This is a genomic window from Ensifer sp. 2TAB8 (assembly GCF_052115125.1).
Lineage (GTDB): Bacteria > Pseudomonadota > Alphaproteobacteria > Rhizobiales > Rhizobiaceae > Ensifer.
The window spans coordinates 1-57,472 of sequence record NZ_JBFRGB010000027.1 but is presented as its reverse complement, the minus strand read 5'-3'; the positions used below and the strand labels follow the sequence as shown (position 1 = coordinate 57,472).

The following is a 57,472-nucleotide window of genomic DNA, read 5'->3' as shown; positions in this document are numbered from 1 at the left end:
CGTCGATCATCGCCACGCGGCCGCCGTCGTCGGAATCCATGTAGATACCGAAGCGGCCCGCCTGCCGCTCGCGCACGTAGCGGCGCAGCATGGATCGCAGTTCGTGCGTCGCGATCGCTTCGTCAGGAAGATCGTCGAGCGGAAAGAAGCGCAGATCGGATGGCAGGCTCGTGCCGCCGCCCTCGCCCGCCAGCCGGGCACGATAGACAAGGTAGCCCGGGTCACTGTCGGCAACATCGAAAACCGAGTAGAGGAAGGTCTCATCCGGGACGAGGCTGAGCGCGTCGCCACCATCGATGACGAGCTGGCTGTCCGCCTTGCGGCGCCGTGCTGAAGGCAGAACCCAGCCGCCCTTGCCATCCGAGCGCAGGAGCAGGCCGTCACCGGCCTCGATCAGATAGCCGATGATCATTCCATGCGATGCGAGCCAGCCGCTCGGCAGCGGGTCTTTCACACTGGCATAGCGGCCGCGGCAGAAGCCGAGCGGTGCGGTGGGGCTGGTCCCGAATGCCCTAACCTGGCCGATCAGGATCGCATGATCGCCGGCGTCCACGGTGTTGAAAGTCGTGCAGTCGAACCAGGTCAGGCTGTCGGTCAGGACCGGCGCGCCCGTGTGGATATGATCATGCGTCACCGACTGGAACTTGTCGGGGGATTTCGAGGCAAAGTTTCCGGAGACGTCAACCTGTCCTTCATGGAGGATATTGACCGCAAAACATCCCGCATTGGTGAAGGCAGGATAGCTCGACGCGGATTTCGCGACGCAGACCAGTAGCAGCGGCGGATCGAGCGAAACCGACGTGAAGGAATTCGCCGTCATTCCACGCGGCGTGCCGTCTTCGTCGCGGGTGGTGATGACGGTGACACCGGTCACGAACGTGCCGAAAGCGCGACGAAGCGCAATCGGATCAATCGGCACGTCCGTCGATGCTGCTGTCTCAACCATGCGCTTCTCGCCTCCTCGCCATCAAGTTGGTTGGAGGCTAACGCCGTCATGGCGACCATGCTTCCATGGCTTCAAAGGAGAGGAAAAAGAACTTCTCCATCGATCCCGAGGAGACGATCGAAGGCCGAGAAAGCGGGTGGCGACGAAGTCGCAAGGCGGCTCTCGCCCGATGACGATATGCTAGTTGCTGGCGGTGGAGCGGTTGTCGATGACGCCGTGCAGGCGGATCGCAAGCTCGACGGCAAAGCGCTTTTCTGGCGTCTCGACATCGACCCCGAACAGCTCCTGGATGCGCGCCAACCGATAGCGCAGCGTCGTCACATGCAGGCCCATCGCATCGGCACAGGCCTGATTGCGGCAACCTTCCTGCAGATACACCGACAAGGTTTCAAGGTAGGGAGTACCGTTGTCCCGGTCGTGGTCGGCAATTGCGCCCACGCTCTCCTGCACGAAGCCGCGCACGTCACCCGCCTCGCAGGCGGCGACCAGCATCGGCAGCGGACCGAAATCCTGGGCGGAGACCGCCCCGGTCAGGCCGAAGGAACGTCCGATGCGGATCATCCGGGCACAGCGCTCCCAGGCTGGCGGATAGTCCGACAGGGTCGCACACCGGTTGCTGGCGACGACGATGGGCGCCTCATCGAAGTAGCGGCCGAGTTCCTCGGCGATGCGCCGGGCGAGCTTTGTCGTGCGCTCCTGCCGCTTACCCGTATCATGGGGGACGAGGCAGACGACGCCGCCCTCGACCGCGATCAGGTTCGCCTGAACGGACGCCTGCTGCATGACACGCGATAGCGTGTGCTCCACATCGACGGAAGCGCCGCCAAATGCCTTCGTCTTGTCCGGAAAATCGACGACGATCATCTGTTGAGGCGTTGAGAAGCTGAGCCCGAGCCGTTGAGCCCGCTGGGCGACATCGCCGGCATTGCGCCATCGCGCCTCCACGACCTCGAAGAGGAGTTCGGTCTGCGTTCGGGTCTCGAAGCGAAACCGGATGAAGCTTCGCATCATTTGCACGCTCAATGCGAACTTGGCGCTGTCGAGCATCAGGAGATCGAGATCGCTGAATTCGCGCGTCGTCGGGAAGATGATCAACGCTCCAACCAGTTGATTGTCGACCATCAGCGCTTCGACGCGGGCGGTTATCTTGAACCGTTGCATGCCGTCGTCGAGGTAGAGGTTCACGGCATCGGCCGTCCCGCGCTCGACGGCGTCACGAGCTGCCTTCATCAGCGGTCGGCTAAGGACGCCAGAGGCCGCCTGCTGCCAACTGGCCTCGTCGTAAAGCGCGTTCGGCGAGCGGCCGGCGACGACCTGATTGGCTGTAAAATCAACGACTACGGCTGGATTCGGCAACATCATCCCGACCATCGTGGAAAGCGATGCGACCGACCCATCGCTCAACACATGTTCGAGCAGAGACGTATGTGCCTCCAGTGCGCGTTCCAGCCGCTGGGCAGATCGCTTCTCGGTTTCGAGACGGTGTTCCCGTTCGACGGCGATGGCGCCGAGGTGGATGATCGTGCCGAGAAAGGCGAGGTCGTCTTCCGACACCTCGGTCACCTCGCGGGCGATGACGCTCAGGACCATCGGGCGCCCTTCGGCATCCCTGCAGTTCATCGGCATGACGAGCACCGTTCGATAGTCGCGCTCGAAGGCTTCTTTTCGATAGCCAGGAAAGTCGCCCGACTCGCGCGCATCCCGGATGTAGACGGGCTCGTTGCGCTGCAAGGCGATCAGCGAGGGGCTGGTCGCCAGCTCCCATTTATCGGGCAGCTGCCGTTCTATCAGCGTTGGGTCATAGCGGACGATGACATAGGCATAGCCATGCGCAGCATCGATGCCCATGATCGACCCCAGCGCCCAGTTTGCATGGCGGCATGCGGCAACGATGAGCTGCTGCAGCGCCGTCTGAAGGTCGCTACCGCTGTTGATCTGGCTCGCGACGTCGCGCAGCGACAAAATCCGGGACTTCTGATCCAAATGCCTCGCCTCTTGATTTCTATCAATCAACATGCGCACCGACACCGGACAAGTCTACTTCGTTTCGATGGATATCTCCGGTCAAACTTTCTATGAAAGGTAGTACCTGCAAACGCCGAGTTCGTGGCCATCGAACTGCCGATGACCACGAAGCCCACGGCTCAATTCAGGCTTCAGTCAACACTTGCTTTTTCGAGCACCGAGATCGCCAGAACCTTCGCGCCCGTCTTGATGGAAATCTCCGGGGCCGGAGCGAAAAATGGCGAATGATTGGAGGGAACGGGCCTGTTCTCTTGGCTGGCTTTTTCGACCTGTTCAGGTGAGCTTCCGCCAACCCAATAGAAAATGGAAGGCACGCCGGCTTCTATGAACTCGGGATAGGTTTCGACGCCTAGCGTCGGCTGGACCGCGGCCGGAACGTACTCGACGCCATCAAAGGACGCATCCAGTGCCGGCTTGATATCGCCGATCAGCTGTGACGAATTCGTGCCGGCCACAGCGCCGCCGCCGATACGCAGCAGTTCGGGTTCCGGCGCCTTGGCCGATTGCGCGGTCGTTTCCGCAACGCGCTGCATCGCCTCCAGCAGCAGCTTGCGCGTCTCCGGCGTCGTCGAACGCATGGTCAACTTCAGCTTGGCCTGGTCCGGGATGATGTTGCCCGCGGTCCCCGCCTGAAAACTTCCGATCGTGATCACTCCCGGTTCACGAGGATCTTTCTCGCGGCTGACGACCGCCTGGATATCGGTGACGAAACGGGAACCCAGGACGATCGGATCGATCGAGAGATGCGGCGCGCTGCCGTGGGCTCCGCGACCCTTGAAGGTCAGGTCGAACGTATCGGAGTTCCCGCTGAAGGCACCGTCTTTCACAGTGATCTTGCCGGCAGGATCACCGTTGACGTGCATGGCGAAGCCGAAATCCGGCTTCGGAAACTTCTCGAACAGGCCTGCCTTCAGCATGGCCGTTGCGCCGCCGCCGATTTCTTCGGCCGGTTCACCGACGAGCAGCAGCGTTCCTTTCCAGTCATCCTTCATCTCGACCAGCAATTGGGCCGCCCCAAGCCATGACGTCATATGGATATCATGGCCGCAGCTATGGGCGACAAAGACCTTTGCCGTCTCATCTGTGTTTCCGGGCCATTGGGTTGCCGCCACCTGTACGCGGCTGGCGTAATCGAGCCCGGTCTTTTCCTCCATCGGCAGCGCATCGAGTTCGGTTCGGAGCATGATCGTCGGGCCGTCGCCATTCCTGAAGACACCGACGAGACCGGTATCCACACCGAAGCCGACGGTCACCTCGAAGCCGAGCTTTTCCAGTTCCCCAGCCAGTCGCTTTGCCGTCCGCGTCTCATGAAAGCCAAGTTCGGGATTGGCGTGGAGATCCTTGTAGACCTTCTCAAGCTCCGGATACTTCTGCTCGATGAGCGTATCGAGCCTTGCGCTCTCGGCGTAAGCAACGCCCGCGGAAAGCTGCAGAACAAGCATCAAAGCAGTCGTGTTCGCCAGTATCGTCTTCATTTGGTTCCCTTCCATCTGGTGGTCGCCTGTTGGCGGGGCCATGATGGGCGGGCGCGGAGACGGGGGCATTCTCACGGACGGAGGAATACCGATGCCATTTTTTCTCCCCTCTGAACTAATGGCCGAAATTCCTCGAAAAGAACGGCGATGATTTAGATTTTGCTCATTAAGCGACATGCGTTCCGCGCAGGGACCTGCTTGTTTTTGCAGGAACGATCGGCGCCCACTTCCTCGAAACAGCGGAAGAAATATGCAAGCGCCCCGGTAAGTTGCCGCAGGTTTCCACTATCAGCGGCGTTCCAAATGACCCTCGGCATCAGAAAAATTTGCACCTTCCTGGAAGAAACCCTCGTCGAAGGCGGCAAGGCGGCGCCGCGCCCGGTCAACATCGTGGTGGTGGCTGCGGTTATCCAGAACCCCTGGGCGGGGCGGGGCTTTGTCGAAGATCTGCGGCCGGAAATCACTCGCATCGCCGGTGAACTCAGCATGGAGATGACGGACCGGCTGCTCCGCCAGATGGCGGCGGACAGGATCGAGGCTTGCGGCAAGGCCGCGGCCGTCGGCATCGCCGGCGAAATTGAACATGCCTCGGCAATGATCCACACGCTGCGCTTCGGCAATCCCTTCCGCGAGGCAATCGGCGGCACCAACTACCTTGAATTCGCCAACACCCGCAATGCGCCAGGTGCGCTCTTGTCGCTGCCGATGATGCACAAGAGCGAGAACGGCAGGCGATCGCACTTCCTCACCGCCAACTTCCAGATCGCCGACGCCCCAGGGCCGGACGAGATCATCGTCGCCATCGGTGCCTCCGACAGCGGCCGCGCCCATGCCCGCATCGCCGACCGCTTCCAGGACATGGCCGAGATGGAAGCCGAAAAAGCGGCATCGCAGAGCAGCACTTGATAAGAGCGAGCGTTCGGCGGCGCAGGAGCTTGCCATGAAACTCGATGCGATCGACCTGCGTATTCTGGATGCGATCCAGCGCAATGGCCGTATTACCAAGCTTGCGCTCGCCGAAACGGTCGGGCTTTCTCCGACGCCCTGTTGGATACGGCTGCGCAAGCTGGAAAAGGCTGGCGTCGTCTGCGGCTATCACGCACGCATCTCCATGCGAAGCATCGCACCGGTTGCCAACGTCATGCTTGAGGTGACGCTCGCCAACCATCGCCAAGCCGATTTCGACAGGTTCGAACGGGCGATCCGGGATATGTCCGAGGTCGTCTGTTGCTGGTCGGTCGGGGGCGGCGTCGACTACATCCTAAAACTGGTCACCGCAGATATCGACGCCTACCAGCGCCTGATCGACGCGCTGCTCGATCGCGAGCTCGGCATCGCTCGCTACTTCACCTACATCGTCACCAAGACCGTGAAGGAAGAACCGACGCTTCCCGTGTCATTGTTGGTCACCGATGCGACCTAGCTGGTCTCTCACCGTAGCGTACTCGTGCTTCGGAGCAGAGCGCGCCAGATACTGGCTCGCTCTGCCAAGCCAAGCGGCACTCGCCGCCCACGCGCCCCGGGCGGCCAAGCTTATCCCGTGACAATGGTTGCCAGCACGCTGACGCAATCTCCGGATTTGACGAGACCGGGGAAATGGCGAGCGACAAGGATGCCGTCCATCTTCGCATGCACCTCCAACGGTTGAGCGCCCGTGCGGCCGACGGGGTAGATGCGGGCGACAACCTGCCCGCTCTTCACCGTATCGCCGAGATCGACGAACGGTTCGATGAGGCCGCCATCCTCGGCGAAGGAAAAGCAATTGCCGTCCGGCATGTCGAGCCACGTGGTTTGTGCAGCGTCGATCGGCCCTTTTACGATACCTGCCGCCTTCAGCACGTTCGAAACGCCCGTCTTGGCGATGGCAGCACTCCTGGCCGTCGCCGTCCCACCGCCGCCGAGCTCGGTGGTAATGAAGACCTTGCCCATCTCCTCCGCCGCCGTGTCGTACATTCCGACGGCATCGATCTCCAGCATCTTCATCGACCAGGGGGCACCGAAGGCGCTGACGAGGGCGAAGGCTTTTTCCTCCTGCGCCTTGTCTGGCAGGATGTGGGCCGCGCAGAAGGGCAGGAAATCGAGCGTCTTTCCGCCCGAATGGAAGTCGAGCACGATATCGGCGAGCGGCAACAGCACCCGCTGGAAATAGTCGGCGATCTTCTGGGTAACCGTGCCGTCCGGCGCACCCGGAAAGCTGCGGTTCATGTTGCCCTTGTCGATCGGCGAGGTGCGCGTGCCGGCGAGGAAGGCCGGATAGTTCATCGCCGGCATGATGATGACGCGGCCCGTCACGTCCTCGGCTTTGAGCTTACGGGCGAGATCGAAGAGCGCAATCGGCCCTTCATACTCGTCGCCGTGATTGCCGCCGGTGAGAAGGGCCGTCGGGCCCTCCCCGTTCTTGACGACCGTCACCGGGATCATCACCGAGCCCCAGGCGGAATCGTCGCGGCTGTAGGGCAGACGCAGGAACCCGTGCTGCACGCCTTCGGCCAAAAAATCGACTGTAGCGCTGATCGGCGAAGGACGAAGCGAAACCTCCCGCATGGCTTAGTCCTTCACGAGAAGCTTGCGCGGCACGTTGGCGAGGCACTCGACGCCGCTCTCGGTGATCAAGATGCTTTCCGTGGTCTCGAAGCCCATGTCCTCGAGCCACAGCCCCGTCATGAAGTGGAAGGTCATGCCCGGCTTCAGTTCGCTCCGGTCGCCGGGGCGCAGGCTCATCGTGCGCTCGCCCCAGTCCGGCGGATAGGACACGCCGATGCCGTAGCCCGTGCGGTTGTCTTTTACGATGCCGTACTTCTTCAGCACGGCAAAGAAGGCGTTGGCGATATCCTCGCAGGTATTGCCGGGTCGCGCTTTTTCGAGGCCGGCCTCCATGCCCTCCAGCGTCGCCTTTTCCGCGTCGAGGAACGCCTGCGTCGGTTTGCCGAGGAAGACGGTGCGCGAGAGTGGCACGTGGTAGCGATGGTAGCAGCCGGCAATCTCGAAGAAGGTGCCCTCGCCTGTCTTCATCGGCCGGTCGTCCCAGGTCAGGTGCGGTGCAGAGGCCTCCACGCCCGAGGGCAAGAGGGGCACGATCGCCGGATAATCGCCGCCGATGCCGTCGACGCCACGGGTTCCGGCATCATAGATTTCCGCGACCAGATCGCATTTGCGCATGCCGACCTCGATCTTGTCGAAAATGCGCTCATGCATCTTTTCGACGATCCTTGCGGCGTTGGTCATGTAGCCGATTTCCGCCTCGCTCTTGACCGCGCGCTGCCAGTTTACGAGGGCGGTCGCATCGACGAAGCGGGCATTCGGCAGGTGCTTCACAAGCGAAGCGAAGGCGGCGGCGGAGAACCAGTAATTGTCCATCTCCACGCCGATCGTCAGCTTGTCGAGACCGCGTTCGGCAAGCTTGCCCGAGAGGTAATCCATCGGGTGGCGCTCGGTAGACTGCACATAGTGGTCCGGATAGCCGATGATGTTCTCGTGCTTGAGGTAGGCGGTGAACTTGGCGCCGTTGGCATCCTGGCCGCGGCCATACCAGATCGGTTCGCCCGTCGGCGGCACGACGACGCATTGGTGCACGTAGAAGGACCAGCCGTCATAGCCGGTCAGCCAGTTCATGTTCGACGGATCGCTGACGATCAGCACATCGATGCCCTTGGCCTCCATAGCTTTCCGCGTTTTTTGAAGACGCGCTTCATACTCCGGAAGTGAGAACTTCAGGTTCGCTTGTTTCATCGGTTTTTCCTCTATACCCGGCGAAAAGCCGGTCTCAACTCTCGAAGATCGTGCCGGCGCCCGCCGCTGCCGCGCGGGCGGCAGCAAGCGTTGCGATGGCCGTGTCCTGAATGCCCGTGCCGGTCAGGTCCGCCACGGTGATCTGCTCGGGGCCGCTACGGCCCGGCTTGCGCCCGGCGATGATCTCGCCGAGTTCGGGGAAGATGGTGCCCTCCGCCACGAGGCCCGCTTCGATGGCATGGTGCAGTTCGCCAAGCCTGCGCGTCTGCTTGAGGCTGTCGGCGACATAGAGGCCGGCGCCGGTGACAATGGCGGGCTCGATCTCGTTCTTGTGTTCGGCGTCCGACCCCATGGCCGTGACATGCTGGCCGGGCCTGAGCCAATCGGTCTGAAGTACCGGTGTTTCGGAAGGCGTGGTGGTGACGATGATCTCGGCGCCATCGACCGCAGCGCGGCCGTCGGCCTCCGCTCGAACCGGAAAGCCGAGCTTCACCGTCAAGTCCGCTGCGGCGGCCTCGGCTTTCGCAACATCCCTCGCCCAGATGCGCGCTTCGCGGATCGGCCGCACGAGGCTTAATGCCTCAAGCTGCAACCTTGCCTGCATGCCTGCGCCGAAGATGGCGGCAACCGTGGCATCCGAGCGCGAAAGGTGCCGAGCCGCGACTGCGCCGGCCGCGGCGGTGCGCACATCCGTCAGGTAGCCGTTGTCGAGCAGCACGGCCTCTACCAGGCCGGTTTTCGCGGAAAGCAGGACCATCAGACCGTTGGTACTCGGCAAGCCGATCTGCGGATTGTCAAAGAAGCCAGGACTGATCTTGATGGCGAAACCGTCGAGACCGGGCACGTAGGCGGTCTTCACATCCACCTCACCGCGCACCTCGGGCATGTCGAGCCTAAGGATCGGCGGCATGGCGACCGCCTTTGTGGCGAGTGCGTGAAATGCCTCCTCAACACACGCGATGGCCGCAAGATCGAGCGGGACGATGCGCCGCAGTTCTGCCTCGGTGAGAATCTTCATCGTCGTCATGCCGCTGCCTCCGCAAGCGGATCGACCCCACCATTGATGACCCGCCGGTGCAGGTCCATGTCGACATTGCGGCCGGAGAGGATGACCGCCACTGGCCCGCTCAGCCGGCCAAGCCGCCCGGAAAGCAGGGCTGCAATGCCGACGGCCGCTGCCCCCTCGATCACCTCGCGCTCCGCGGCATAGGCGTGCCTTATGCCGGCCGCGATCTCTTCCTCCGTAAGCAGGACCACGTCATCGAGCAGCGCTCGGCACATTTCGAAGGTCACGGCGTTGTCGAGGCCGATGCCGCCACCGAGGGAGTCGGCAAGACTTGCCACCTCCTCGACCTGCATCGGCCGCCCCGAGTCAAGGCTCGCCTTCATTGCAGCACCCCGATCCATAGTGAGGCCGATGACGCGGGTCTTCGGTGACCGCGCTTTCACGGCCGCGGCGACACCGGCCGCGAGCCCGCCGCCCGAAAGCGGCACAAGAACCATCGCCACGTCCGGCATCGCGTCAACGATCTCCAGGCCGAGCGTACCCTGGCCGGCGACCACGGCGCGGCTGTCGAAGGGTGGCACCATGACGAGACCGTCTTCGGCCACCAGCCGATCCACCTCGACCTGCGCCTCATCCTGCGACTTGCCGACAATCAGGACATTGGCGCCGAGCCTGCGGATCTCCGACACCTTGTTGTCGGGCACGAGCCTGGACATGCAGATCGTCGCGACTGATCCTTCGGCCTTGGCGGCATGAGCGAGCGCCCGGCCGTGATTGCCCGTAGAGGCGGCGACGACACCCCTCGCCCGCTCTTCTGGCGTCAGCGAGAGCACGGCATTCGTGGCGCCGCGGAGCTTGAAGCTGCCCGTCGTCTGGTGATGCTCAAGCTTGAGGCCGACAGGCACACCGCAGCGCTCGGAAAGCGAAGCGGAAAGCACGAAAGGCGTATTCAGGACCCGACCGTCGATGCGCCGGGCCGCCTGTTCGATATCCGCCAATGTCACAGGGAGGTTCGACATCGCTATTGATCCGAATAGGCAAGCGTCATGAGCTGCCCGAGCTGCGGACGCGATGTCTCATTGCCGCAGAGCCGCAGGCAAGCCCAGGCTGTGGCTAGGTTGCTGGTGACGACCGGCTTTCCGATGACGGCCTCAATCTCTGCCGCGACGCCTGCCGCCCGAACAGCCGTGCAAGATATGAAGAGCGCGTCGCTATCGGGTGCAGTCGCTTGCCTCGCGAAGGCAACGACTTCGTCCGGGGAAATGCGTGCCATCTCCCGGTCGTCGGTGAGGCCGAGGTAGGTGAAGCGGGCGATGTCGAAGCCGAGTGACAGGAAGTAGTCCGCCATCGGCTTGCTGGTTTCGATCGTGTAGGGGGTCAGCACGGAAATGCGCTTCGCGCCGAACGCCTTGAGGCCGGAGGCAGCTGCCGCAGTGGGCGTGACGACGGCGGCACTCGGTTTGGCGGCGCGCACGGCAGCCTTCACTTCAGCGTCGCCGATGACGACGGAGGCGGAGGTGCAGGAATACATGACGACGTCGAGGGGCTCGTCCGGCAGGATCAGCGCGGCCGCGGACGTCAGCGAGGGCTGCATGGCGCGCAGGTTCTCCGGCGTCACGGGATTGGCATAGGGAATGCGGGTCGTGTAGACGCCGATCCGCTCGCTTGCCACCATGCGCTGGAAGTCCACTTCCGTCGTGTGGTCGGTTGCAAGGATGATCAGGCCAACGCGTTTGTGAAGCGGACGGTCGTCCAGCTTCGGCGCGCGCGAGGCGAGAGTAAGGTCGAACGACTGCATCAGCGTTCCTCCACTCGGGCGTAACGTTCTTCCAGCCAGCGCAGGAAGACGACGGAGATCAGGCTCATGATCAGGAAGAAGACCCCGACCAGCGTCATCGGCTCGATATAGCGATAGCTGCTGTTGGCGACGCTCTTCGCCTGGTTCATCAGCTCGAGCACGGTGATGGCGGAGAGCAGCGGCGTCTCCTTGAACATGGCGATGAGATAGTTGGCGAGCGCCGGGATCATCGGCGGGATCGCCTGCGGCAGAATGACGTGGATCCAGGTCTGGCGGCCGGTCAGGTTCGTCGCCTTCGCCGCCTCCCATTGGCCGCGCGGCACGTTCTCGATACCGGCCCGGTAGACCTCCGCCGCATAGGTTCCATAGTGGAGCCCAAGGCCGATGATGCCCGCAAGCATCGCCGGCAGGCGAATGCCGATATCCGGCAGGACAAAGAAGATGAAATAGAGCTGCACAAGCAGCGGCGTGCCGCGGATGAACTCGACGATGAAGGTTGTGGTCTTCGCGATCGGTTTCGGCGCGGTCATGCGCAGGATGGCAAAGACGAGGCCGATGGTGGCGGCGAGTGCCGCGCCGAACACGGTTGCCAAAATGGTGATCTTCAGGCCCTCAAGCAGGGTCGGCATGATTTCCCACACGAAATTCCAGTCCCATTCCATCGTCAGGTCCTCACGCCATCGAGGCCGCGCGTTACCCGACGTTCCAGCCAGCGCATGCCGTGGGAGATGGCGAGTGCCATCAGGAAATAGAGCACGAGGATCGTTGCAAACGGAATGAGCGTGCTGCCGGTCTGAGCCCGCACCACCTGCGCCTGGAAGGTCATGTCGGTGAGCGAAATGAGCGAGACTACGGCCGTGCCCTTCAGAAGTTCGATCGCATTGTTGCAGAAGGTCGGGAGCATCAGCGGCAAGGCCTGCGGAAGGATGACGTAACGCATCGACTGATAGCGGGAGAGATTGAGCGCAATGCAGGCCTCGCGCTGCTCGCGGCCGATCGCCTTGACCGCGCCGCGCACGACTTCAGCCCCATAGGCTCCGACATTCAGCCCCAGCGCCAGAACGCCGGCCTGAAGCGGCGACAGCGTGACGCCGGCGAAGGGCAGCACGAAGTAGACCCAGAAGAGCTGAACGAAGATCGACGTGCCACGGAAAAACTCGATATAGGTGGTGGCAAGCGCGCGAACCGCCAGGAAGCGACTGACGCGCCCGAGGCCGGCCACAAACGCCATGACGACGGCGAGCATCGAGCCAAGCACGGTGAGCTCAAGCGTCACGAGCGCGCCTTGCAGGATCAGCCCTATGTAACCGTTCCAGTCGGTCATCCGTTCTTCCATGTAGCAAGGAGATGGCTGCCTCTCCCCAGTCCGGGGAGAGGACGATGTCCTGCGGCGCCTACTTGGCGGCGCAGAGCTTTTCGCGTGTCGTCGACATCGCGGCTGCAGCCGAGAAGCCGTAGGGCTCGATGATCTTGGCAAATTCGCCCGATTGCTTGAGCTTGGCAAGTTCCACGTCGAAGGCGTCGCGCAAGGCTTCCTCACCCTTTTTGAAGGCTGCGCCATCGCAATAGACCGGAGCACCTACCACCGGGGCGACGACCTCGACGCTGGGGTCATTCGCCTTGCTGACGAGATCGTTGATCGAGAGCACCGGCAGGGAATAGACGTCGATACGGCCATCCTGCAGCATCTTCAGGCCGCTCTGGCCATCCGGCACGACAATGACGCGATCACGCGGAACGCCGGCTTCGAGCGCGAGCTTCTCTTCCGTGCCGCCGCCTGGCGCACCGATCCTGGCATCCGGATTGTCGGCGATATCCTTGTAGCTCTTGAGCTTGAGCGGGTTGCCCTTCTTCAGCGCGAAGGCTTCGGCGTCGCACAGGATCGGCTCGGAATAGGCGACGGCGTTGCAGCGCTCCGGCTTCATGAAAAGGCCGGCGGTAATGACATCGTGGCGCCCGGCCTGCAGACCCGGGATCATCGCGCCATATTCCGAAATCGAGGCGACGATGTCTTCGACGCCGAGGCGCTTGAAGACCTCGCGCGCCACGTCCGGTGCGGCACCGGAAACCTTGCCGTCGGCGGCAACTGCCGTAAAGGGCGGTTCGTTGGCGATGGCCACACGCGCAAAACCCTGTTCCTTCAACTCCTCAAGCTTACCGTCGGCCCAAGCCGGCGCCGCGGCAACGACTGCCGTCAGGGCGCCCGCGCCGGCGGCCATGGTCAAAAAGGTCCTCATGCTCATAGTTGCGAACTCCTCTGGCTGTCCCTGTTGTTGTTTGGAGCCTTGTTTCCAGGTGGCAGAGCCACTCAGACGCGGTGCCCTGCCGCAATGATCTTGCGCAGGAAGGTCTGCGTGCGTTCCTGCTTGGGATTGCGGAATATCTCGTCCGGCTTGCCTTCCTCGACGATCTTGCCGCGGTCGAAGAAGAGGATGCGGTCGGCAAAGTCGTGGGCAAAGCCCATCTCGTGGGTGACAAGCAACATGGTCATGTCGGTCTCGACGGCGAGCTTGCGCATGACGTTCAGCACCTCTTCGACCAGTTCCGGGTCGAGCGCGGAGGTCACCTCGTCAAACAGCATGATCTTCGGCGAGAGCGCGAGCGCCCGGGCGATCGCAACACGCTGCTTCTGACCACCGGACAATTGCGCCGGCATGCTCTTGGCCTTGTCGGCCATGCCCACCATGTCGAGAAGCTCCATCGCCCGCCTCTCCGCCGCCGGCTTCGCGACGCCTTTCGTCAGCATCGGCGCCAGCGTGACGTTGTCGAGCACACATTTGTGCGGGAAGAGATTGAAGTGCTGGAAGACCATGCCGATCTTCTCGCGCATCTTGTGCAGATGACGATCGTCGGCCGGCGCGAGGCTGCCATTCTTCGGCATGTGAAAGAGCTGGTCGCCGTCGACCTCGATATGGCCGCCGCTGATCGCTTCCAATGTCATGAGAATGCGCAGGATCGTCGTCTTGCCCGAGCCGGACGGGCCGATGAGCGCCAACTTTTCTCCGGGCAGCACGTCCATCGACAGACCGTCGATTACGGTCAGCGGGCCGTAACGTTTGGTGATGTTGTCGATGCGGATGATCGGCGCTGCCATGCATGTCTCTCCCTATTGAGACAAGTGATGGCGCAACGATGCGCGGCAATCAAAATCATGTCAATCCGAATAATAATATCAGTACAATTATTGTTCGACTGCCCAATTGGCGGGCATTCCATTCAAATCGCGAGCAGCAACGCCTCCGGGTTTCCGCTGGCCAAGGAAGCGAGAATGCCGAGACCGGTGCGCAGTTCCTGCTCGGTCGTCGAGCCCAAAGATATGCGCACCGCCGGATGCCAGCCCTGGTCCGCCGTGCGGAAGGAAGAGCCCGGCGCAATCGCGACACCCCGCAAGCGGGCCTGAGAGACGAACCCTTCTTCCGTATGCCCCTCCGGCAACGGCAACCACACATGCAGGCTCTGCGGATGGCTGTAATAGGGCAGGCCCGCCAGCGCCTCCTCCGCGATCGCGTGGCGAACACCGAGCGCCCGGCGCTGCCAGTTGACGAGTTCCATCGCCGTGCCGTCACTGACCCAGAGCGTTGCGATCTCCGCAATCGACGGCGTTGCCATCCAGTTGGAGACGAGATGACGATTTGCGACGGCCGCGACGTAACGGTCCGGCGCGGCAAGATAACCGATGCGCAGGCCCGGCACCGTGATCTTGGTGAAGCTGGTGACGTAGAGCGTACGCTCCGGGGCATAGGCCGCGATCGGCGGCGCGCGGCCTTCCACCAGCGGCCCCAGAATGTCGTTCTCGATGATCGCGATATCGTGGCGCCGCGCGACCTCGGCAAGTGCCTGCCTGCGCTCGGCGCCCATCAAGGCCGCTGTCGGGTTGATCACCGAGGGCTGCAGAAAGACGGCGCGAATGACACCTGTTCGGCAAGCTTCATCAAGGGCTTCGGGGATCATGCCTTCGCGATCGATCGGCAGGCCCTCGAGATGAAGGCCGAGATAGCTGGAAAGCGGCACGAGCGTGTGGTGGCTGATCGCTTCCGTCGCAACGGTCGAGCCTGGCGGAGCGACGCTCATCAGCGCCACCGTCATGCCCGAGGTGGCTCCGTTGGTGAGGCTGATGTTGAGCGGAGACGCATCAAGTCCGCAACGCGACAGCCATTCGGCCGCAACATTGCGATGGCGCGGGAAAACCATGTTGGGCCGGAAGGACAGCGCCGAGCTCGAAGGCAGGTTTTCCGCCAGCCACCCGAAGGCCGCACGCATGCGTTCCAGATGGAGCTGCTCGCACACGGGCTTGAGGATCGAAAGATCGACAAGCTCGCCGAGACGTTCGGGCAGATAGGGCGGCTCGGGTTCCTTCGGCCTTGTCTGCACAAAGGAGCCACGGCCGATCTCGCCCGATATCAGCCCCCGTCGGATCAGCTCGTCATAGGCACGGCTGACGGTCTGCACGGAAAGCTTCAGGTCGTCGGCAAGCTTGCGATGGGGCAGAAGCCGCGTACCGTTCGGCAAGTGGCCTTCCTGGATGGCGCGAGCGATCTGCTCGGCGAGGGAGAGATAGGCCGGCCGGCGCAATTGGGATATGTCGGGTCGCCAGTTTGTCATGATTTCAACAGTGCTCAAATTCAGTTCAATTGACAACGTCAAAATGCCTCACCATTGTCTTTTTCTCGGCTTTGACATGACCCCCGCCCGGAGGGCGCCTGAATGAAACTCGACGCCATCGACCTGCGCATCCTGGAAGCAATCCAGGAAAACGGGCGCATCACCAAGCTGGCGCTCGCGGAAAAGGCGGGGCTTTCGCCAACGCCCTGCTGGCTGCGCCTGCGCAAGCTGGAAAAGGCAGGCATCGTGATGGGTTATCATGCCCGCGTTGCGGTCAGACGCGTTGCGCCGGTTGCCAGCGTGATGATGGAAGTGACGCTCGCCAACCATCGGCAGACGGATTTCGAGCGATTCGAGCGGGCCGTCGCGACAACGCCTGAAATCATCGCGTGCTGGTCGGTCGGCGGCGGCGTCGACTACATCCTGAAGATCATGGCGCCCGATATCGACGCCTACCAGCGCCTTGTCGACAGCCTGCTCGACCGTGAACTCGGCATCGACCGCTACTTCACCTACATCGTCACCAAGACGGTGAAGGAGGAGACCGTGCTTCCGCTCGAGATGTTGCTTCCCGCCTCCGAATAGAGAGATTGTCTACGGCCGGCCCCACCTTTGGCCAAAGTCTCTGGCCGCCACCCCGGCAATAGACAATCTGTCCCTCGCCCTCTGGCAGACTTCCTCCACACAACAAGAGGAGGCCGCCATGACCGCCGTATTTGCCCGAACGACCTTTCACGACGCGCTTGCCCGCCTTGCCGATCCGCACCTGCTCAGGGAGCTTTCCTATGTCGGCGGCCGCTGGATTGCCGGTCATGCCGGCGCCGGTTTCAAGGTGACGGATCCCGCCTCGTCGGCGACGCTTGCCTGGGTCGCCGCCCTTGATGCCGAACAGACCGGCGAGGCCATTTCGGCGGCAAGCGACGCCCTGCCCGCCTGGCGCAGCATGCTGCCGCAACAGCGCGCCGCGATCCTGCGCAAGTGGCACGACCTGATGCTTGAGGCGCGCGAGGATCTTGCGCTCTTGATGACGCTGGAACAGGGCAAGCCTCTTGCCGAGTCCCGCGGCGAGATCGACTATGCCGCATCTTTCGTCGAATGGTATGCCGAGGAAGGAAAGCGCCTCAACGCCGAAAGCGTCACCAGCCATCTGCCCGGAGCCGAGATGATCGTGCGCCGCGAGGCGCTCGGCGTCGTCGGCATCGTGACGCCGTGGAATTTCCCCTCCGCCATGATCACCCGCAAGGCTGCTGCCGCACTTGCGGCCGGCTGCACGGTCGTTGCGCATCCCTCCAGCGATACACCGCTTTCGGCACTCGCCCTTGCCGAACTCGGCGAGCGGGCTGGGCTTCCCGCAGGCGTCTTCAATGTGGTGACCGGGGACGCCGCCACCATCGTCGGCCGCATGAATGCCGATCCGCGTATTCGCGCCATGAGCTTCACCGGCTCGACGGAGATCGGCAAGCTGATTGCTGGCAAGTGCGCGGAGACCATGAAGCGGCTGGTCATGGAACTCGGCGGCCATGCGCCATTGATCGTCTTTGCCGATGCCGATGTCGATAAGGCCGCCGATATCGCCGTCGCGGCAAAGTTTGCGACCTCCGGCCAGGATTGCCTCGCCGCCAATCGCATCTATGTCGAGCGGTCGATCCTGAGGGCGTTTGAGGTGGCTTTTGCTGCGAGGATCGCGCGCCTGAAGGTCGGTGCAGGCCTTGACCGCGACAGCGAGATCGGCCCGCTGATGCACGAACGGGCGATCACCAAGGTCGAGGACCAGGTGGCCGACGCACTTCGGCTCGGCGCCAAGCTTTCGGTCGGCGGAAAGCGCCATGCGGCAGGACCACTCTTCTTTGAGCCCACGCTGCTGACCGACGTGCCTGACGAAGCGCTGATCATGCGCGAGGAAACATTCGGCCCGGTCGCCGCGGTCACCGCTTTCGACAGCGAGGACGAAGTGATCGCGCGCGCCAATGCCACCGACTACGGTCTCGTCGCCTATGTCGTCACCGAGAACGGCGCACGCCAGATGCGTCTTGCGCGCGCTTTGGAGTACGGGATGGTCGCGATCAATCGGGTGAAAATCACCGGCGGACCGATCCCCTTCGGCGGCTGGAAGCAGTCGGGTCTGGGCCGCGAAGGCTCGCGCCACGGCATCGAGGCCTTCACCGAACTCAAATATCTCTGCATCGACACGGCCGCCTGAACGCGGGCGCCACATTTCATACGCGAAAGGAAAGACCATGCTCGAGAAAAGCAACGAACTCAGCGCCTGGGACCGTGATCACTTTTTCCACCCGTCCACGCATATGGGCATGCACGCCCGCGGCGAGACGCCGACCCGCGTCATCGGCGGCGGCGAAGGTGTGTACATTACCGACACCAGCGGCAGGACGAGCCTTGATGCCTTTGCCGGCCTCTACTGCGTCAATGTCGGCTACGGCCGGCAGAAGATCGCCGACGCAATCGCCGAGCAGGCCAAGAACCTCGCTTATTACCACGCCTATGTCGGCCACGGTACGGAAGCGTCGATCACGCTTTCCAAGATGATCATCGAGCGTGCGCCGGAGGGCATGAGCCGCGTCCATTTCGGTCTTTCAGGCTCGGATGCCAACGAGACCAACATCAAGCTGATCTGGTATTACAACAACATCCTCGGCCGGCCGGAAAAAAAGAAGATCATCTCCCGCTGGCGCGGCTATCACGGCTCCGGCGTCATGACCGGCTCGTTGACCGGCCTGCATCTCTTCCACAACGCCTTTGATCTGCCGCGCGCGCCGATCCTGCACACGGAAGCGCCCTACTTCTTCCGCCGCCCTGACCGCTCGATGGATGAAGAGCAGTTCTCCCAATATTGCGCAGACAAGCTCGAGGAGATGATCCAGGCCGAAGGCCCGGAGACGATCGCCGCCTTCATCGGCGAGCCGATCCTCGGCACCGGCGGCATCGTGCCACCGCCGAAGGGCTACTGGCAGAAGATCCAGGCGGTGCTGGACAAGTACGACATCCTGCTCGTCGCCGACGAGGTGGTGACCGGATTCGGCCGTCTCGGCACGATGTTCGGCTCCGACCACTACGGCATGCGGCCTGATCTCATCACCATTGCCAAGGGCCTCACCTCGGCATACGCGCCACTTTCCGGCACGATCGTCTCGGACAAGATGTGGCAGGTGCTAGTGCAAGGATCTGACGAACTGGGTGCGATCGGCCATGGTTGGACCTATTCCGCCCATCCGATCTGCGCAGCCGCGGGCGTTGCCAATCTCGACCTGATCGACGAGTTGGGCCTGGTTGAAAACGCCGGCAGCACCGGCGCCTATTTCCGCGCGGAGCTGACGAAGGCGCTTGCCGGCCATCAGCATGTGGGCGAAGTGCGCGGTGACGGACTGATGGCCGCGATCGAATTTGTCGAGGACAAGGACGACCGGGTCTTCTTCGATCCGGCGAAGAAGGTTGGCCCGCAAATCGCGGCCGCCCTGCTCGAACGCGGCGTTATCGGCCGCGCCATGCCGCAGGGCGATATCCTGGGCTTCGCGCCGCCGCTCTGCCTGACAACCGGCGAGGCAGACATCGTCGTGAAGGCGGCCGCCGGCGCGATCACGTCCATACTCGGTGCTGGAAGGTGAAGTTCGGCCGACGGGGTCGCTGGCAAGCGCGAACGAGGAGGAAGCGGGTGCGATCGTTTCCGTCCTCGCCAGGCCCGGTCGCGCCAGCGACCGGGCCTGGCGACTGTGTGTGTCCGATGAAGTCGCGGCAACCGCCCGCGGTGAAGACTACTGCTGGTTCTCGGCGTTCCGCAGATGCTGCGCCGTGGTGAGATAGTAGTTCCGGGCAGTGGCGTTGATCTGACGCTCGCCGAGCTCGGTCAGCGCCCTCGCCTTGATCGCCTTGGCCTGGATGTTCTCAGGGTCGGAGGCCAGTACATAGTCGATCAGTTCCGCGCCCCACTGGAATTCCTTGGCCTCGATTGCTTCCTGGGCGCGGGCGATCATCTTCGCTGTCCCTCCGGCCATTTCGAGCATTTTTCGAGCGCGCTCGGTGGGCGGCAGAGGGTTCAAATTCGTGGCATTTCCATCGAACCAGCCGACATAGTCGGCATAGATGCCGCGCACCGCCCATGCGACTGTGCCGTAGTATTCTTGCAGATAGGGGCTCCTTGCGAGTTCGGAAGAGAGCTTCACTTCCTGAACGAGTTCGTCCGGCGTTTTTCCCTGTTTGATTCCGGCAAGCGTTTGATCGAGGACCGTCTTGATCCCGTCCCGGTAGTCGGTGAGCGCCTTGCGGACTTCGTCCTTTCCGAGGATAGGTCGCATGTGACCCTGGATCATGTAGGTGGCGTCCAGCGCGAGCATCTTGTCGAGGCTTGCGACCCACTTCTCCGGCGGCCGCAGCTTGAGGCCGCGGATCGGCGAGAGGTTCGGGTAGGATTTCAGGAAATCGTCGCCGGGGATCAGCACGCCCTTTCCGGGAATCCAGACGGCCGTGTTCTCCGGTGACTCTCCGGGCGTATGGATAAGTTGCATCGAGACACCGGCGAGCTCGACGGTCTCGCTCTCGCCGCTGAAAGTGCGGGTCGGCGACAGGAAGCCCTCCCGGGTATGCGGCGTGGCGCGGCCGTATTCGAGCTGCGTGCCCGCGTTGATGAACAGATCGTCGGTCAGCTTCGTTCCGAAGGCATCGCCGCCATCCCTCGGACCCCTTCCGAACTCAGGGCCGGATTCCACCAGCGTCTGATGGCTGTAGATTTCGGGATTGTCAGCTCCGGCAAATACCTTCGCCCCGCCAGAATGATCCGGGTGATTGTGGGTGTAGATGATTGCCCGGACAGGGCGCACGAAGCGATCACCGAAGGCGTCCACGATCGACTTGGCGTCGACAGGATTGGCGGATGTGTCGACGATAATCGAGCCGCCGTCGCCTTGGATCAGCGTGACGTTACTCGCCGAATAGCCGACGGCGGCAAAAACGCCCTCCGTGATTTCGATGACATCCTTGCGGAATTCGGCGGAACTCGCACGCAATTGCTCACGCCCGGCGAATTCATCTGCAGAAGCGGGCAATGCCTGCCCAGGAGTTGGTGTGACCATCAAGGCTATTCCTACTTCACGGCTCCGCGAGCCTGGCGTCAGGAGTGACGGCCATTGGCCGTCCATCGTTGCGGCTGCGACTGCAGCGGATCTGGTGGACGTGATATTGGAATTACTGGCCGGTGTCCCGTCCTTCCTTGCGACCAAGACGCACCCGGCGATCACTACTCCTCTTTTCGCGCCACACGCCTCAGACCTCGCCCCCCGGCCATAGAAAGTCGTCTGTCTTTGCGCTGGTTCAAACAGTCCGGTCTCACCTGCCCTTAGGTTCACACCGAGATTGCCGGATCGTCGTTGCCTGGAAGCGGAAGGTGCTTCGACGCAACGTTGGACATGGAACACATGCAATGCGAGCAGCGGACCCAGCTATGACATCGACATTGGCCCAAACCAAAGAAGACATCGGCCGCGCGATCGCGCGCATGCACGGCGCGGTCTTGAGCAGCGCAATCGACTGCGAATGCCGAGACCGGGTGGGCGAGGCACTGCGCGACCTTGAAAGGCTGGAGCGAGAGCGGATCGAGCGGAGCCTGTTGGCAGCGGCCAGCGACCAGCGCCAAAGGATCGAGGCACTTCTGGTGCTGCTCGGTGACTTCGACCCCAACGAAACGGATGCCCTCGACGACGGCACCATGGCGGAGGCGAGCCTGCTCTTCGCCGATATCGCTGCTGCCGCGGAGTTGGGTTCCTATTTGCTACGACAATCGCGCCAGGTTCGCCATTCATCCGGCGGAATGCAGGAGGCTGCCAATCATGCCACGCCGAGAGAGTGAGTTTTATCCAGCGCGCTTTGCAGGCTTGCAGCGACGCGACGCCTCTCAGCGGAGCCGGTTCAGAGACGCGCTTCTGGACATCGCCATGTCCCAAACCGTTGCGCTCGGGGATATGAGCTTGCTTCTCGAAACCCTGCAGGACGACAGAACAGCCGGCAGTTCGGACTGGCGTTGATGTCGCCCGCCATTTCGTTCTGGCGTTTGCGCCGGAAATCCGGCGTCAAGCCGGCTACGGCTTCGCTGTGGCGCCGAATGCGTCCGCCATTTTCCTGACTGCGGCCTCGATTTCGCGCGGCGTGTAGGCCGCAAATCCCATCAGGAAGCCGGCCTTGGGCGTGCCAGCGGCGTAAAGATCGGACAGTCCCATGATGTCGATCCCGGCACGTCTTGCGGCGTCGATGGCTATGCGTTCCGGTATGTTGCCGGCCAGTACACAGGGCATCTGTAGCCCGCCGATGGGGACCTGCGCTTCGACATAGCTCGAAAGATGCTTGTCGACGAGGGTTGCCAGTAGGTCGAGCCGGTCGGCGTAGACGCTGCGCATGGTGCGGACATGCGCACCAAAATGCCCGCCTTCCATGAAGCGGGCGAGCGTCAATTGCGCCAGCGGGGCGGTGTGCCCGTCAAGCAGCGTGCGCGCGACCGTCATCGGCTGCACAAGTTGGGGAGGCAGCACCACATAGCCGATCCTCAAGCCCGGAAAGAGCGATTTGGTAAAGGTGCCGATGTAGATCGTCCGGTCGTGCGGATCGAGGCCCTGCACGCAGGCCGTCGGCTTGCCGGCATAATGGAATTCGCTGTCGTAGTCGTCCTCGATGATCCAGGTCTGATGGCGTTTGGCCCACTCGATCATCGCCAGGCGGCGCTCCAGCGCCAGCGTCGCTCCGGTCGGGAATTGATGCGAGGGCGTCAGGAACACGGCCTTGGCTTTGCGCGGTTCGGCCATGATCTCCCCGACGACGAGGCCCTGGTCATCGACGCGAACGGGAACGCATTCCAGCCCCGCCGCGTCGAAAGCCTTGCGCGCACCGTAGTAGGCGGGGTCTTCGATGAAGATCCGATCGCCGGGGTCGAACAGCATGTTGGCGCAAAGTGTCAACGCCTGCTGCGAACTCGTGAGGACCAACACCCGATCGGCCGTGGCGCGCGCGCCACGCTCCAGATTCACGTAGTCGGCGATGGCACGGCGAAGCGCTTCGGTCCCTTGCGGATCACCGTGAAGGAGCACCTGGGTACCGCTTTCCCGGAAGACCTGTCGTTCCAGGCGTTCCCAAATCCGGAGAGGGAAATTCCGCGTCTCCGGCACGCCATGCGCGAAGGGTCGCGGCGCAAGCAGTTCGCGCACACCGCCACTTTGAAACATCGCATCGCCACGTCTGCTGAGGTTCGGAGCCTGGTTGCGCAGCAGCGTATCTCGCCGGGAAAGGCGCCGACCGGGTGCGAACTCCTTCATCTCGGCCACGAAACTCCCGCTTCCCACCCGGCGCTCGATGAAGCCTTCAGCATGAAGTTGACCATAGGCTGCTTCGACGGTGTCGCGGGATACGCAGAGCGACTGGGCGAGCGCGCGTGACGCCGGCAGCGGCTTTCCGGGCCCAAGCACGCCATCGAGGATCAGTTGCCGGATCGCCCGCTGTATCCGCGCGTGAAGCGGCATCGCGGCATGCGCCGGATGGGCGAGCCAAGCCTTCACGGACTCCAGTTGCGAATGCTTGAACAAATGGTCTGACCCTACCTAACAAAGTGGATGGGAACATCAGTCCATTGGACGGCTAAATGTCAACGCACTTCGTCGGCCATCCGCCGCAGAATTCAGGAGTACCATCAAGACATGCCTTCCCATCCATCGCCCTCTCCCATCCGCCTGTACGACCTGACGCACCCCATCGTGGCGGGCCTGATCTCCGTCATCGTCAATTACGGCGGCACATTTATCCTCGTCTTTCAGGCCGCGAAGGTCGCCGGCCTCAGTCCGGAGCTGACCACGTCTTGGGTATGGTCCGTCTCCATCGGCGTGGGGCTGTCCGGGCTCTTCTTGAGCTGGCGATATCGCGAGCCGATTATCACCGCCTGGTCGACACCGGCGGCGGCGTTCCTCGTGACGGCACTGGCGACGACACCCTATGCGGAGGCCATTGGTGCCTACATGGTCTCGGCCGCAGCGTTCGTCGCACTTGGCCTTTCCGGCTACTTCGAGAAGGTCATCGGGCTGATCCCGTCGGGCATTGCCTCCGGCCTATTGGCCGGCATCCTGCTGCAGTTCGGGATCGGTGCGTTCGGCGGCGCCAGCGTCGATCCGCTGCTCGTCGGCTTGCTGATCGTTGCCTATGTCGTGCTGAAGCGCTTCTCCGCCCGCTATGCGGTGGTCGGCATCCTCATTCTTGGGCTCTCGTTCCTGCTTGCAGAGGGCCGGGTCGACCTGTCCGGGCTGAAGCTGGAATTCGCGGCACCCGTTTTCACCATGCCGGAATTCTCGCTGAACGCACTGCTTTCCGTCGCATTGCCGTTGTTTCTGATCACGCTGACCGGCCAATACATGCCGGGTATGCTGGTGCTGCGAAATGACGGCTTCAAGACCAGCGCCAACCCGATCGTCACCGCGACCGGCCTCGGTTCGCTCATCATGGCGCCCTTCGGCTCCCACGCTTTCAATATCGCGGCCATCACCGCGGCAATTGCCACCGGAAAGGAAGCGCATGAGGACCCGTCCAAGCGCTGGATCGCGGGCATCGCAGCAGGCTGCTTCTATGTGCTCGTGGGTGTCTTCGGTGTGACCCTCGCTGCCGTGTTCATGGCATTCCCCGCAACATTCATCACCACGCTTGCGGGCCTCGCGCTGCTGGGCACGATCGGCGGCAGCCTTGCCGGAGCGATGGCCGATCCGACATCGCGCGAGGCTGCTCTCATCACATTCCTGGCGTCTGCCGCCAACATCAAGCTTCTCGGCATTGGCGGAGCTTTCTGGGGTCTGGTAATCGGCCTCGTCGCCTATATCGTGCTGAACGGGCGCCTGCCGCAACGCGACAGGATCAAGTTGGCCGGGACCGAGGGAGCCGCCAAATGAGCGCCGGCCTTCCGTCATCTTGATCCCTGAGAGCTTTGGCGAGGCCGGCCGCCGTGCGGGCCGCCGGCCTTGCCCGCTACCCGATTAAATGTCCCAATCGGAACCCAGCGCGTACGCCTCGATGTGGTCGATCTTCATCTCCGCTCCATCGGCAAAATCGTCATTCGGCGCTTCGGCCATTCCTCCGACCGCAAGATTGACGAGCATATACATCGGCTCGTGCATATCCGCGGGCGTGTCGGTGCGGGCGATCTCCGTGTCGTCGAAGTACCAGACGATCTCGTCTTTCGTCCAAAGCACGCCATAGTCGTGAAACCCGTCGGTATCGGCGACCTGCGCCCCGTCTCGGCTCACGGTGTGCTCACCGCTTTCATTGGAATGGGCGGTGGTGACGACGGTATTCGGGTCCTGCCCGCGCATCTCGACGACGTCGAGTTCGGGCGGCCAGGAGCCGTCGGCGGGTAGCAGCCAGAAGGCGGGCCAGGCGCCGTGGTCGTCCGGCATGTCTGCCCGCATTTCGAAGTAGCCGTAGGTCTGGGCGAAGGACGAGTAGGTCGTCAGCATCCCGGACGTGTAATCATAACCACCGATCTCGGACTGGATTGCTTCCGATGCGCGCTCCGCGGTGATCGTAAGTACGCCGTCCCCGACCGAAAAAGGATTGGCAGCAGCGGTCGGCTCGTAGCCCGGATTGACATACCACTGCAGTTCGCCGTTTTCAGTGAGCGTCGCCCCCTCTTCCGGCGCCCACCAGTATTTCGCATCCCAGACACCGCCCGTGTCATCGCGGAGTTGAAGCGTGTCGAAATCGTCCGAGAAAGTCTGCGTGAAGGCCGACCGGTCCAGGCTCAACTGGAACTGGCTTTCCTGCAATTGCTCGGTCGCCGTATCGGCGAGCACCAGGCTTTCGCCATCGGCGAGATGAAAGCGGAGATCGTCGCCCTCCTGAACGGAGTTGGCCAGAACCTGGTCGAACGACGTGATGCCATAACCGTCGAGGCGAACAGTGTCGTTGGAGCTGAAATCGGCAATGACGTCGCTGCCATTGCCGCTCTCGAACACGAAAGTATCGGCTCCACCGCCGCCAATCAGCACGTCATTGCCTGCGCCTCCGTCGATGGTTTGGCTACCGGAACCGCCGGTGATGATGTTGTCGGCACCGTTGCCGAATGCATGTCGACCATCGCCGGTGACGGTCAGGTTCTCGAAATTCTCCGGCAAGGTGTAGCTCATCCACGTATCGATCGTGTCTACACCTTCGCCGGGCGCCTCTTCGGCCCGGTTCGTCGATGAATAAAGGTAGTAGATATCGTCGCCCGTGCCGCCGACCATCGTTACGTCGACGGAACTGTCGCCCCAGATGGAATCGTTACCGGCGGTGCCGTAGAGGGTCGGTCCGGATCCGGTCGCGGAAAACCATGCCGTCGAGCTTCCGCTGTAATAGAGCGGTTGTCCTAGGGCGTTCATGGCAGTTCTGCTCATCGAGAAGTCTCCTGCTGGATTGTGCCCCTTCCCGGTGAGCACCCCTAGCATCTCCGACTGTGGCCTGTCGCCCACACCTCCAACTCTTTTGCCCGCCGACATCAACGCATCGGTGCGCCGAACAATCGGAAGGCAGCGGATGCGCCCGCGACGACGGTGAGCACGCGAACGACGTGATGCAGCACCACAAACGGCACTTCCACGTTGAGCGAAAGGGCAATCAGGCTCATCTCGGCGACGCCACCGGGCGAATAGGCGAGCACATAGGCGATGAACCGGTCCCCGCCCATGAACGACAACAACCCGGCAAACATCAGCGTCGATAGGAGCATCAGCACCGTGGCGCCGGCGGAAAGCACCATTGCCCGCACTACCATGCGCGGTGACGCGTTGGCGAAGCGGCATCCGATCGTCGCGCCAATGACGACCTGTGCCGCAGCAAGGGCAATGGCAGGCAACTCGAAATCGGTCACACCGGCCAGATGAAGCACGGCGCTCGCAAGCATCGGCCCGACCAGAAACCGCGCCGGCAATCGCAGGACGGTACCAAGCGCAACGCCGCCGATCACCGCGCCGGCAAACCACAGCACATCCGCTACCGACACTGCGGTTTCGCCGGCGGACACGACGCCCGTTCTGTCGATCGCGACGCCCGTAAATGTCTGGATCAGAAACGGCAGCGCCAATACGACCAGGAAAATTCGGGCGGCATGGATGAGCGCGATCATCCGCTCGTCGCCGCCCTTTTCCGCGCCGAGCGTGATCATTTCGACGAGACCGCCAGGCATCGCGGAGAAGTAGGCGGTAACGGGATCCAGCTTGGCGAGGTACCGGAAATAGGCAAAGGCCAAGGTGCCGGTGATGACGATGAAGGCAATCAGGCCGCTGAGCGATACGATCCAGGCCGAGACATGTCCGTATGTTTCCGGCGAAAAGGAGGTGCCGAGCATCGCACCGATCACCGCCGTCATCGGTGGGCGCGCGTGCTTCGGCAGGGAGACGGGAACGCCTGCAAAGGCACAGACGGCCGTGGCCAGCATGGCCCCCAACAGCCATGCAAGCGGCATATGCGCCAGCCACATCAAGAACCCGCCGAACGCACCGATGCAGAGCGTCAGCGCAAACCGGCCGCCCGCCTTGCGAAGTCCGTCGCGGCTCACCGAGCGCTCATGACCTGGCGCGTGTGCGTTACGACGGGCGCCGCCGCGAAGCAGGGACCGACGATCTCGCGCCAGGTCTGAAAATCGGCAGAGCCTCGAAACCCTTCCATGTGATCTTCGACCGTTTCCCAATCGACGACGAGTCGATAGACCTGCGGCGTCTCGATGACACGGTGGAGGGAAACCCCGTGACATCCCCTGGCACGGAGGAAAAGCGGAACAGCCTTCTCGACGCCTCGTTCGAAATCACCCTCCAGCCCCGGCTTGATGGTCAATTCTGCAACTTCCTGGATCATACCGACGCCCCCGGCTTGTGGCCATGCTCGGCGTCGATCGTGTGCTCCTCGCCGGTCGCGATCATCGTCCGAGTGGCATCAATCGATGCATAGACCCAGAAGATCCGCATGGGCCCCGTCTCCGACGCATTGATGAAGCGGTGCGGAACGTTCGCCGGAATCCAGGTCGTGTCATTGGGCCCGAGGGGATAGCGCACGCCATCGATCTCGGCGATCGCCTGACCATCGAGGATCATCACGCTTTCCTCGCAATTGTGCTTGTGAAGGCCGATCGCAGCACCTGGATCGAACGCGGTGATGCCGTTGATCATGCTCGTGGAGCCGCATTTCCGCGTGACCAGCGGCGTGGTGCGTGCGCCGTTGCCACGGTCGTTGGTCTTCAATTCCCTTGGCCGCAGGATGGCCGGCATCACCTTGCTCATCGTGCTCCTCCCTGTGCGGTCGCCGGCGTCTGGGTGGGGCCAATCCACACGGTCTTGATGTTGACGAATTCGCGGATGCCGTAGACCCCGAGTTCGCGCCCGTAGCCGGAGCGCTTGATGCCGCCGAAGGGGTAGCGAGGATCGGAAGCGACCATACCGTTGATGAAGACGGCGCCGGCTTCGATCTCGCGCGCAAGCAATCGGGCGCGTGCGAGATCGCTGGTCCAGAGCGCGGCACCGAGCCCGAACTCCGTCTGGTTGGCGAGCGTCACCGCCTCCTTGGCATCTGTCACGCGGATGATCGCCGCAACCGGCCCGAAGGTCTCCTCGCAAAAAGCAGCCATGTCGGGGCGAACGTTGTCGAGGACCGTCGGCGGATAATAGAACCCGTCGCCGTCGAGCGGCGCACCGCCAACGCGTAGTGTCGCGCCGGCAGCAAGCGTGCGCTCGACCTGTTTGTGCAGGCCGGTCATCAGGTTCTCCCTGGCCATCGGGCCGATATTCGTTTCCCGCTCCATCGGGTCGCCGATCTTCAGCTTCGCCACCTCTTGCAGGAAGAGGTCAACGAACCGGTCGGCGATGGTTTCTTCTACGATGAAGCGCTTGGCATTGACGCAGGATTGGCCGACATTGATGTAGCGCGCCTTGACCGCGATCTTCGCCGCCTCTTCGAGATCGGCGTCGGCGAGCACGATGAACGGGTCCGAGCCGCCGAGCTCAAGCACCTGCTTCTTCAACGCCTTGCCGGCCTGCGCGGCGACAATCGCCCCCACCTCCGTCGATCCCGTCAGCGTGACGGCCGCGATCCGATCGTCGGCGATGATGCCGGCAACCTTCGACGGCTCGATCAGCAGCGTGGCGAAGAGACCTTCAGGGCAGCCGGCTTCCCGCATCACCTCTTCGATCGCGAGCGCACATTCAGGGACATTGTTGGCGTGCTTCAAGATTGCGCCATTGCCTGCTGCAAAGGCAGGAGCGGCAAAGCGGAAGAACTGCCAGAACGGATAGTTCCACGGCATGATCGCCAAGACGACACCGAGCGGATCGAAAGCGATTACGCTTTCAGCCGCGTTCGACGCCACCGGTTCATCCGCAAGGTACTTCGGCGCATTCTCGGCATAGAAATCGCAGTTGTAGGCGCACTTCTCCACCTCGGCCTCAGCCTCTGTGATCGGCTTGCCCATCTCGCGGGTTATCATTGCGGCATAACGGTGTTTTCCGGCCCGCAGCACTCGCGCCATGGCGGAAAGAAGCGTGCAGCGCTCAGCAACTGGTACTCTTCGCCAGGCGGCCTGTGCCTTCGCTGCCGCGCGCAACGCCTGGTCGACATAGGCATCGCCGTGAAGGTCGTAGCGCGCAAGCTCGCGGCCGTCGGCCGGATTGGTGGAAACGATCATGCTCTTCTCCTGATTTCTGATCTCGCCCGCCAGGCGGCAAGAAATGTCAAACTCTCGACTGTGTTCGCCGAGGGTGTGAACTCGAAGCCGATGGCACCCTGAAAGCTCTGCGCTTCAAGTGCGGAAAGGACTGGCTCGAAATCGATCGTCCCGGTCCCCGGCTCCTGTCGGCCCGGATGGTCGGCGATGTGGATGTGTCCGATCCGATAGGCATTTTCCGCGATCCACTGAGCCGGATCGATGCCGGTCGCACGCGCATGGAAGGTGTCAAGCAGCAGCGAGAGATTGCCGGGACCGAAGACATCCTGCACGCGGCACGCCTGCTCCAGTGTGGAGAGCGCATAGCCCGGCACCGACCGCTCACTGATCGCCTCGATCAGGATCTTTACCGGCGTACCGGCCGTTCGCTGAACGGCGAAGTGCAGGTTCTCGAAGTAAACGCCTTCGGCCTCTGCATCGCTTCCTTCAGCCGGAATGCCGGCCATCGGGTGAAGGTAGGGCGCATCGACGGTGAGCGCGAACTCAAGGGCGCTATCGAAGGCTGCGCGAAACTCCGGCTGCCGGCCCGACAGCGCGGCAAGGCCTTTTTCGCCCTTCGCGAGGTCGCCGAACGCGCAGGAGAGCTGCGCAAAGCGGAGACGGTGTCTCTCCAGCAGACCGCGGATGATCGCTGGCTCGAACGTCTCCAGATAAGGGTGTTCGACGGCATCAAAACCCATCGCAGCAGCCGCTCCGAAGCGTTCCTTGAAGGGTAGCTCCTTGAGGAGATAGCCGATATGGGCCGAGAAAATGGACTGCACGGTCACCGCACTATCCCCTCAGCGAAGATCGCGGGCGCTGACGAGCACGCCGTCCACATCTGCATAGAGGTAGGCGCCGGGCGCGAAGGTGGCGCCGCCAAACTGGACTGGTGTCTCTTTCTTGCCGGCGCCGTCCTTCACGGACTTCTTCGGTGTCACCGAAAGGCAGAAAACGCCCACGTCCATCTCCGCGATCTCGGCACTGTCGCGCACCGCGCCGTTGATCACGATGCCGGCCCAGCCATTGTCGCGAAGGATCATCGCGATCTGGTCGCCAAGCAACGCGACGCGGCTCGAGGCGCCGCCATCGACGACCATGACCCTGCCCTCGCCTGGTTTCTGCAGCTCGGCCTTCAACAGAGCATTGTCCTCGAAGCATTTGACGGTCGCGATCGGACCGCTGAAGGACTTCGTCTTCCCGAGTTTCAGAAAGGGAAGATTGCAGAAGTGCACCTCCTCCCCATGCGCATCGACGAGATCAGCCGTTTTCATCGGTATTTCCTTCAATAGCCGCCGAAGACGGCCTTCAGTTCCGTGACGTTTTCAGGGGAAAGCATGCGCTTCGGCGCATCGCGCAACAGCACCAATAGCTTGGCAGTTTCCTCCAGCTCCTCGGCTGCGTAGACCGCCGATGCGATATCCTTGCCAGTAACGACAGGGCCATGATTGGCAAGCAGCACGGCGGCATAGCGACCACCGAGTTCCCGGATCATGTCGCCCATGCTTTCGTCGCCCGGCTTGACGTAGGGCAGCAGCTTCACTTGCCCCACGCGCATGACAACGTAAGGGGTGAGCGGCGGAATGCAGTCGTCCGGATCAATGTCGGCAAGACAGGAGAGAGCCGTGGCGAAGGTCGAATGAAGGTGGACCACCGCGCCCGTCTGCGGCCGTGTTTCGTAGAACGCGCGGTGCAGGAACACTTCCTTCGAGGGCTTGTCGCCGGATATGTGGTTGCCCTCGCGGTCGAGCTTCGAGATGCGTGCCGGATCGAGAAAGCCGAGGCACGAATTGGTCGGGGTCATCAGGATCCCGTCCTCGACTGCAGCACTGATGTTGCCGGCGGAGCCGACCGAGAAGCCACGGTCGAACAACGACTTCGAAAGCCGGGCGATCTCGTCGCGTATCCTGTTTTCAGCACTCATCTGCCTGCAAGCCTTTCCAATGCTTTGACGAAGAAATCGGGGCTGCCGAAATTGCCGGACTTCAGCGCGAGCGCCACGGGACTTGCCCCGCCCGACAACAGCACCGGCACCCCGGGATCGATTTCCGGCCCAATCGTCAGCGCGCCGAGATCGAGTGCCGAGACGACCGCCCCGGACGTTTCGCCACCGGCAACGACGAGGCGACGGACGCCAGCCTTGACCAGTTCCTGCGCCGTTTTGGCAAAGAGATCATCGAGCGCTCCGGCAACAGCTTCCCGGCCGAAGCGCGCCTGGACCGTCTGGACCTCCTCGGGCGTGCCCGAGGAATAGACGAGCGGCGCCCTGCCCTCGTTCGCGCGCAGGAAGGACGTCAGCTCGGCGGTCGTCACCGAGCCGGCCATGACGCCGGCAACGTCGATGGCAAGCGTCGGGTGGTTCTTGCGGTGGATCTCGACCTGTTCTCGGGTCGCACCGGAGCAGCTTCCGGCGAGAATGGCTTCCGGTCCGTCGACGCCGGCTACGCCGGCGCCGGTCCCGGCAGCAAGGCCTTCATGGATGAAGTTTGCGGCAAGACCGATCGCGATGCCGGAGCCACCCGTGACAAGGCGATCTCCCGCCGCCGCACGACCGATTGCGACGAGGTCGTTATCCGTGATTGCATCGACGATGACGAGCGTGCGATTGCGCTCGCCGTTCTCCCGCAGTGCTGTTCCGATTTCGGCCGCCCCTTGCCGGACGACGGCGATATCGACATGTCCAACCTCAGTTGTCGACTGGAGCCGCAGCCAGCGCCGGATATCCGCGTCGGTCATCGGGTTGAGCGGGTGGCTTTGCAGGCCGGACTCGCTCAGAAGGCGATCCTTCACGAAGAGGTGGCCCTGATAGACCGTTCGGCCGGCACCGGGAAAAGCGGGGCAGGCGATCACGCCTTTGACGCCCAAGGCCTCGGCAAGCGCTTCGGCGACGGGGCCGATATTGCCCGCCGGAGTGGAATCGAAGGTCGAGCAGTACTTGAAGACGATCTGCTGGCACCCCTGATCGAGCAGCCAGCGCAGGCTCGCCAGCGACTGCTCGATGGCCGAAGCTGCCTCGACCGACCGGCTCTTCAGCGCAATCACGCCAGCCTCCACATCGGGTTCGGCCTTTGCGCGCGGGATTCCAAGGTATTGAACGGTGCGAAGACCACCCTGCCCCGACAGACCCTTGGCAAGCGTGTTCGCGATATCGCTTGCCCCTGTAAAATCGTCTGCAATGACGCCAAGCAGCATTGAAGGTGTACTCCCGAATGTCAGGCTGCGCCGAGAAGGCGCTTGAGTTTGTCGATGGCGGCATCCGGGCTCGACAGGACCGGTATGTTCGTCACCGCCCGCACCGCAGATACGGCGCGTGCCGTGGAAAAATGCGCAAGCACGATGCTGTCGAAGCCACGCAACCCCGCCGCAGCTTCGGCGACGAGCCGATTGTGGGTCTCTGCATCACCCGCCCGCACCGCCTCGATCGCGCCGTGCACCAGAAAGCTCTCCATGGTCGCGGTCGGATCGATCCTTTCGGCCTCCTCCCAAAACTCCGCCTCCATGCCGTCGCGCGCAGGCGGGAAGGTGTAGAGCATGGCAGTCCTGCCGCCTTTCCGGATCGCAGCCTCAAACATCGCCTCGTTGGGTTTCAGCACCGGGATGTCGACGGTCGTCGCCGCCTGCTCGATCGCCCGCCCGAAGGCCGAGCAGGTGAAGAGCACGGCCGCACTCCCGATCTGCCGCGCATATCGGGCCAGAGCCTCGATACGCGCCGTCAGGGCTTCGGTGATGTCGGTGCTTGTGGCACGGTCGGGCGAAAGGCTGTCCTCCAGAAGGTTGACCACATCCGCGTCCGGCCAAGCCGTTGCGAAAGCAAGTTTGATCGGTTCCATCGCGATCGGCGTCGCGTGGATGAGCGTTATCCGGGGCTGTCTCGACATGAAAATCCCTTTGAATGGAGCGGCCGCCGGGAGGAACGGCGACCGCCAAGCGCCCGCTAGCGCTGGCCCGCCGAAAACACCCAGACGCTCTCAGACGGGATTCGTGCCCAGACAGTGCCGGTCGCCAGCTGCCGTGCGCCGTGTGCCTTGGCGACGAAATCGCCGCGACGCAGACGGTATTCCCAGCGGTCGCCGAGATAGATGCTGTCGTCGAGGTTCATCTCAAGCCCGCCCGCCTCGGGCTGGTCGCTGACGCTGATCTGCTCGACCCGGATCACCGCACGCGCGTCGTCGGATGCGTTGACGCCGGATGCCTCGCGCACCGTGCCATCGAGGCTCCAGTTGTCGCCGCCGATGACGGCGCTACGGCCGTTGATCGATTTCACCTTCGCCTTGACGATGTTGTTCGCGCCCAGGAAGTCTGCCGAATAGAAGCTGTTCGGATTGGAATAGATCTCCTGCGGTCCGCCTTGCTGGACGATGCGACCGTCCTGTAGCAGGAGAATGTTATCGGCAGCGGCCAGCGCCTCGCTTTGATCGTGGGTGACGAGGATCGCGCAGATCTCGAGGTCGAGGATCAGCTTGCGGATCCAGTAGCGCGCCTCTTCTCTGAGCTTCGCATCGAGATTGGAGAGCGGCTCATCGAGCAACAGCACACGCGGCTCATAAACCAGCGCCCGGCAGATGGCGACGCGCTGCTGCTGGCCGCCCGACAATTGCGAGGGGAAGCGATCGGAAAGATGGCCAAGGCCCATGCGTTCCAAGATCGCCTGCACACGCTTTTCGATATCGGCCTGCGTCACCCCGCGCAGCTTCAGGCCGTAGCCGACATTCTCCTTGACGGTGCGATGCGGCCAAAGGGCGTAGGATTGAAACACGAGGCCGATGTTGCGCTGTTCGGGCGGAAGCGCGAGCTTCCTTTCGCCATCGAGCACGGTCTTGCCGCCGATGACGATCTGGCCGATTTCCGGCTGCTCGAGCCCGGCGATACAGCGCAACAGCGTGGTCTTGCCGCTGCCCGAGGCACCAAGAAGGGCGACGATGGAGCCGCGCTGCGCGGTGAAGGACGCACCTTTCAGGATCTGCAGACCGCCCAGCCACTTCTGGACATTGCTGACAACGAGTTCAGTCATGGATTTTTGCTCCCAAACGGAGGGCGAGTGCGAGACCTGCGCCCGTCAAGACGATGCTGATGAGGGAAAGAGCGGCGATCGTGTTCATGGCGCCGGTCTGAAGAAGCGAGACCATCAGCGAACCGATGACTTCCGTGCCGGCGCCCATGAGGTAGACGCCCGTCGCATATTCGCGAAGGAAGATGATCATGACGAGCGCCCAGGCACCGGCAAGACCCGGCCGGACGATCGGGATCACCACATCCTTCCAGGTGCGGCCGATCGTGGCGCCCGTGGTGCGGGCGGACTCTTCGAGCTCCGGGGCGACCTGGATCAGTGTTCCCTGCAGGAGGCGCAAACCATAGGACAGGCCGACGACCAGATAGGCGACGAAGAGGCTGACCAGCGTTGGCCTCAGCGGCGTGAGCAACGGCACGAACAGGAAGACCCAGAAGAAGGCAAGGCCGACGACGAGGCCCGGAAGCGCACGCGGCAGGAGGACGATATAGTCCAGCACCGTGTTCGACATGCCCCAGTTGCGGTGACCGGCCAGGCCGACGGCGAGATAGRTCGCCACGGCTGCAGCACCACCGACGACCGACAGGATGATCGTATTGACGATGCCATTGTAGAGGCTCGGCACTTCGAGCATGCGGCTGAAGTTGGAGAGGGTCAGTTGGTCGAAGAGGTTGACGCCCTCGCCCCAGGCATCGACGAACGCGCGCACCGTGATGCCGCCGATCGGGAGAGCGACCGAGACAAAGAGCCAGAAACCGATGACCGAAAGGGCAATGACCTGGCCGCTTGTGCCGAGTTTCAAGGTGGCGACGCGGGCACCCTTGCCGCCGAGTGCGGCATACTTGCGGGCATTGCGCAGCAGCCTGCGCTGCATCCACACAAGCGGCAGCGTGATCAGCACCAGCACGACCGCGACGACAGCCATGAGCTGATAGGTCGGCGTGCCGAAAAGCGTCGTCAGCTTGTAGATATAGGTGGTGAGCACCATGATCCCGTTCGGATCACCAAGCACGAGCGGAATGCCGAAGGTTTCGAAGCCGAGCAGAATGTTGAGGGCCGCCGCAAAGATCAGCGCCGGCAGCACCATCGGCAGCGTAACGTCGCGCGAGACCTGCCAGATGGACGCGCCGGTGGTGCGGGCGGCTTCTTCGAGGTCCGACGGCAGATTGCGCATGGCAGATGAGACATAGAGATAGACGTGCGGAACGTGGCTGAGGCCGGCAATCAGGATCATGCCCGGCAGGCTGTAGATGTTCCACGGCACGAAGCCGAGAATGTCGCGCACGAAGAGCGACACGAAACCCGTCGGGCCGACCGAGACGGTGTAGCCGAAGGCAAGCACGATCGACGAAATGAACATCGGCACGAGCACGAGGATCTCGAGCAGGCGCTTGCCCTTGATGTCGGTGCGCGTAATCAGGAAGGCGAGCAGGCCGCCGAGCGGCACCGCGATCGCCACCATGCCGAACGAGAAGATCGCCGTCGTGCCGAGTGCACGATAGAAGTTCTTGTCGGTGAAGACGTATTTGTACGCATCGAGGCCGAAGTGCGCACGGGGGCTGAAGAACGCGGCCGTCAGGAAACTCTGGTAGATGATCAGGCCGACGGGTGCCAGGACGGCGACCGCGAGCAGACCGATGACGATGCGCCGATAGAAGTTTGCATTGCCATGCCGCGGCATCTTTGCCGGATACTTCTTTTCGGCTGCGGCTTTCGTCAGGGGGACTGCAGCCGGTGCTTGGATGTGGGTAGACATTCTATGCCTCTCGCAAACGGTGGCGGAACCGCGGCGCCAGAGCGCCGCGGTCGGCTAAGCATCAGCGGCTGAGGGCGGCTTTCCAGTCGTTGAGGAACTGAACGCGCTTCATCTGGTCCATGTATTCCAGAACACCCTCGTCGACGGCGATCGGCTTCAGGCCACCACCGACACGCTCGTTGAGCGTCTTGATGTTGAGGCCGGCGGTCACGTCTTCACGGATCGACGGCAGTCCGCCTTCCGCCAGAAGCGACTGGCCTTCGGACGACAGCATGAAGTCGACGAAGAGCTTGGCCGCGTTCGAATGCGGAGCATCCTTGGTAATCAGCGCCAGACGCGAGAAGGCGGGCGTATAGTCCGTCGCGAAATGCACGCCGAGGTTCGGGCTCTCCTTGACCCAGTCGAGCGCGTAGGAGCCGATGATGTTGATGGCGATGACGTTTTCGCCCGAAACCACCGTTTCCTTCATGCCACCGGAGCTGGAATAGATCTTGGCGCCATCGTCGCCCATGGCCTTGGCAAGATCCCAGAAGTCCGGTCGGTTACGCGCATCGTTGGAGTGGTGCAGGAAGCCGGAACCGCTCTTTTCCGGATCGAAGGTCGCAACCTTGCCTTGAAGCTCGGTCTTGTTGTCCTTCAGGAACGTGATCATGTCGGCATAGGTCTTCGGAAGCTTGTCTTCGGAAAGGGCCTTGGTGTTGTAGATCACGCCGATCGGCTCGACGGTGGTGGCGTAGAGCGTGTTCTTGTAGTTTGCCCAGCTCGGAAGGTTGCCGGCTTCTGGTGAAGCGTAATCGGCCGCGTAACCATCCTGGACCAGCGTCATCTGCAGGTCCATCGCTGAGCTCCAGACGATGTCAGCGGTGGTCTGGCTGGCGGCAGCCTCCGAGATCACCTGGTTATAGGCACCGTTCGTCCCGAGATCGTTGTAGGCGATCTTGATGCCGTATTTCTTGGTGAAGGCATCCTGCAGCTTCTGCGACTGGGCCGCATCGGTCGAGGTGTAGATCGAAACGGTCCCTTCCTGCTTGGCCTTGGCGATCAGGTCCGCATAGTCGGCAGGGTAGCCCGCGGGCACTTCCTGCGCTTGTGCAGCAAAAGCCGTCATGAACGCGGTGACCGCAACGGCCCCAAGGCGGCCGGAAACATGCTTGTTCATCTTCTCTTCTCCCAAAAGACGCCCGGCTCCAAATCTCCTCCGGGCAGTTCCGCGAGGGCCGTTGCCGCCCTCGCGCCTCCATGTCCGTACTTTGGCTTTTAAATATCCAAAGTACAAACTCCGATCAGGCGTTCGCAAGCTTCCGCTCGCCCTCGCCGCTGCGAACGGCACGCGCCACGAGCGAACCGAATGCATCCGTGCCGATGCTGCCGCCGAGGTCGCGCGTCCGGGACGCCGGGTTCGCAAGAACCTCGTCGACCGCACGCTCGATTTCCGCGCCCGCGGCCTCGAATTGCGGCAGACCGCGCTGCTCGCCGAGCCAGCTGAGCATCATGGCTGCGGACAGGATGAGCGAAGTCGGATTGGCGATGTTCTGGTTCTGGATATCGGGTGCTGAGCCATGCTGCGCCTGGGCACAGACAAGGCCGGTCTCGGCATTGGCGTTGATCGAACCGGCCAGGCCAAGGCTGCCGGAGAGCTCGCTGGCGAGGTCCGAAAGAATGTCCGAGTAGAAGTTCGTCGCGACGATCACGTCGAAGCGCGAGGGGTCGCGGACCAGATGGGCGGCCATCGCATCGATGATGAATTCGTTGAGCGTGACCTCGGGGAATTCGGCAGCGACCTTGCGTACCTGCTGAAGGAACAGGCCGTCCGTGAGGATGAAGTTGTTGGCCTTGTGAACTGCGGTCACCTTCTTGTTGCGCTTCATGGCCAGCAGGAAGGCCTGGCGCGCGATGCGCTCGCAGGCAGACGCGGTTATCTTCCGCACGGAAAGCGCCACATCCGGCGTCGGCATGAACTCACCCGTACCGGCATACATGTTGCGGTCGGGATAAAAGCCTTCCGTCGCCTCGCGCATGATGACGAGGTCCATCTTCTTGGCGTCGTTCAGGAACGGACGGGAGCGCGCCGGACGCACGTTCGCGTAGAGGTCGAGCTTGACGCGGAAGCCTGCCGAGACGTTCACGCCACCCTTGTCGCGGGCCGGATAATCCATGTGGGACTGGGGCCCAAGGATGATGCCGTCGAAAGTGCGGGCGCGATCCAGCGTCTCGTCGCGCAGCGTCGAGCCGTACTTCTCCAGGCTCGTGAAGCCGGTGTCTTCGAAATGGTATTCGAGGCCCAGACCGAAAGCCGCGTCGGCTGCCTTCAGAACCTCCATGGTTGCCGCAGTGATCTCCGGACCGATCCCATCACACGGCGTCACGAATATTTTCATCAGCTAATCTCCCATGAGGCGACGAGCGAAGTCGCCGCTCTACGTCACGGGCGGATTATTGGCTTTTTAAATCTGAAAATGCAATCCCTATTTTTCGAGATTGTCTTTTTCATGCGCCTGGTGCGACCAGGACCAGGTAATCGGCGACTTCTTGGACAGTGCGCCGCCAAGGTGGCGACGCATCGCGTAGGAGGCTTCGACAACCTCGCCGCGCTCAAGAAGATCAAGGATTTCGAGGTGTTCCTGGCATTGCCGTACCGTGCGGCTGCGGTCGACGCGGGACCGATATTCGAGGAGGCGTCGCATGCGGTTCACCCGCACCAGCGAAATGTGAAAGAAGGGATTGTTCGACATCTTGATGAGTTCTTCGTGGAAGAGCGCACCATTGTGCAGCAGGCGCTCCGCCGGCAGTCGCTCGATGTCCGTCTCCAGCATGCGCATCTGAATGCGCCGCTGCTCATCGATGATCTTTCGATCGAGGCTGAACTCCGGCTCGAGCATGGCAGCCGGTTCGATCAGCATGCGGAAACGATAAATCTGCTCGAAGGCCTCCGGTGTCTTGGCGACCGGCAGGAATCGCCAGCCGTAACCCTGCTTGCGCTCAGCCCATCCTTCACGGGTCGCGCGCATCAGCACGTCGTTGAGCTGGGACTTGGTCAGTTCGTAGCGCTCCCGCAACGTCTGCTCCGTGACCTCCGCCGGGATGCGATCGGTCAGCCAGTCCTCGGCAAGGCGCTGGTAGTCGTTCGCAACTTCGAACGGTTCGGCATCTTCACGGACCCGCTCGGCGATGGCGCCCGGCGGTTCTTTCACGAAGAAGCCGCGGTTCTCCTTCTGCTCCAGCAGCCCCTGCCCGGCAAGGATCTCCATCGCCTCGCGGACCGGTGACCGGGAAACGCCGAAGCGGTCGGCCAATTGTTGCGTCTTCACATGGTCGCCGACGCTCAACTCCCCGGACGTCACGAGCAGGCTGATTTCGTTGGCGATAGTCTGTGCCAATTGGCTGGAGCGCATGTCGGTAGTCCCCGGATTCGTAAAACTTTGCCGGGCGCCACGATATTTCACCGCGCACGCAAAGGGAACCGAACTCCCTTTTTTTTGCATATTCCGCCAACGAAAAAGCCAATGGAAGGGCTTTCATTGATTGACTTTGGTATTATTTTGGCTTTTTAGTTTTAAAAAAGCAATATTGGAGGAATCGACATGGCGTTGCGCATCCCTTCGGTCCACGGAACGCTGAACGTTGTGGACCTCCGCGCGGATTTCGGACCTGACTTCGAACGCCTGCCCTGGGTCCTGCGCATTCTGCTTGAAAACGTCGCACGCAAGGACACCGCCCAGTTGGCCTCGACTATCGCGGCGCTCAAGTCCTGGCTCGAGGCAGGGATGAGTGAAGCGGAGATCGCTTTCCACCCTTCCCGGGTCCTGATGCACGACACGACCTGCGTGCCGGCTCTCGTCGATATTGCCGCCATGCGCGATGCTATCGCGGAAGCCGGTGGCGATCCGGACGCGTTGAGCCCGGTGCTCCCGGTCGATGTCTCCGTTGATCACAGCGTCGCCGTCGACCGGTACGGCCAACCCGACGCTCGCCGCTTCAACATGCAGCGCGAAATGGACAGAAACAGCGAGCGCTATCGCCTGATGAAATGGGCGACCCAGGCCCTGCCGGGTGTCAAGGTGCATCCCCCGGGGACGGGGATCATGCATACGATCAACCTCGAGCAGCTCGCAACGGTGATTTCCGTCGAGGAACGCAGTGGGGAACGATGGGCCGTGCCGGATACGCTGATCGGCACCGACAGCCATACGCCGATGATCAACGGCATCGGCGTATTGGCCTGGGGCGTCGGCGGCCTGGAGGCCGAAAGTGTCTTCTTTGGTTTTCCGGTGACGCTACGCATTCCCGATGTGGTCGGCGTGCGGCTGAAGGGAAGGCTGACGCCAGGCGTTCTCTCGACCGATCTCGCGCTGGAAGTGACCCATCTGCTGCGGCGTCATGGAATATCAGGCGAATTTGTCGAATTTTTCGGCGAGGGTGTTTCGACGCTTTCGGCCGGAGATCGCGCGGTCGTCGCCAACATGGCGCCGGAATACGGTGCCTCGACGGGTTACTTTCCGATCGACGAACAGGCCCTTGCCTATCTCAGCCAGACGGGCCGGTCTCCGTCCCATTGCCAACTCGTCCGCGACGCGGCGAAGGGGCTCGGCCTCTGGTTCGACCCTGCAGCTTCGCCGCGCTATACCCGCGTGATCGAGCTCGACCTCGCGGCGGTCGAACCATTGATAGCCGGCCCACGCCGCCCGCAAGACAAGCTGCCACTGGCCAATGCCCTGGTTGCACTTGAGACCGCATGCGGCCGGCCCTTGGAGCAAGGCAAACCCGGCATACCGGACGGCGCAATCGCGATCGCCGCCATCACGAGCTGCACCAACACGTCGGATCAACGACTGCTCGCCGCGGCAGGCCTGCTCGCCCGCAATGCCAAACGCTTAGGCCTGCGCCCGCCCTACTGGGTCAAGACATCGCTGGCACCCGGCTCGCCATCCGCCGAACTGTTTTTGAAGCGAAGCGGCCTGCTTGCCGAGCTTGAGGCCGTCGGTTTCGGCATCGTCGGCCACGGATGCACGACTTGCATCGGAAACTCTGGCCCCCTTCAAAGCGAGATGGCCGACGCGATCGCCGTCGGAACGATCGCGGCAGCCCTGCTTTCAGGCAATCGCAACTTTCCCGGCCGCGTGCATCCAAGTCTCCAGTTCGGTTTCCTGGCATCGCCGCCGCATGTTCTGGCCCTATCCTTGATTGGAAAGTTCGTTCCGGACCCGATGAACACTGAGATCGCACAAGCCACGGACGGAACACCCATGCGCCTCGGAGACTTGATCCCTGCCGACGTAGAGATCGAAGCCGTTCTCCAACAACACTCCGATCCGCAGGACTACCACCGCGCGTTCCTGAACGCGGAGCGAAACGAGGCTTGGCATGCGTTGGCCGCGCCAACGTCATCGACGTTCCCGTGGGATGAAGCCTCAACCTACATCCGACGACCACCCTTTGCCGTCGCGGGCGCGCCCAGCCGCGTCGGGACCTATGTGGCGCACCCTTTGCTCGTGCTCGGAGATGACATGACCACGGATCACATCTCTCCGGCCGGCCAGATCGGTGCCACCAGCTATGCCGGCCGCCACCTCGTTGCCGCCGGTGATCCCGCGAACGATCTCAACGTCTACGCCGCCCGTCGCGGCAACTGGAGGGCGATGGTGCGCGGCCTCTTCGACAATCGTTCGGCCGCCAACCACCTCCTCGATGGCAGGCCCGCGTCAACGACCGTTCACGCACCGACAGGGGAAGAGGCCCCACTATGGGAGGTGGCCGAACGCTACCGATCGGAGCAGCGCTCCGTCGTCGTCGTTGCAGGAGAACGCTACGGCGCCGGATCGTCGCGTGACTGGGCGGCGAAAGGCATCGGACTGCTCGGGGTGCGGGCTGTGATCGCCTTGAGCTTTGAGCGGATTCACCGCACCAACCTGATCGGCATGGGTGTTCTTCCCATCATTCTCCAGGAGGAGAAGATGCCGCTGGTATCAGCCCTCGACCTCCTGGAGATCGACGCGACGGCTATTTGTCCACGTGGGCCGGTGCCTTTGGTTCTGAAACGCACCTCCGGCGAAAACGTAACACTGGCGGCTCGGGCGGCGGTGGAAACGGAGCAAGAGGTAGAGACCCTGCGCGCAGGCGGGATGATCCCCCAAATTCTCGACCGCCACCTCAGGGCGCACAGCCTGGTGCCATAACAGGCGGGACAAACGCCGGGGCACCCGGGCCTCAACGCATATCGCTGGTGGCGCGACTTCCGATTGCGCCACCATGCGGAATCCGCCCGGCGCTTCCTTGCCGATCGGTAGATATGGATTGTCGATAGGCCTGGAGTGTGTCAGCTTCCCGCTTGGGAGGCCGATCGATGACAACGCAACTATCGCATATACGTGAGATAGAGCGTGTCGGCTTGGGCGCTGCGAGCCCGCGCGATGCACCGGTCGTCCAGTCCTGGCTGCGCTGCCTCAACGATTACAAGCTGGATCCGACGATCGCGCAGGAAGCCTATATCGTTCCGGGATCGAAGCTGCGCGAGCATCGCGAACAGGCGGAAGAACTGATCCGCATCGGTCGCTCGGGCCTTGAGGGGCTGTTCAACCAAGTCGCCGAACAGAACTATGTTCTGTTGCTGTCCGATGCACGTGGCGTCACGGTCGATTTCATGGGCGATCCGACCTTCGACAATCAGTTGCGCAAGGCGGGGCTGTATCTTGGCTCGGAATGGTCGGAAAGCCGCGCGGGCACTTGCGCCGTCGGGGCCTGTATCGTCTCGGGCGAGCCGGTTATCATTCATCAGGACGATCATTTCGACGCCAGCCATATCGGGCTGACCTGTACCGCGGCGCCTGTGTTCGACACGCTCGGCGATCTGACCGCCGTGCTCGACATCTCCCAGCTCCGTTCCCCCACCGCCAAGACAAGCCAGCAACTGGCCCTGCATCTGGTATCCGCCACTGCGCGGCGGATCGAGCTTGCCAACCTCATGACCCGTACCCGCAACGACTGGGTCCTGCGGCTTGCGCGCTCCCCGGAATTCCTTGACGTCGACCCGGACGCCGCCATCGCCCTTGATGGCAGCGGACGCATCACCGGCATGACCCACGGCGGCTTCGGCGCGCTCGCCCGCTCGATGAACATCCGCGGCCTCAGGACGCGCGATTTCCTCGGCCTTCCGGTGTCCGAGGTCTTCGATATCGACGTGGACGACCTGCCAAACTTCATGCGCGGCTGGCCGAATGGCGAGCGCCTGCTCCGAGCCAAGAGTGGGCTGGTTCTGTTCGCCAGCGCCATCGCGCCCGTTGTCAGCCACCGCGCGCCCGCCGTGCCCGAACCGCGCCTCCCCCGAGCCCTGCGTGATCTCAGCCAGGGCGACGCCGCAATGGAGCGGGTGCAGACCCGTGCGGCGAAGCTGGCCACCCGCCGCATTCCCATTCTCATTCAAGGGGAAACGGGCAGCGGCAAGGAATATCTTGCTCGCGCAATCCATGACAGTTGCGGCGACAACGGCAATTTCGTCGCGGTCAATTGCGCGGCAATTCCCGAGCACCTCATCGAATCCGAACTGTTCGGTTACGCGCCCGGGGCATTCACCGGCGCCAGCCAGAAGGGCAAGCGCGGCCTGATAGAGGATGCCGACGGCGGAACACTGTTCCTCGACGAGATCGGCGACATGCCGCTCGCGCTGCAAGGCCGGCTGTTGCGCGTGCTCTCGGAAAACGAAATCCAGCCGGTCGGCGCGCTGAAAGCCCGCCCGATCCGCCTGCGCGTCGTATCCGCCTCCCACCGCGATCTGGCGGAGCTGGTGAAGGAAGGCCGTTTCCGTGAAGACCTTTATTACCGCCTGAACGCCGCAACGCTCTCACTCCCCGCTTTGCGAGAGCGTCACGATCTCGGCTGGCTGATCGACCAATTGCTCCTTCGCGTCGAGAAGGAAAACAACGAGTCCTACCGCGTCGACAAGGGCGCCCGGGCAGTCTTGCTCGCGCATGAATGGCCAGGAAATCTGCGCGAGCTTTCCAACGCTCTGCGGGTGGCTGCCGCCCTTTCCGAGAATGGCCTCATCGATACCGAGTGCCTGCCGGAACATCTTTTCTCCGCCGCCGTCCGCTCACTGCCGGGCGAGGATGATGCGCTGCGCCAGGCGCTCAGAGACTGCGGCGACAACGTCTCGGCACTTGCGAGAAAGCTCGGCGTCAACCGTTCCACCATCCACCGTCGCCTGAAGCGTCTCAACTGACGCAACGCCTGCAACACCTGTTGCGCGGCAACTGTTGCATTCCCCGACGTTTTCGGCGGCGCCGACTTTTAAATAATTGATATCGCAAAGCAAATAGGCGTCACTTCGATCTGGCATGCTGCTTGCTGCACCTCCTGTGCAAGAACAACGGGAGGAAACACAATGAAAGCTCTGCGCTTTCACGCAGCCAAGGATCTACGCATTGACGATGTCGGCCCTCCGCCTGGGCCCGGACCGGGCGAGGTGTTGGTGGAGAATAGTTTCTGCGGCATCTGCGGGACCGATCTGCACGAATACGCCTATGGCCCGATCTTTATCCCCAAGGAACCGCATCCCTTCACGGGTGCTCATGGACCACAGATCCTCGGCCATGAATTCGGTGGCGTCGTGAAGGCGATCGGCGAAGGGGTTAGCCATGTGAAGCCGGGCGACCGGGTCTCGATCCAACCGCTGATCATGCCGCGCCGCGGCGACTATTATGCCGATCGCGGTCTGTTTCACCTGAGCACCAACCTCGCCCTTGCGGGCCTCTCCTGGCACTCTGGCGGGATGGCGGAAGCGGCCCTTCTCAACGACTACAATGTCCAGCCCATTCCCGATGCGCTGTCCGATGAGGAGGCCGCGCTGATCGAGCCGACCGCAGTCGCCGTATATGCGTGCGATCGTGGCGGCGTCACCGCCGGCAACAGCGTGCTGGTCACGGGCGCGGGACCGATCGGCATTCTCGTTGCCATGGCGGCGCGCGCCGCCGGCGCATCGAAGATCTTTCTCTCCGATCTCAACGAGACGCGGCTTTCGCTGGCGAAGGAAGCACTCGGCGAGGTCCGCACCATCAACCCGAAGATGGAAAAGGTCAGCGATGTTGTCCAGGCCGAAACCGAGGGCGGCGTCGGCTGCGACGTCGCGATCGAGTGCGTCGGCAACGAACATGCGCTCAAGAACTGCGCGAGCGCCGTGCGCAAGCAGGGCGTCGTCGTGCAGACCGGCCTTCATCCCGGTGAGAACCCGCTGAACTGGTTCGACGTGACCTTCAAGGACATCGATATTCGTGGTTCGTGGGCCTACCCGACCCACTACTGGCCGCGCGTGGCGCGCCTGATCGCCAGCGGCCAGATACCGGCTCGCCGCATAGTCACGAAATATGTCTCGCTCAGCGAAGCCGTTTCGGCAGGGTTCGACCAGTTGCTCGATCCCGCCGGCACCCATCTGAAAATACTGATCGACCTCAAGCGTTAGGCCGGTCCGCATCGCGGGACGGTTGAGGAGCCGTCCCGTTTGTCATCACAGAGCAGGAGGATAAAGGATGCTCGAGAAGACCCCCACCACCCGCGTTCAGGCACAGCTTGATGCCCTTGGCGCCGCACTCGAAACCGGCCGTATCGACGATGCGGTCAACCTCTTTGCCGAGGAGTGCTACTGGCGCGACCTCGTCGCATTCACCTGGAACCTCAAGACTGTCGAAGGTCGGGATCAGGTACTCGACATGCTTCAGGCACAGCTTGCCTCCGCAAAGCCCTCCAACTGGCGCGTCGCCGCCGGCGAAGAAGCAACCGAGGCGGATGGCGTGCTTGAAAGCTGGATCTCGTTCGAGACGGCAACCGGACGCGGCTACGGCCTCGTGCGCATCAAGAACGGTCTGATCTGGACGCTGCTGACGGCACTGGCCGAACTCAAGGGCCACGAGGAGAAATCCGGCTTTACCCGCCCGCTTGGTGCCAAGCACGGCCAGAATGTCGGCGCGAAAACCTGGAAAGAGGAGCGCGAGCACGAGGAGCGCACCCTCGGCTATGAGAAGCAACCCTATGTCGTGATCATCGGTGGCGGACAGGGCGGCATTGCGCTCGGCGCCCGGCTTCGCCAACTCGGCGTACCCGCCATCATCCTCGAAAAGAACGACCGGCCAGGCGACAGCTGGCGCAAGCGCTACAAGTCTCTCTGCCTGCATGACCCTGTCTGGTACGACCATCTGCCCTACATCGATTTTCCGAAGAACTGGCCAGTCTTCGCGCCGAAGGACAAGATCGGCGACTGGCTGGAATTCTATACCAAGGTGATGGAGCTGAACTACTGGACACGCTCTACCGCCAAATCGGCAAAGTGGGACGAAGCCGCAAAGGAATGGACCATCGTCGTCGACCGCGACGGTGAGGAAGTGGTGTTGCGGCCGAAGCAACTGGTCTTTGCGACAGGCATGTCCGGCAAGGCCAACATTCCGAACTTCAAGGGCCGCGAGCGCTTTGAGGGTGACCAGCATCATTCCTCGCAGCACCCGGGGCCGGATGGCTACAAGGGCAAGAAGGTCGTGGTGATCGGCTCGAACAATTCGGCCCATGACATCTGTGCCGCGCTGTACGAAGCGGGCGTCGACGTCACGATGATCCAGCGCTCGACGACCCATATCGTGAAGTCCGACACACTGATGGATATCGGCCTCGGCGGGCTCTATTCCGAACAGGCGCTGGCAAATGGTGTGACGACGGGCAAGGCAGACCTCATCTTCGCCTCGCTTCCCTACCGGATCATGCACGAGTTCCAGATCCCGCTTTACGACAAGATGCGCGAGCGCGACGCCGATTTCTACGCGGCGCTGGAGAAGGCCGGCTTCCAGCTGGATTGGGGCGCGGATGGCTCCGGTCTCTTCATGAAGTACCTGCGCCGCGGGTCCGGATACTACATCGATATCGGCGCGTCGCAGCTGATCATCGATGGCAAGGTGAAGCTTGCCGCTGGACAGGTGGAAGAGATCACCGAAACCTCCATAAAACTCTCTGGCGGCAAGGAGATTCCCGCTGACGTCATCGTCTATGCGACGGGTTATGGCTCGATGAACGGCTGGGTCGCCGATCTCATCGACCAGGAGACAGCCGACAAGGTCGGCAAGGTCTGGGGGCTCGGCTCCGATACGCCGAAGGATCCCGGCCCCTGGGAGGGCGAGCAACGCAACATGTGGAAGCCGACGCAACAGGATGCCCTGTGGTTCCACGGCGGCAACCTCCACCAGTCGCGCCATTATTCGCAGTATCTCTCACTGCAATTGAAGGCACGAATGGAGGGCATTGAGACGCCGGTCTATGGCCTGCAGAGCGTTCATCACAAACGCTGACGAAACGACGAGAGGGCGGCTTGCCCGCCCTCTCTCACCATGCCGAGCCTAGCGGGCGTTGTTGCGAACGGGCGACGGCCGAGTGCGCCGATGGCCCGAGACTTCGGCACCCGCCTCGGGTGACAGTGCGAGAAAGCGCAGCGCCGAAACGAAGCCAATGGCAGCGATAACGAGGAAGGCCGCGCGGATATCCGCAAGCATGCCGGCATCGCCGCCTCCACCACTCAGATAGGATGCAAGGCGAATGACGGCCGCCGCAACGGCGATGCCAAGCAGTTGCGAAAGCTGCTGCAGCATCGCCGAAATGGTCGTTGCCGCGCTTCGCTGTGCGGGCGTCACGTCAGCAAAAGCGATTGTCGTCAGCCCCGTGAACTGCATCGACCGGGAAAGGCCGCAGGCAATCAGCAGCACCCACATGAAAATGCGCGGGGTCTCTCCGTCGACGAATGCGAAGGCACCGATCGTCGCGGCGGCGATCACGCCGTTTACGACAAGCAGGGTGCGGAAGCCGAAAAGACGCAGCGCCGGTGTCGTCACGCTCTTCATCAGAAGGTTGCCGAGGAAGTAGACGAAGACCAGCGAACCTGTCTCCACCGCATTGAAGCCCAGGCCGACCTGGAACAGCAGCGGCAACAGGAATGGCGTCGCGTTGACTGCAAGCCGCCCGGCCGTGCCGGCCGAAAGCGTCGCGAAGGCGAAAGTCGGGATCTTCAGCACCGCCATGTCGAGCAGAGGATGCGGCGCGCGCCGCAGGTGACGGATGGCAAAGAATCCGGAGAAAAGGCCGGCGGCCAGAAGACCAAGCGCGCCGGCTCCACCGCTCGACGAGCTCGAAAGCTCCAGACCGGCAAGGGTCAGCGCGAGCGCGCCTCCGGTCAGCACGAAGCCGGTTAAATCAAAGGGCCGCGCTCCCTCGGCCGGCGCGCGTGGCACAAAGAAGGCGACGAGCACGACACCCAGAATGCCAAGTGGCAGATTGATGAAGAAGTTCCATTCCCAGCCGGCATGGGTGGTAATCCAGGCGCCGATCAGAGGGCCGATCACGGGAGCGATCAGGGCCGGCCAGGTGATGGTGGCAATCGCCCGCACCAGTTCGCCCTTCGGCGCATCGCGCAGCACGAGCTGACGTCCGACCGGCGTCATCAGCGCGGCGGACGCACCCTGGAAGAGCCGCGCTGCAGTGAATTCGCCAAGCGATCCTGAGAAGCCGCAAGCAACGGAGGCGAGCGTGAACAGCGCGATGGCGGCGAGAAAGACTTCCCGCGCGCCAAAACGCTCGGCGAGCCAGCCGGCCGGTGGGATGAATACGGCCATCGCCAGTAGGTAGGCGGTAAAGCCAATGTTGAGCGTCACCACATCGGTCGCGAACGACGTGGCCATGGCCGGCAGCGACGTCGCGATGATCGTGCTGTCGAGCATCTGCATGAAAAAGGCGACGGCCACGACGGCCGGGACGATGCGGGTACGGTGAAATGGAAGCGGAGAAGAGGAAATGGAAGACATCATTCTAGAAGAAGAGAGGGCGGAGACGCAGGTGCGCCGCCGCCCGAACCTACAGGATCAGTTGCTGGCAGCAACCCTTTTTAGAGCCGCATCGTAGAAGGAACGGTCAATCCAGGTCTCATAGTTGACCTTGCCCTTCAGCAGCCCGGCCTCGGCCATGAAAGCCTCCTCACCCTGAAGCGCCTTCAGCGCCGCATCCGTGATTTCCGGGTCCTGGAAGAATTTTCCATCCGGGTAGGTGGCGCGGACTGCCTTGTCACTGCTGCCTGTCTCCTTGACAAAGATCGCGGTCGTCTCTTCCGGGTTGCCGTCGGCCCACCGGGCAGTCGCGATATCGACAGCCAGCAGACGCGTCACGATTTCGGGATACTTGCGGGCGAATTCACCGTTGACACTGAGGAGATGTGGAACCGCCCAATCGGGGCTGCCCGACACGCCGGCGTCGAAGATCACTCGCGCTCCGCCTTTTTCAACAAGCGTCTGGACCGGGCCAGTGCTTTCCACGATGGCGTCGACGTCACCACGGGCCAGCGCCGGGCCGGAACTTTCGATACCGAGGTTCAGGCTTTCTATATCCGCGAGGGAAAGACCTGCGGCTTTCAGTGCCTTGGCGAAGGTCGAGTGACGCACCGTACCAGAGAGATAAGCGACCTTCTTGCCCTTCAGGTCCTCGATCTTCTGGATCGCGGACTCCGGCTTGACGACGATCTGCGTCTCGTTCGAGCGGTTCCAGCTCGAAAGGCCGATCAGCTTCACGTCGGCGCCGGTCGCGGCAAGGCGAAGCGACGGGTTGTTGCCGATATAGGTGAAGTCGATCGCCCCTGAACCGAGCGCAACGGTGGCAGCCGAACCGCCATCGAATGTCGTCAGCTCGATCTTGATGCCATCCTTGGCAAACTCGTCCTCCAGCAGCTTCTTGTTCCGGTAGAGGATGAACTTCAGGTGGCCCGGTGCGGTGGAGCCGATGCGGATGACCTCAGGCTTCGCCTCGTCGGCGAGGGCCGGCGCGGCACCGGTGACCGGCAGGAGCGAAAGTGCGATCGCCAGTTTCAGGAGCGTCCGGCGGAGCGGATTGGATGTCATGGAAGGATCCTTTCGAATTCGAGAGTTCGTTTGAAGAGAGGCAGGGCTCAGTTCGGTCCGCTTTCAGCGTTGCCACGCCAACGGGTGGCGCGCCGTTCCCCGGCGACGAGCAGGTAGTTCAGAAGGAGGCCGATGATCGTCAGCGTCAGGATGCCGGCATACATCCGGTCCGTTTCCAGCATCAGCGAGGAGTTCTGGATGAGGTAACCGATGCCGGATTGGGCCGCGAGCATCTCCGCCGCGATGACGGAGAAGAGCGAGGTCTTCACACCAAGGCGAGCGCCCGCGACGATCGAGGGAACGGCCGAGGGCAGAATGACCTTCTTGAAGAGATCCCAGTCCGATGTCCCCATGGAGCGGGCCGCCTTGATGAGCAGCGGGTCGACTGACTTTACGCCGACGATGGTGTTGATCAGCAGAAAGAAGATGGCCGCGTAGAAGGTGATGGCAATCTTCGACGCCTCGCCGATGCCAAGCAGCAAAATGAAGACCGGCAGCAGGGCGAATTGCGAGGTATTGCGCAGGGTCTGGACGAGAAAGTCTGACGCCTTTTCGAAGAGCGGATAGCGGCCCATCAGAAAGCCGAGCGGCACGGCGACGACGACCGCAAGCGAAAAACCGATCGCGGCGCGCTGCAGGCTGATGCCAATGTGGTCCGCGAGTTGACCGGAGACGGTCATCTCCCACAATACCGAGAGCACCTGGCTGAGAGGCGGGAAGAACAGTGCGTTGATCCAGCCGGCACGCGGTGCGATCTCCCAGAGCAGAGCGAAAGCGACCAGCGCCGGCAGGCCCAACGTGATGGTTGAAAAAGTTTCACCGAGGACCGTCGGCACTTTTTCGGCCGCGCGCTTTCGGCGCGACGAAAAGGTGTTGCGGAGCGGCAGGTTGCGGTCGGCGATCAGACTCATCGGATCCTCCCTCAATTGGCATAGTTGGATGCGAGCGCCCAATCACGCTGGGCCTTGACGACCTCGTCACGCAGGCTTTCCCAGACGCGGCCGCGATAGGCATTGAAGGCGGCGCTGTTGCGGATATCGAGGTCGCGCGGGCGCGGAAGGTCGATCTCGACGATTTCCTTGACGCTCGCCGGGCGCGCGGTCATGACGACCACGCGGTCGGCGAGGTAGATCGCCTCGTCGATCGAATGGGTAACAAAGACGACGGTCGTCTTGATCTGTTCCCAAATGCGCAACAGTTCGCTTTGCAGAATGTCTCGCGTTTGGGCGTCAAGTGCCGCGAAGGGCTCGTCCATCAGCAGCACCTGCGGATCGGTGGAGAGCGCCCGGGCGATTGCCACACGCTGCTGCATGCCGCCGGAAAGCTGCGAGGGGAAGCGGTCTTCGAAGCCCTTGAGGCCGAATAGATGCAGGAAATGACGTGCCTTCTCGCGACGCTCCGCCGCCGGCACACCGCGCACCTCCAGCGCATATTCGATGTTCTGCAGCGCCGTTCGCCAGGGAAAGAGCGCATATTGCTGGAAGACATAGGCGGTGCGGGCATGCGGTTTGGAGACCTCAATGCCGTCGATGCGGGCGACGCCGGAGGTCGCCTCGGTCAATCCGGCGATGACATCGAGCAGCACCGACTTGCCGCTGCCGGACGGCCCGACGAGGGTAATGAATTCGCCGCGTTTGATGGTCAGGTCGACGCCATCCAGCACCGCAATGCGGTTGGAGGCGACGCCGTCGACCGTTACGGTCTGGCCCTGTTTGAGCGTAAAGGTCTTGCGCAGTGCGCTGACGGCTATGCGTTCCATGGTCGAACTCCCTTCAGACCTGCGCCACGCGGATGTGACGGGTCGGATCATCTTGCGCGCCGCCGGCGCGGCCGCGATTCCAGCCGAGCGAGCGGGCGTAGGCGCCAAAAAGGTCGCGTTCCAGCACCTCGGCCTCCGCAATGCCGACCGGCCCGTGCGCCGCCTCGGCGACATAGAGCGCATCCGTCGGACAGTAGATTTCGCAGAGAAAGCAGGTCTGGCAGTCGTCTTGCCGGGCAATGACCGGCAAGCCCGTTTCGTCGCGATCGAAGACGAAGGCAGGGCAGATCCGTTCGCAGATGTCGCAGCGGATGCAGCGGTCTGCGGAGATGACTTCAATCATCGCTCAACCCTCCCTGGCCGCTTCAAGCACGAGATCTTCACGCACGGCGCTCACCCGATCGAGGCCGGAGACGATGATGCGCCTCGCCTGCCCGTCGTCTTCCGTCGGAAAGTCACTTCGGCGGTGCACACCTCGACTTTCCGTGCGCAAGAGCGCCGCCGCGACCGTCCAACGGGCGCTCGCCGTAACCGACGCCACCTCGCGTGCGCGAAGACGGTCGATGCCGACCGCGGGCTTCGCCTGGTTGAGGCCGGCCCAAACGTCTTCCAGAATGCGGCGGCTCGTCTCCAGCGCACCCGCCCTGCGCCAATAGCTCCTGTCGAGCGGCACGATCTCGTCGTGCACGGTGCGGGCGGCCGCGGCAAGATTGACGTCCTCGCGCTGTCCCTCGCCGCGCAAACCCGTTGCACCAAGCGGCCGCAAGCGCGCGATATCACGGTGCTTTCTGCTGCGTGCGTGGTGGGCAGCGCCATGACCGGCCCACCAGCCGCTGGCGATCGCCCAGGAGGCGTTGATGGCGCCGCCGCCGGAAATGCCGCCTGTCACGTTTTCGCGGCTAGCGGCGTCACCGGCAGCGTAAAGCCCGGCAATGCCAGTCCCACAATCGGAGGAGACGATGCGGATACCGCCGGTGCCACGCACCGTACCCTCGTATTTGAGCTCCACCCGGAACAGTTGCTCGAACGGGTTGATCCCCATGCGATCGTAGGGCTGGAAACAGTTCGGTTGGCCACGACGCAGCCAATCCTGCATGGCGGGCTCGGCGAGATCGAGCCGGGCGTAGACCGGGCCGGACAGCAGTGCCTCGGCCACTTGCCGCTCGCCGCCGCCAATACCGTTCGTCACCGGCTCGCCGCGCGCGTCGCGTAGCACTTGACCGTTCTCCCGGTAGAAGGTCGCCCAACGGAAGGGCAGCCCCTTGTTCAGCGAGGAACCGTGCGGTGCGAGCGTGTATTTGCCTGTGAACTCCATGCCGGAAAGGGAGGCACCGGCCTCCGCAGCGAAGAGATAGCCGTCACCGGTGAGGCCTGTTCCGCCAAGGATGCGTTCGAAGAAGGCGCAACCTCCGGTGGCGAGCACGACCGCGCCAGCCGAAACGGAAAAGCTCGCGCCATTGCGGCGCGCGAGCCCAGCCGCCCCACCGACATGATGCTCGTCGCCGAGCAGTTCCAGGATCGGATGGTGGTCAAGGATGGTGACGCCGGCCTGCTGCACCCGCTGGCGCACGAAGCGCATGTAGTCCGGACCGCGCAAGTTGGCGATGTAGAGGCCACCATCCTCTTCGCTCGGAAAGGGATACCCCCATTCGACGAGCTTCAGGAGGTTTTCATAGGCCCGGTCCGCCGCGCGCAACATCCAGCGGCGGTCGGCAAGGCCGGCCGTGCGCTTGAAACGCTGTTCGACCGAGGCCGCCCGCCCCTCTCCCGGTGGCACGCACCAGGTCCCCGTATTGGACGGAGCCGTTGCGCCGCTCGTGCCGTGATAGCCTTTGTCCGCCAATACGACGCGCGCGCCGGTCTCGGCGGCCGAAAGCGCGGCCCAGGCGGCGGCAGGACCGCCACCGACGACCAGCACATCCGTTTCTATATGTCGCCCCTCTTCGGTGGGCGGTTCCTTGCGACGCGATGCCATGATGTACCGGTATAGGAAAGGGAGGAGCCGGCCGGCGCGACGACCGGCCGTTTGTGAATGCAGATCAGGCGGCGGTCGAGAACCAGGACGGTTCGTTGCCGGCTGTCCATTTGATGTTGCAGCCGATCGAGGGAACCTGATCTGCGTCGGCCACCTCACCCTTCAGTACGGCCTCGACGGCCGCGTGCAGATCCGCACCCGTCACATCCTTGCCGTTGCCGGGCCGCGCGTCGTCGAACTGGCCGTGATAGGCAAGCTTGCGATCACGGTCATAGAGGAAGAAATCCGGCGTGCAGGCCGCACCATAGGCCTTGGCGACACGCTGCGAAGTGTCCTTCAGATAGGGGAAGCCGTATCCGTAGGTCTTCGCCTCAACACCGAGCCGTTCCAGCGTTTCTTCCGGATGCGCTTCGGCGTCGTTGCTGTTGATGGCGACAACCGCAAGCCCCTGCCCGGCATGGTCGCGTGCAAATTGCGCCAGCGCTTCACGGATCAGCACCACGAATGGGCATCGATTGGAGATGAAGGCGACGAGCAGCGCCGGGCTGTCCTTGAACTCGGCCAGCGTGAACAGGTTGCCGTCGGCATCGGGCAAGATGAAGTCCGGGGCGCGGGTTCCGAGCGTAATGGGATTGGATTCGGTTTTGGGCATGGTATCCTCCTGGCGAGCCAACAGGACTATTAACGTATAAATTCCATAGATTTTATAGATATCTAATTGCTCGAAATTGCGGGCTTCTGAGATAATGTTGCCGTGCGTCAGCGCGAAACCGCACGTTCTTTCCGCCTAAGCGCCGTCCTGCCCGCGCAGACTGCTTGTTGGGTGCGGATCAGCGACCAGTGTCCCGCCCCTCTTAAACGGGTCGTGCGCCTTCGGCAGGAAGGTGCGCTCGAAATGCGGCCCCAGCCGCGCCGCTGGCCGTTCGCATCGAACATGTGCAGAGCTTCGGCGCTTGCCCCAACTTTCACCTGGTCGCCGATCGCGTTTCGGGCACGGCCGGAAACGCGAAAGATCAGATCGGTGCCGTTGTCGAGCCTGCCGTGCAGCAGGCTTTCCGCACCGACCAGTTCGATGCCGTCGATGCGGACCGTCGCCTCGAAGGCCGGGGCCGGAGCCCCAGCCGAGATCGGCGAAAGATCTTCGGGACGGACGCCGAGCGTAAAGTCGCCGTCGGGACGCGCCACTTGCGGGGCGAGCGACCATCCCGCCGACGTATCCTTGCCGTACAGCAGGTTCATCGAGGGAGAACCGATGAAGGTGGCAACGAAGGTGGTTGCGGGTCTTTCGTACAGTTCAAGGGGCGTGCCGACCTGTTCGATGCGGCCGGCGCTGACGACGACAAGCCGATCGGCAAGCGTCATCGCCTCCATCTGATCATGCGTGACATAGACGCTCGTCGTACCAAGGGAGCGCTGGAGCCGCTTGATCTCGATACGCATCTGGCCGCGCAACTTGGCGTCGAGGTTCGAGAGAGGCTCGTCGAAGAGGAAGGCGGCGGGTTGGCGAACGATGGCCCGCCCCATGGCAACGCGCTGGCGCTGGCCGCCCGAAAGTTGCCGCGGCTTGCGGTCGAGATAGGGCTCGATCTCAAGCGTCTTAGCCGCAGCGGCGATGCGCCGCTCGATCTCGGCTGGCGGCGTCTTCCGGTTCTTGAGGCCATAGGCGAGGTTCTGCCGCACCGTCATGTGCGGATAGAGCGCGTAGTTCTGGAACACCATCGCAATGTCGCGCTCCGCCGGTTCGACATCGTTGACCCGGCGCCCGCCGATCAGGATATCGCCGCCGGTGATGCTCTCGAGGCCGGCGATCATGCGCAGAAGCGTGGACTTGCCACAGCCCGACGGGCCGACCAGGACGACGAACTCACCGTCCAAGATGTCGAGCGAAACGCCCTTGATCGCGTCCACCGGACCATAGCTCTTGCGGACGTCTTTCAGCTTGATCTCAGCCATTACTTTTCTGTCTCCACAAGGCCTTTGACGAACCAGCGCTGCATCAGCACCACGACGAGAATAGGGGGAATGATCGCAAGGATTGCGGTCACCATGACATAGTTCCAAGGCGTAGAAGCGTCGGTGAAATCGATCATTCGCCTGAGCCCGATGATGATCGTATTCATCTTTGCGTCGTTGGTGACGAGCAGCGGCCAGAGATACTGGGTCCAGCCGTAGATGAAGAGAATGACGAAGAGTGCCGCGATGTTCGTTGCCGACAGCGGCAGCAGGATATCCCGCATGAAGCGGAACGGACCGGCATTGTCGATGCGCGCAGCTTCCACCAGTTCTCCCGGTATCGTCAGGAAGAATTGGCGAAAAAGGAACGTCGCCGTTGCCGAAGCCATCAGTGGCAGCGTCAGTCCGGCATAGGTGTCGATCAGACCGAGGTCGACGATCACCTTGTAGGTCGGCAGGATGCGCACTTCGACCGGCAGCATCAGGGTGATGAAAATCATCCAGAAGAACAGAATCTTCAGCGGGAAGCGGAAGAAGACGATCGCGAAGGCGGAGAGGAAGGAGATCACGATCTTGCCGACGGCAATCGCGATCGCCACCACCGTCGAATTGAACAAGAGGCGCTCGAGACTGACGCCGACTACGCGCTCGACGCCACCGCCCACCGCCTCCCGGTAGTTCTCGACGAGATGATCCCCGACCGCCAGCGACATGGGCGGGCGCACGATCTCGATCGAAGTGTGCGTGGAGCCGACGAAGGTGTAGTAGATCGGCAGCGCGACGATGATGATCCCGATCACGAGCACCAGGTAACTGCCGCAGGGCCGCCGGCCGCGCCATGCGCAGCCTTCTTGTCCCGGACAGTCGAGGAGATCGAGATCCAGTTCGGCCTTGCCAACTGAGCCGCCGCGCCTTGCGGGGTACGGCGGCCCTTGGGGCTTACCAGTCCATGACGACCTTGCCGGAATTGCCCGAGCGCATGGCCTCGAAGCCGTCGCGGAACTCGTCGATCGTGATGCGGTGGGTGATGACCGGGGCAAGGTCGAGACCGCCCTGCACGAAGGCAATCATCTTGTACCAGGTCTCGAACATCTCGCGACCATAGATGCCCTTGAGGTTCAGCATCTTGAAGATGACCTTGTTCCAGTCGATCTCAAAGCCTGCCGGCGCAATGCCGAGGATGGCGATCTTGCCGCCATTGTTCATCTTGTCGATCATGTCGCGGAAGGCAGGAGCCGCCCCCGACATTTCCAGCCCGACGTCAAACCCCTCGGTCATGCCGATCGCCTTCATCACGTCGGCAAGGTTTTCCTTCGACGCGTCGACGACGTGGTCGATGCCGACGCTCTTGGCGAGCGCGAGACGCGTCGGGTTGATGTCGGTGATCACCACCTTGCGGGCGCCGGAGCGCTTGGCGACCATCGCCCCCATGATGCCGATCGGGCCGGCGCCGGTGACCAGCACGTCCTCGCCGACGAGATCGAAGGAAAGGGCCGTGTGCACGGCATTGCCGAACGGATCGAAGATCGCCGCGATCTCATCGGGCACGTCGTCGGGGATCGGCACGACGTTGTATTCCGGCAGGCAGACGAATTCGCCGAAGGAGCCCGGCCGGTTGACGCCGACGCCGAGCGTGTTGCGGCACAGATGCCCGCGGCCGGCGCGGCAGTTGCGGCACTTGCCACAGACGATATGGCCCTCGCCCGAGACCCGCTCGCCGACATGGTACTTGGTGACGGCCGAGCCGACCTCGGCGATCTCGCCCATGAACTCGTGGCCGACGACCATCGGCACCGGAATGGTCTTCTGCGCCCACTGGTCCCAGTTCCAGATGTGCACGTCGGTG

General features: G+C 62.7%; 50 protein-coding genes and 1 pseudogene (1 of these 51 cut by a window edge). 11 read left to right on the top strand and 40 right to left on the bottom strand.

What is annotated here, in order from left to right:
- The 3 genes from AB4Z53_RS29565 to AB4Z53_RS29555 all read right to left on the bottom strand — a co-directional run.
- A protein-coding gene (locus AB4Z53_RS29565) for a flavin reductase (RefSeq protein ID WP_441599018.1) crosses the window boundary here: on the bottom strand, positions 1–946 show its 5' portion. It extends 47 nt beyond the left edge of the window; only the first 946 of its 993 coding nucleotides appear in the window; the start codon lies at positions 944–946; the stop codon falls past the left edge of the window.
- Between the two features lie 180 nt (positions 947–1,126).
- Positions 1,127–2,929, bottom strand: a complete 1,803-nt coding sequence (locus AB4Z53_RS29560) for a helix-turn-helix domain-containing protein (protein WP_441599017.1) — start codon at positions 2,927–2,929, stop codon at positions 1,127–1,129.
- Positions 2,930–3,102: 173 nt separating this feature from the next.
- Positions 3,103–4,623, bottom strand: a complete 1,521-nt coding sequence (locus AB4Z53_RS29555) for an amidohydrolase (RefSeq protein WP_441599016.1) — start codon at positions 4,621–4,623, stop codon at positions 3,103–3,105.
- A gap of 126 nt (positions 4,624–4,749) precedes the next feature.
- Here AB4Z53_RS29555 and AB4Z53_RS29550 point away from each other — a divergent pair, with 126 nt between their 5' ends.
- Entirely contained in the window at positions 4,750–5,352 is a 603-nt protein-coding gene (locus tag AB4Z53_RS29550; RefSeq protein WP_113540955.1) for an amino acid synthesis family protein, read from the top strand.
- Positions 5,353–5,386: 34 nt separating this feature from the next.
- Positions 5,387–5,869 (top strand): Lrp/AsnC family transcriptional regulator, encoded by a 483-nt coding sequence (locus AB4Z53_RS29545; RefSeq protein ID WP_113540954.1) that lies wholly within the window; start codon positions 5,387–5,389, stop codon positions 5,867–5,869.
- A 110-nt stretch (positions 5,870–5,979) separates the two neighbouring features.
- Here the strand turns inward: AB4Z53_RS29545 and doeB are convergent, their stop codons facing one another.
- From doeB to ehuR, 10 genes are all read right to left on the bottom strand, one after another.
- Positions 5,980–6,990: a N(2)-acetyl-L-2,4-diaminobutanoate deacetylase DoeB gene (gene doeB / locus AB4Z53_RS29540; protein WP_441599015.1), complete on the bottom strand. Its 1,011-nt coding sequence runs from the start codon at positions 6,988–6,990 to the stop codon at positions 5,980–5,982.
- A gap of 3 nt (positions 6,991–6,993) precedes the next feature.
- Positions 6,994–8,175: an ectoine hydrolase DoeA gene (doeA, locus tag AB4Z53_RS29535; protein ID WP_441599014.1), complete on the bottom strand. Its 1,182-nt coding sequence runs from the start codon at positions 8,173–8,175 to the stop codon at positions 6,994–6,996.
- 34 nt (positions 8,176–8,209) lie between these two features.
- Positions 8,210–9,202 carry an ectoine utilization protein EutC gene (gene eutC, locus AB4Z53_RS29530; protein ID WP_441599013.1) on the bottom strand — a complete coding sequence of 331 codons (993 nt, stop codon included), beginning with the start codon at positions 9,200–9,202 and terminating at the stop codon, positions 8,210–8,212.
- The gene (gene eutB, locus AB4Z53_RS29525) at positions 9,199–10,200 is read right to left on the bottom strand and encodes a hydroxyectoine utilization dehydratase EutB (protein WP_113540950.1); all 1,002 of its coding nucleotides are present in this window, start codon (positions 10,198–10,200) and stop codon (positions 9,199–9,201) included. Before eutB ends, eutC begins: the two co-directional genes overlap by 4 nt.
- A gap of 2 nt (positions 10,201–10,202) precedes the next feature.
- Entirely contained in the window at positions 10,203–10,979 is a 777-nt protein-coding gene (gene eutA / locus AB4Z53_RS29520) for an ectoine utilization protein EutA (RefSeq protein ID WP_441599012.1), read from the bottom strand.
- Positions 10,979–11,641: an ectoine/hydroxyectoine ABC transporter permease subunit EhuD gene (gene ehuD / locus AB4Z53_RS29515; RefSeq protein WP_441599011.1), complete on the bottom strand. Its 663-nt coding sequence runs from the start codon at positions 11,639–11,641 to the stop codon at positions 10,979–10,981. The genes eutA and ehuD overlap by 1 nt, the downstream gene beginning before the upstream one ends.
- 2 nt (positions 11,642–11,643) lie before the next feature.
- On the bottom strand, positions 11,644–12,303 hold the full coding sequence (gene ehuC, locus AB4Z53_RS29510; RefSeq protein WP_441599010.1) for an ectoine/hydroxyectoine ABC transporter permease subunit EhuC: 660 nt from the start codon (positions 12,301–12,303) through the stop codon (positions 11,644–11,646).
- A 70-nt stretch (positions 12,304–12,373) separates the two neighbouring features.
- Positions 12,374–13,216 carry an ectoine/hydroxyectoine ABC transporter substrate-binding protein EhuB gene (gene ehuB, locus AB4Z53_RS29505; protein WP_441599035.1) on the bottom strand — a complete coding sequence of 281 codons (843 nt, stop codon included), beginning with the start codon at positions 13,214–13,216 and terminating at the stop codon, positions 12,374–12,376.
- A 71-nt stretch (positions 13,217–13,287) separates the two neighbouring features.
- On the bottom strand, positions 13,288–14,073 hold the full coding sequence (gene ehuA / locus AB4Z53_RS29500) for an ectoine/hydroxyectoine ABC transporter ATP-binding protein EhuA (protein WP_441599009.1): 786 nt from the start codon (positions 14,071–14,073) through the stop codon (positions 13,288–13,290).
- A 122-nt stretch (positions 14,074–14,195) separates the two neighbouring features.
- Positions 14,196–15,581: a MocR-like ectoine utilization transcription factor EhuR gene (ehuR, locus tag AB4Z53_RS29495; protein ID WP_441599008.1), complete on the bottom strand. Its 1,386-nt coding sequence runs from the start codon at positions 15,579–15,581 to the stop codon at positions 14,196–14,198.
- A gap of 102 nt (positions 15,582–15,683) precedes the next feature.
- On the opposite strand from ehuR, the gene AB4Z53_RS29490 reads away from it, so the two are divergent.
- The 3 genes from AB4Z53_RS29490 (at position 15,684) to AB4Z53_RS29480 (ending at position 19,201) form a co-directional block, all read left to right on the top strand.
- Positions 15,684–16,166, top strand: coding sequence for an Lrp/AsnC family transcriptional regulator (locus AB4Z53_RS29490; RefSeq protein ID WP_441599007.1), 483 nt, complete (start codon positions 15,684–15,686; stop codon positions 16,164–16,166).
- A gap of 118 nt (positions 16,167–16,284) precedes the next feature.
- The gene (locus tag AB4Z53_RS29485; protein WP_441599006.1) at positions 16,285–17,781 is read left to right on the top strand and encodes an NAD-dependent succinate-semialdehyde dehydrogenase; all 1,497 of its coding nucleotides are present in this window, start codon (positions 16,285–16,287) and stop codon (positions 17,779–17,781) included.
- Between the two features lie 37 nt (positions 17,782–17,818).
- Entirely contained in the window at positions 17,819–19,201 is a 1,383-nt protein-coding gene (locus tag AB4Z53_RS29480; RefSeq protein ID WP_441599005.1) for an aspartate aminotransferase family protein, read from the top strand.
- 147 nt (positions 19,202–19,348) lie between these two features.
- Here the strand turns inward: AB4Z53_RS29480 and AB4Z53_RS29475 are convergent, their stop codons facing one another.
- Entirely contained in the window at positions 19,349–20,662 is a 1,314-nt protein-coding gene (locus AB4Z53_RS29475) for an alkyl sulfatase dimerization domain-containing protein (RefSeq protein ID WP_441599004.1), read from the bottom strand.
- A 347-nt stretch (positions 20,663–21,009) separates the two neighbouring features.
- Here AB4Z53_RS29475 and AB4Z53_RS29470 point away from each other — a divergent pair, with 347 nt between their 5' ends.
- Positions 21,010–21,435: a hypothetical protein gene (locus AB4Z53_RS29470; protein ID WP_113540939.1), complete on the top strand. Its 426-nt coding sequence runs from the start codon at positions 21,010–21,012 to the stop codon at positions 21,433–21,435.
- A 229-nt stretch (positions 21,436–21,664) separates the two neighbouring features.
- Here the strand turns inward: AB4Z53_RS29470 and pdxR are convergent, their stop codons facing one another.
- A complete protein-coding gene (gene pdxR, locus AB4Z53_RS29465; protein ID WP_441599003.1) occupies positions 21,665–23,155 on the bottom strand; it encodes a MocR-like pyridoxine biosynthesis transcription factor PdxR in 1,491 nt (496 codons plus the stop codon).
- 111 nt (positions 23,156–23,266) lie between these two features.
- Here pdxR and AB4Z53_RS29460 point away from each other — a divergent pair, with 111 nt between their 5' ends.
- Positions 23,267–24,499 carry a benzoate/H(+) symporter BenE family transporter gene (locus AB4Z53_RS29460; protein ID WP_441599002.1) on the top strand — a complete coding sequence of 411 codons (1,233 nt, stop codon included), beginning with the start codon at positions 23,267–23,269 and terminating at the stop codon, positions 24,497–24,499.
- Positions 24,500–24,583: 84 nt separating this feature from the next.
- Here the strand turns inward: AB4Z53_RS29460 and AB4Z53_RS29455 are convergent, their stop codons facing one another.
- From AB4Z53_RS29455 to AB4Z53_RS29385, 15 genes are all read right to left on the bottom strand, one after another.
- Positions 24,584–25,981: a family 16 glycosylhydrolase gene (locus tag AB4Z53_RS29455; RefSeq protein WP_441599001.1), complete on the bottom strand. Its 1,398-nt coding sequence runs from the start codon at positions 25,979–25,981 to the stop codon at positions 24,584–24,586.
- 101 nt (positions 25,982–26,082) lie between these two features.
- On the bottom strand, positions 26,083–27,141 hold the full coding sequence (locus AB4Z53_RS29450; RefSeq protein WP_441599000.1) for an AbrB family transcriptional regulator: 1,059 nt from the start codon (positions 27,139–27,141) through the stop codon (positions 26,083–26,085).
- Entirely contained in the window at positions 27,138–27,437 is a 300-nt protein-coding gene (locus AB4Z53_RS29445) for an antibiotic biosynthesis monooxygenase family protein (RefSeq protein WP_223729306.1), read from the bottom strand. The genes AB4Z53_RS29450 and AB4Z53_RS29445 overlap by 4 nt, the downstream gene beginning before the upstream one ends.
- Complete coding sequence (locus AB4Z53_RS29440; RefSeq protein ID WP_441598999.1) at positions 27,434–27,859, bottom strand: cupin domain-containing protein; 426 nt, start codon at positions 27,857–27,859, stop codon at positions 27,434–27,436. Before AB4Z53_RS29440 ends, AB4Z53_RS29445 begins: the two co-directional genes overlap by 4 nt.
- Positions 27,856–29,256 carry an NAD-dependent succinate-semialdehyde dehydrogenase gene (locus AB4Z53_RS29435; protein WP_441598998.1) on the bottom strand — a complete coding sequence of 467 codons (1,401 nt, stop codon included), beginning with the start codon at positions 29,254–29,256 and terminating at the stop codon, positions 27,856–27,858. Before AB4Z53_RS29435 ends, AB4Z53_RS29440 begins: the two co-directional genes overlap by 4 nt.
- Positions 29,253–30,062 (bottom strand): hydroxypyruvate isomerase family protein, encoded by an 810-nt coding sequence (locus AB4Z53_RS29430; protein WP_441598997.1) that lies wholly within the window; start codon positions 30,060–30,062, stop codon positions 29,253–29,255. The genes AB4Z53_RS29435 and AB4Z53_RS29430 overlap by 4 nt, the downstream gene beginning before the upstream one ends.
- Positions 30,063–30,074: 12 nt before the next feature.
- Positions 30,075–30,548 carry a ribonuclease E activity regulator RraA gene (gene rraA / locus AB4Z53_RS29425; RefSeq protein WP_113540930.1) on the bottom strand — a complete coding sequence of 158 codons (474 nt, stop codon included), beginning with the start codon at positions 30,546–30,548 and terminating at the stop codon, positions 30,075–30,077.
- An 11-nt stretch (positions 30,549–30,559) separates the two neighbouring features.
- Positions 30,560–31,198 (bottom strand): 3-oxo-tetronate 4-phosphate decarboxylase, encoded by a 639-nt coding sequence (gene otnC / locus AB4Z53_RS29420; RefSeq protein WP_441598996.1) that lies wholly within the window; start codon positions 31,196–31,198, stop codon positions 30,560–30,562.
- Entirely contained in the window at positions 31,195–32,466 is a 1,272-nt protein-coding gene (otnK, locus tag AB4Z53_RS29415; RefSeq protein ID WP_441598995.1) for a 3-oxo-tetronate kinase, read from the bottom strand. Before otnK ends, otnC begins: the two co-directional genes overlap by 4 nt.
- A 20-nt stretch (positions 32,467–32,486) precedes the next feature.
- Positions 32,487–33,152, bottom strand: a complete 666-nt coding sequence (locus AB4Z53_RS29410; RefSeq protein WP_441598994.1) for an arylsulfatase — start codon at positions 33,150–33,152, stop codon at positions 32,487–32,489.
- 56 nt (positions 33,153–33,208) lie between these two features.
- On the bottom strand, positions 33,209–34,285 hold the full coding sequence (locus AB4Z53_RS29405) for an ABC transporter ATP-binding protein (protein WP_441598993.1): 1,077 nt from the start codon (positions 34,283–34,285) through the stop codon (positions 33,209–33,211).
- A complete protein-coding gene (locus AB4Z53_RS29400) occupies positions 34,278–36,038 on the bottom strand; it encodes an ABC transporter permease (RefSeq protein ID WP_441598992.1) in 1,761 nt (586 codons plus the stop codon). Before AB4Z53_RS29400 ends, AB4Z53_RS29405 begins: the two co-directional genes overlap by 8 nt.
- 61 nt (positions 36,039–36,099) lie before the next feature.
- Complete coding sequence (locus AB4Z53_RS29395; protein ID WP_441598991.1) at positions 36,100–37,197, bottom strand: ABC transporter substrate-binding protein; 1,098 nt, start codon at positions 37,195–37,197, stop codon at positions 36,100–36,102.
- A gap of 124 nt (positions 37,198–37,321) precedes the next feature.
- Positions 37,322–38,416, bottom strand: a complete 1,095-nt coding sequence (locus tag AB4Z53_RS29390; RefSeq protein ID WP_291155340.1) for an isocitrate/isopropylmalate dehydrogenase family protein — start codon at positions 38,414–38,416, stop codon at positions 37,322–37,324.
- Positions 38,417–38,503: 87 nt separating this feature from the next.
- The gene (locus AB4Z53_RS29385; RefSeq protein WP_291155337.1) at positions 38,504–39,430 is read right to left on the bottom strand and encodes a GntR family transcriptional regulator; all 927 of its coding nucleotides are present in this window, start codon (positions 39,428–39,430) and stop codon (positions 38,504–38,506) included.
- 189 nt (positions 39,431–39,619) lie between these two features.
- Here AB4Z53_RS29385 and acnA point away from each other — a divergent pair, with 189 nt between their 5' ends.
- The 4 genes from acnA to AB4Z53_RS29365 all read left to right on the top strand — a co-directional run bounded on the left by acnA (position 39,620) and on the right by AB4Z53_RS29365 (position 47,353).
- Complete coding sequence (acnA, locus tag AB4Z53_RS29380) at positions 39,620–42,211, top strand: aconitate hydratase AcnA (protein WP_441598990.1); 2,592 nt, start codon at positions 39,620–39,622, stop codon at positions 42,209–42,211.
- Between the two features lie 167 nt (positions 42,212–42,378).
- Entirely contained in the window at positions 42,379–44,250 is a 1,872-nt protein-coding gene (locus AB4Z53_RS29375; protein WP_441598989.1) for a sigma-54-dependent Fis family transcriptional regulator, read from the top strand.
- 162 nt (positions 44,251–44,412) lie between these two features.
- Entirely contained in the window at positions 44,413–45,486 is a 1,074-nt protein-coding gene (locus AB4Z53_RS29370; protein WP_441598988.1) for a 2,3-butanediol dehydrogenase, read from the top strand.
- 67 nt (positions 45,487–45,553) lie between these two features.
- The gene (locus tag AB4Z53_RS29365; RefSeq protein WP_441598987.1) at positions 45,554–47,353 is read left to right on the top strand and encodes an NAD(P)/FAD-dependent oxidoreductase; all 1,800 of its coding nucleotides are present in this window, start codon (positions 45,554–45,556) and stop codon (positions 47,351–47,353) included.
- 48 nt (positions 47,354–47,401) lie between these two features.
- Here the strand turns inward: AB4Z53_RS29365 and AB4Z53_RS29360 are convergent, their stop codons facing one another.
- The 10 genes and pseudogenes from AB4Z53_RS29360 to tdh all read right to left on the bottom strand — a co-directional run.
- Positions 47,402–48,859: an MFS transporter gene (locus tag AB4Z53_RS29360; RefSeq protein WP_441598986.1), complete on the bottom strand. Its 1,458-nt coding sequence runs from the start codon at positions 48,857–48,859 to the stop codon at positions 47,402–47,404.
- A 54-nt stretch (positions 48,860–48,913) separates the two neighbouring features.
- Positions 48,914–49,939 carry an aliphatic sulfonate ABC transporter substrate-binding protein gene (locus AB4Z53_RS29355; RefSeq protein WP_441598985.1) on the bottom strand — a complete coding sequence of 342 codons (1,026 nt, stop codon included), beginning with the start codon at positions 49,937–49,939 and terminating at the stop codon, positions 48,914–48,916.
- Between the two features lie 47 nt (positions 49,940–49,986).
- Entirely contained in the window at positions 49,987–50,850 is an 864-nt protein-coding gene (locus AB4Z53_RS29350) for an ABC transporter permease (RefSeq protein WP_441598984.1), read from the bottom strand.
- A gap of 11 nt (positions 50,851–50,861) precedes the next feature.
- Complete coding sequence (locus AB4Z53_RS29345) at positions 50,862–51,698, bottom strand: ABC transporter ATP-binding protein (protein ID WP_113540914.1); 837 nt, start codon at positions 51,696–51,698, stop codon at positions 50,862–50,864.
- 13 nt (positions 51,699–51,711) lie between these two features.
- Positions 51,712–52,041 (bottom strand): 4Fe-4S dicluster domain-containing protein, encoded by a 330-nt coding sequence (locus AB4Z53_RS29340; RefSeq protein WP_113540913.1) that lies wholly within the window; start codon positions 52,039–52,041, stop codon positions 51,712–51,714.
- Between the two features lie 3 nt (positions 52,042–52,044).
- Positions 52,045–53,673, bottom strand: a complete 1,629-nt coding sequence (locus AB4Z53_RS29335; RefSeq protein ID WP_441598983.1) for an FAD-binding protein — start codon at positions 53,671–53,673, stop codon at positions 52,045–52,047.
- Between the two features lie 64 nt (positions 53,674–53,737).
- Entirely contained in the window at positions 53,738–54,325 is a 588-nt protein-coding gene (locus AB4Z53_RS29330; RefSeq protein ID WP_441598982.1) for a thioredoxin family protein, read from the bottom strand.
- Between the two features lie 260 nt (positions 54,326–54,585).
- A pseudogene (locus AB4Z53_RS29325) lies at positions 54,586–55,626 on the bottom strand (sn-glycerol-3-phosphate import ATP-binding protein UgpC); the annotation flags it as partial.
- Positions 55,626–56,435, bottom strand: coding sequence for a sn-glycerol-3-phosphate ABC transporter permease UgpE (gene ugpE, locus AB4Z53_RS29320; RefSeq protein ID WP_441599034.1), 810 nt, complete (start codon positions 56,433–56,435; stop codon positions 55,626–55,628). The pseudogene AB4Z53_RS29325 and the gene ugpE, both read right to left, overlap by 1 nt.
- 130 nt (positions 56,436–56,565) lie before the next feature.
- Positions 56,566–57,472 (bottom strand): L-threonine 3-dehydrogenase (tdh, locus tag AB4Z53_RS29315; protein WP_441598981.1); only part of this gene is annotated, 907 nt, incomplete at its 5' end.

Bases quoted from the DNA above. Each gene is read 5' to 3' on its own strand.
- ehuD (WP_441599011.1), bottom strand. From the start codon at position 11,641: ATGGAATGGGACTGGAATTTCGTGTGGGAAATCATGCCGACCCTGCTT.
- AB4Z53_RS29485 (WP_441599006.1), top strand. From the start codon at position 16,285: ATGACCGCCGTATTTGCCCGAACGACCTTTCACGACGCGCTTGCCCGC.
- doeB (WP_441599015.1), bottom strand. From the start codon at position 6,990: ATGCGGGAGGTTTCGCTTCGTCCTTCGCCGATCAGCGCTACAGTCGAT.
- otnC (WP_441598996.1), bottom strand. From the start codon at position 31,198: ATGAGTGCTGAAAACAGGATACGCGACGAGATCGCCCGGCTTTCGAAG.
- otnK (WP_441598995.1), bottom strand. From the start codon at position 32,466: ATGCTGCTTGGCGTCATTGCAGACGATTTTACAGGGGCAAGCGATATC.
- AB4Z53_RS29330 (WP_441598982.1), bottom strand. From the start codon at position 54,325: ATGCCCAAAACCGAATCCAATCCCATTACGCTCGGAACCCGCGCCCCG.
- AB4Z53_RS29550 (WP_113540955.1), top strand. From the start codon at position 4,750: ATGACCCTCGGCATCAGAAAAATTTGCACCTTCCTGGAAGAAACCCTC.
- AB4Z53_RS29385 (WP_291155337.1), bottom strand. From the start codon at position 39,430: ATGCGCTCCAGCCAATTGGCACAGACTATCGCCAACGAAATCAGCCTG.
- AB4Z53_RS29360 (WP_441598986.1), bottom strand. From the start codon at position 48,859: ATGATGTCTTCCATTTCCTCTTCTCCGCTTCCATTTCACCGTACCCGC.
- ehuA (WP_441599009.1), bottom strand. From the start codon at position 14,073: ATGGCAGCGCCGATCATCCGCATCGACAACATCACCAAACGTTACGGC.
- rraA (WP_113540930.1), bottom strand. From the start codon at position 30,548: ATGAAAACGGCTGATCTCGTCGATGCGCATGGGGAGGAGGTGCACTTC.
- AB4Z53_RS29480 (WP_441599005.1), top strand. From the start codon at position 17,819: ATGCTCGAGAAAAGCAACGAACTCAGCGCCTGGGACCGTGATCACTTT.
- AB4Z53_RS29470 (WP_113540939.1), top strand. From the start codon at position 21,010: ATGCGAGCAGCGGACCCAGCTATGACATCGACATTGGCCCAAACCAAA.
- AB4Z53_RS29375 (WP_441598989.1), top strand. From the start codon at position 42,379: ATGACAACGCAACTATCGCATATACGTGAGATAGAGCGTGTCGGCTTG.
- AB4Z53_RS29455 (WP_441599001.1), bottom strand. From the start codon at position 25,981: ATGAGCAGAACTGCCATGAACGCCCTAGGACAACCGCTCTATTACAGC.
- AB4Z53_RS29350 (WP_441598984.1), bottom strand. From the start codon at position 50,850: ATGAGTCTGATCGCCGACCGCAACCTGCCGCTCCGCAACACCTTTTCG.
- AB4Z53_RS29390 (WP_291155340.1), bottom strand. From the start codon at position 38,416: ATGAAAATATTCGTGACGCCGTGTGATGGGATCGGTCCGGAGATCACT.
- AB4Z53_RS29545 (WP_113540954.1), top strand. From the start codon at position 5,387: ATGAAACTCGATGCGATCGACCTGCGTATTCTGGATGCGATCCAGCGC.
- AB4Z53_RS29445 (WP_223729306.1), bottom strand. From the start codon at position 27,437: ATGATCCAGGAAGTTGCAGAATTGACCATCAAGCCGGGGCTGGAGGGT.
- AB4Z53_RS29490 (WP_441599007.1), top strand. From the start codon at position 15,684: ATGAAACTCGACGCCATCGACCTGCGCATCCTGGAAGCAATCCAGGAA.
- eutB (WP_113540950.1), bottom strand. From the start codon at position 10,200: ATGTCGAACCTCCCTGTGACATTGGCGGATATCGAACAGGCGGCCCGG.
- AB4Z53_RS29475 (WP_441599004.1), bottom strand. From the start codon at position 20,662: ATGGTCACACCAACTCCTGGGCAGGCATTGCCCGCTTCTGCAGATGAA.
- AB4Z53_RS29355 (WP_441598985.1), bottom strand. From the start codon at position 49,939: ATGACATCCAATCCGCTCCGCCGGACGCTCCTGAAACTGGCGATCGCA.
- AB4Z53_RS29555 (WP_441599016.1), bottom strand. From the start codon at position 4,623: ATGTCGCTTAATGAGCAAAATCTAAATCATCGCCGTTCTTTTCGAGGA.
- AB4Z53_RS29405 (WP_441598993.1), bottom strand. From the start codon at position 34,285: ATGACTGAACTCGTTGTCAGCAATGTCCAGAAGTGGCTGGGCGGTCTG.
- AB4Z53_RS29370 (WP_441598988.1), top strand. From the start codon at position 44,413: ATGAAAGCTCTGCGCTTTCACGCAGCCAAGGATCTACGCATTGACGAT.
- AB4Z53_RS29440 (WP_441598999.1), bottom strand. From the start codon at position 27,859: ATGAGCAAGGTGATGCCGGCCATCCTGCGGCCAAGGGAATTGAAGACC.
- ehuR (WP_441599008.1), bottom strand. From the start codon at position 15,581: ATGACAAACTGGCGACCCGACATATCCCAATTGCGCCGGCCGGCCTAT.
- AB4Z53_RS29335 (WP_441598983.1), bottom strand. From the start codon at position 53,673: ATGGCATCGCGTCGCAAGGAACCGCCCACCGAAGAGGGGCGACATATA.
- AB4Z53_RS29345 (WP_113540914.1), bottom strand. From the start codon at position 51,698: ATGGAACGCATAGCCGTCAGCGCACTGCGCAAGACCTTTACGCTCAAA.
- eutA (WP_441599012.1), bottom strand. From the start codon at position 10,979: ATGCAGTCGTTCGACCTTACTCTCGCCTCGCGCGCGCCGAAGCTGGAC.
- AB4Z53_RS29340 (WP_113540913.1), bottom strand. From the start codon at position 52,041: ATGATTGAAGTCATCTCCGCAGACCGCTGCATCCGCTGCGACATCTGC.
- AB4Z53_RS29460 (WP_441599002.1), top strand. From the start codon at position 23,267: ATGCCTTCCCATCCATCGCCCTCTCCCATCCGCCTGTACGACCTGACG.
- acnA (WP_441598990.1), top strand. From the start codon at position 39,620: ATGGCGTTGCGCATCCCTTCGGTCCACGGAACGCTGAACGTTGTGGAC.
- AB4Z53_RS29435 (WP_441598998.1), bottom strand. From the start codon at position 29,256: ATGATCGTTTCCACCAATCCGGCCGACGGCCGCGAGCTTGCGCGCTAC.
- ehuC (WP_441599010.1), bottom strand. From the start codon at position 12,303: ATGACCGACTGGAACGGTTACATAGGGCTGATCCTGCAAGGCGCGCTC.
- eutC (WP_441599013.1), bottom strand. From the start codon at position 9,202: ATGACGACGATGAAGATTCTCACCGAGGCAGAACTGCGGCGCATCGTC.
- AB4Z53_RS29365 (WP_441598987.1), top strand. From the start codon at position 45,554: ATGCTCGAGAAGACCCCCACCACCCGCGTTCAGGCACAGCTTGATGCC.
- AB4Z53_RS29395 (WP_441598991.1), bottom strand. From the start codon at position 37,197: ATGAACAAGCATGTTTCCGGCCGCCTTGGGGCCGTTGCGGTCACCGCG.
- ehuB (WP_441599035.1), bottom strand. From the start codon at position 13,216: ATGAGGACCTTTTTGACCATGGCCGCCGGCGCGGGCGCCCTGACGGCA.
- AB4Z53_RS29410 (WP_441598994.1), bottom strand. From the start codon at position 33,152: ATGTCGAGACAGCCCCGGATAACGCTCATCCACGCGACGCCGATCGCG.
- doeA (WP_441599014.1), bottom strand. From the start codon at position 8,175: ATGAAACAAGCGAACCTGAAGTTCTCACTTCCGGAGTATGAAGCGCGT.